This window comes from Rahnella ecdela (genome assembly GCF_019049625.1).
In the GTDB taxonomy this organism is placed as follows: domain Bacteria; phylum Pseudomonadota; class Gammaproteobacteria; order Enterobacterales; family Enterobacteriaceae; genus Rahnella; species Rahnella ecdela.
Genome location: NZ_JAFMOY010000105.1, coordinates 1 through 47,058, shown reverse-complemented (window position 1 = coordinate 47,058; position 47,058 = coordinate 1). Strand labels below are relative to the sequence as shown.

Here is a 47,058-nt window from a genome sequence, read left to right as displayed (position 1 = left end):
AAAGAAATGGAGTATGCCGATCCAAAACTGGCGGCTGGCGATGAGTCGTTTTATTATCGAGTTCGGTGACCGCCTGAGCGCTCACCTTTAATACGATGGCAGTTACACAGAATTATTTACAGGGTCGGAACAGTGGCAACCACTATAACGAATGTTCTTCATCACCCATGCGATTTGAACACAAATTTCAGCGTTCACCTGTCTCAGGCACAATAGAAAAGAAACAAAATCTGCCTACGCGCAATGGAATGAATGCAACCCTTTTATGTGATGAAAGAGCGTGTGGATAAACTAAAAGTATTTGCTTAGTGACAGGCAAGTGAGAACGATATGGCACAAGGCCAAACCTCACCATCGTGGCGACACGAAGCGCGCGGATGAAATCAAAGTGATTGATTACGTTTGACATACTCCACGCCCTAAATGAACTGCACCCCAAAAGTTGGACACTAACTGAGTAAGGTGCAATTTATGGGGTGCAGTTCATAAAGGGCGAGGTTTTACGCGCAACTTGATAACTCTCGTCATTTTTTCGCCCCACCTTCGCCCGGTCTTCGTTCTAGGTTACCTCTAAGTTAAGTTACTCCAGCAACTGGTTGAGCAGCGCCGTCAGCTGGTTGAAGATAAACGCCGTTTTGTGAACCGGATAATCAACACACATAAACAGTATTATCCTCAGCCCTTGGAGTGGTTCTCACATCGGAGTAGCTTACTATTGTGTGAGCTGATTACACGCTGGCCCAGTCTGCAACAACTGAAACGAGCCAGGCGCGACACGATCCGCAACTTTCTCAATGCCAAAGGTCGGAAGGACGGGGCATGACTGCACACTGGGTAAACCAATTTATCCACCCTCCAACGGATTAACGGGCGGCGCAAAGTATTCTGGCGACGTCGGTGACCGTCATTCCCTGATGCAGCATCAGCATGGCAATGAGATGTCCGGCATGATTTTTATCGAGGGTTTGCTGTGCTTCTTAACGCATCAACAGTCGTTCTTCATCAGGGATAGCTGCTATGATCGGCATCTCTCAGTCCGGTTGGTGGTTTGTTTCTTTTTGGCGATTAATCAGATCGCACAATCCGGGCTGAGTTCCCTCTAAGTGATCTACTATTTTGCGAAGCTATTTAGCACTGTTTAAATGAGGGATATAAATATCACTTCCCATAATTGAGGTATGAGATGAACAACACAGTTTATGATGCATTTCGTTGTTTGAAATTATTGTCCTCCGGAAATCGTGCTTTAGGTATCAGGGAGATGGGGCGGACTTTGGAATTGGATTCAGCAAAAGTCACTCGGTTGATGCAGACTTTATTGTCACTGGAGATGGTGGAGCAAGATAAACGAAAAAAATATAGCCTAGGGATGGGTATCCACCAGCTCTCTGCCCGTGCGATACATAACTCAACCTTTTATAGCGCAGTGTTGGGAATGCTAGAGGAAATTGGTAGTCACTCTGTTTCTATTGTTGTTGGTATATTAAGCGGGAAGAATGTGACGTATTTAATCCATACCCGTGGTGGGAAAAGTATCGCCCGTGCTATCGGAAATTACGAGTCCTATCCGATTCATGATTCAGTCATTGGCATCAAACTACTCTCTGCCATGAGTGATGAAGAAATAGTCGCTCGCATTGGAGTCCATGACCACAATTTGTTGAAAAATGATATACAAGAGGCAAGGCGACATCAGGTATTTGAAAAAGTATACAGCCAGACAGATTACCGACTGGCCTGTATTATTCCTGGCATGCAAGCAGCCATAGCATTGTCTAATATTCAGGGTGACAAACTCAATATTGATAGTTTTCGCCAATTTTTAATGACTGCAGCACAGAAAATCAGTAGAGAATCATTTCCCATTCTGTAGTAACTGCTGGCAGCGTTCAGCCGTAGTCGCCACACTTTGCCCACAACGGTAGAGTGCAGAACCAATTCCTACGCTGTCGTAATACTGTAAATAATCGGATGCATTTTCAATATCAACACCCCCCACTGCGCAGAAGTGGCTTGCTTGTGACAGCGGGCCCTTGATCAATTGGGGATAGTTAACCGGCAGCGCCGCAGCAGGGAAAATTTTCAGCACATCCACTCCCATCTCACAAGCCGAGAATATTTCGCTACTGGTAAAAACGCCGGCACAGATATCCAGACCATGACGCTTTGCAGCCGTGACAACACGGAAATCAAGATTGGGCGTTAAAATAAATCCTGCTCCGCGTAAGGCACTGGTTTCTACCTGCTCAGGCGTGAGCACCGTCCCGGCTCCCACTCGCACCCGTTCGCCAAACTGGTGACTAATCTGTTGCACACTCTGATCCCAGCCAGGGGAGTTGGTGGTGATCTCCACCGTATTGATACCATATTCCAGGAGACAGGCGACATGTTCTATCGCCTCCTCTGCGGTGATCCCCCGCAGAATGGCGACGACTTTTGCACTATTGATCATCGCGAAAAACCTCATTCAGTCCGGCAATGATTGTGGTTTCAGCTTCAAGGGTGGTGCAACTGACAGATAGCACATCGCAGGCCTGGCGATACAGTGACAACAAGGTGCGATTGCCGATAAAGCAGATACTTTCACTCTCTTGCTGCCCGGTCAGGATTTCGTAGCCAATAAGTAAACCTGAAAGGTAGCTTGCGGCATGGCGTGGCTCTATGGCACCAAGAATATATCGCCCGCGGCTACGAAATAGCTCGGTAATAATATCACTGGCAGGGTAATCAAAAGATTGCGCAGTGTTGACCCCGTCGATAAATGCCGACGTGGAATCTATTTGTTCGGGCAGACCTTTACCCACCACTGAATGGTTAACAACGAAATGATAAAGTTCACCGGTCATGAGGGTGCGTAAGCTCTCAACCTGCTGTTTCGAGCGATCAACGGTTATCCATTTACTGTGCGTCCCCACGGCGGCGAAGCGGCTGGCATCGGTTAACGTTAATGCGCCCGCGAGTTGCATCTCCTCACCCCGGCACACTTCATTAACGCGGCGGTCGCATATACCCGGGCGCAAAGTGAGGGGATTGGAGAGTACACCCTTAAGCTCGCGACCTTTGCCAAGTAAGGCGGCAAAACTGAGTGGCAGCTCCAGGTATCCGGCATCGGCAATGCCGATATTACTGCCAATCATGCCACACAGAATAACAGGGAGCTGTGCGTCCCAAGCATCCTTTAGGCGCAGCAATTGCTGGCGCAGAATATCAGGCAACTGCTCGCGCTGGCATTTTCCCACCCCGCACGTGTCTTCAACCATGCGTGTGACGACGCCATTACGTACACTCAGCGCGCGGAAATTACTGGTACCCCAATCTACGGCAATGTAGTTCATTGGCTCGCTCCGAAGACTGCCAGTGGCAATGCAGCAGTGAGATTTTGCAGTTCATCCCGTGTGATATCATCTATCGGTTTTGCCGGTTCGCGAACGTAGTCCGTGGCAAAAATGCCAGCTTTATGCAAAACGGTTTTGTGGATGGCTACGCCAATACCCGGTTGAACCCCATAACGCAGGAAGGGAAGATAGCGATAAAATTGCGCCTGTGCTTCCTGTTCATTGCGCGCAAAGGCCCGCAGAATGGCATTGATCACATCGGGAAACTCGCAGGCAGGCATGGTGCCAATCACGCCGCGGCGAAGCTCTTCATATAAGAAGCCGGCATTGAGCCCACCAAACAAGCCGACGCTATCACCGAGGGCATTTTTGAGCGCTGTGATTTTGAGAGTGGTCGGCGGTTGTTCAACTTTAATGTATTTGATTGCGGCAAACGCCTGGCAAAGCTTGACCAGCGTGGTGACCGGTATCGTCACCCCGGTCATCATCGGCGCATCCTGGATCATTATTTCTATATCGCAGGCATGACAGATGTCGCGATAAAAATGGAAAATCTCATCCGGGCCGGGTTTAACCACTGAGGGTGGGTTGACCATCGCCACCTGAGCGCCCCATTGCTTAACGCGATTAATATCCTCGATGGCAACGGCTGAGCTGGCTCCTCCCGCAGCAGCGACCAGCGGCAAGCTTCCGGTCAGTCGTTTTACACAATGGAATAGCGCTTCTTTCTCTCCACTGGTTAGCGCATAGCCTTCTGAGGCATTGCCAAACAGCGCCAGGCCGTCAATACCCTGGCTCAACAAGAACCGCACCAGTTTTTCAATTGAAGTGAAATCAACGTTACCTAGCTTATCAAATGCCGTTGCCAGAATTGGCACATTACCCTTTAACATGTTGCCCCCATGACATATTCACGAACACGTTCTTCATTAATTTCAATACCCAGACCGTGGCCTTCAGGTCTTTGGTAATGTCCCTGCTCACACACCAGTGGTGTGGTGAGTAGCTGATTAGCAATGGCAAAAACCGGTGGCTGGTACTCCAGCATAAAGAGGTTAGGGATCGCGGCTGCAACCTGGATTGAAGCGGCAATGCAAGGACCTAAGCCGACGCTAAGATGAGGCGCAACCTGTAGATTCCAGGCTTCAGCCATGGAAGCAATGTGCATCATTTCACTGATGCCGGTACGGCCAACGTCTGGTTGCAGAATATCGGCAGCGCGTTGCTCGATGAACGGCTTAAACTGATAGCGAGTGCGCTCGGTTTCTCCGATCGCGATAGCGACGGGACTTTTCGCCCGCAATTCACGGTGACCCGCAATATCTTCAGGCAGGAGCGGGGCTTCAAGGAAACCGACTCCTAATGGATGCAAGGCAGCTGCCAATTCAGCGGCTTGCGCCACACTGTAATTCCAGTGGGCATCGAGAAAAATATCAGCGTCGTTGCCCAACGTTTCACGAATCCCGCTCACATTTTCGATGTCTTCCCGTACCCCATAGCCCAACGCCAGTTTGAAGGCATTAAAACCTTTGTTTTGCCATTGCTTCGCAAGATGACAGCGGGCAGGTAGATCGGGTTCGGGCAACCCAGAGACATAGCAAGGAATTGTCTCGCGATAAGCGCCGCCGAGTAATTGATAGACCGGGAGTTGCAGGATCTTGCCTTTCAGATCCCACAAGGCAATATCCACCGCGGCGATAGCATCAATGTGATAGCCAGTAATATGGCCACGGTCGCGCATGGCATCGTACATTTTAGAGTTCAGTACCCCACTGGCGAACGGCGACTGGCCAATCAGTAACGGGGCAAAAAGATGGTTAATTACTTCGGCGATCACCTGAGGTACTACCGGTGCCAGCGCCTCTCCCCAACCGACATACCCTTCATTGGTCGTGATCTTAACCAGGCACGTTTCCATTTTTCGCGAATAGACACAGCGATACTCCGGGCGATAGTAATAATCGCTGTTGTGACCTTCAACACTCCCTCCAAGATAGGCTTGTTGTGGCGTAATTTTCAGCGGGAAACATTCAATATGGCTTATCTTCATTGCGACTCCTGGGCACATTAATCCAAAATTTTTCCAGCGGTTTCTTTAGCAAACCAGACGGCGATAAACGAGATTGCGGCAGTGATCATCACATACCATGCAGGGGATAAGGGGTCACCGGTTAGGGTGATAAGGCTTGCTGAAGCCAATGGTGTTACACCGCCAAAGACAGCGACAGTCAGGTTATAGGCGATGGCAATACTGCCGTAACGAATTGCGGTCGGGAACAGTTCGACCATAGCTGCGCCGCAACCCCCATTAAACATGGCGACAAAGACGCCGAGCATGCTCATCGCCGCAATGGACGAGCCGACTGATCCCTGGCTCATCACCAGCATTGCCGGATAAGTCAGTAAAATGAATCCGCCACATCCCATCAGCATCAGTGGCCTGCGTCCCCAACGATCAGATAGATAGCCGGTGAGTGGCATACAAATTGCGACGCTGAGCAGCCCGAGGGTGGTAATTAAATAGGAGTCGGTACGGCTGTAATGCAAATAGGTGGAGAGATAACCGGGCATAAAAGATTGCAGAACCCAGCTACTTACCGCTTTAACAATCACAAATCCTGTGCAGAACAGAAGGGCAGACATCGAAGTTGAAAGAGATGTGCGCAAAGGTGATTTTTCAATCTTTCCGGCGGCTTTAAGTTTATGAAACTCAGCGGAGTCCTCCATGTTACGGCGCATATACAGGCCACCCAGACCTAATGGCGCTGCTAGCAGAAACGGAATGCGCCATCCCCAGTCGTTCATCACTTCCTCACCTAAGGTATGGGTGAGTAAAAGAACCAACCCGGAACCGCAGACAAAGGCCAAAAAACTGAAGTTTTCACTCCAGCATGTCAAGGTGGCTCTGCGGTGGGGCTGTGCGCTTTCCGCAAGATAAGTAATCACGCCAGAGCTTTCGCCACCGGCGGCAAACCCTTGTATCAGACGGGTGAATACCAGTAAGACTGGCGCGATTATGCCTACCTGGTGCCAGGTGGGTAAAAGTCCCATTATAAAGGTCGAAATTGACGTGATCACAATGACCGTGACCAGCACTTTACGCCGTCCTAGACGATCGCCCATCGAGCCAAAGAACAGCCCGCCAAGCGGTCGCATCAAGAAGCCAGAACCGAAAACAGCAAAGGATTTAAGCAGTGCAATTGCCGGGTCGCTACTGGCAAAAAAATTGCTCGCGATAATGGTGGCTAATGTTCCGTAAAGTCCAAAATCAAACCATTCAATAAAATGACCGATACCGGCCGACAGCATGATTTTAGCTGTGCGCCGGGCTGGCACTTTTTCTCTCGCCCCGCTGTAGTCTGTGGCGTATTGGGTCTCTGTATTGTCCATATCAACTCCCGAGGGTAGGTAGGGGCTCAGTCTTGGTACGACTTTTTAATAGGTATAGGACGAGTATATTGATTAGATCTCGGGAGATGAGATGGACTGTTGGAATAGCGAGATGAATCAAAATTGAAATGAATTTTTGCTTCATATAATGAAGCAGTTGCAGTTGAGATAATATACTGGGCTCGTATTACTAAGAGTTACCAAAACAGACAGGCATGATCATGTTGGTTACATCCCTATGATCTTGACCCGCTATATCGAGAAAGTTTTGCATATATGCCATTGTTATATAAAGAATCTAGTATTCCGTCACGCATCTGCTGGTTTCTGAACTAAATAAGCAGAACCGTTGTCCTTCAGCGACTCGAATGATTGTTCTGGAAAAACTCTAAAGCTGTGGCCAGTTTTTGTTGACCACTTCAGGTTTGCCCTGGCGGGAGATACCGCCGGAGTGATCAGCATGAATGTGCGTCAGCAGGACTGCATCGATGCTGTCCGCCGGATAGCCAGCGGCAGCCAGATTTTCAAGCAGATGACCGCCATTGTGGCCAAATAGATCGCCTGCACCGGCATCCACCAACACGCGTTGCTGGCCGTTATCAATAACGAAGGCATTGATTGAGGTCTCTGCCTGCGGTGTCAGGGAATCCAGCGCCAGTTGCTGGCGCAATTTAGCAGTGGAAATATGGGTAAGTAATTTATCCAGTGGAATCGTCACTGTGCCATCGGAAATGGCAGTGATTCGTAGCTTGCCCAGCACCATGCGGTAATAGCCCGGTGCTTGCGTATCCTGAGGGGTCACAGGTACAGGCGCAGCTAACGCGTTTGCGGAGAGCACCAGGGTGGTCATCAGAGTCAGCAAAAGTTTCATTTTATCCTCGATAAGTTCTGTTATTTCAGTTCGGACGACAGTATCCTGCCGCGAACAACATCATTCAAATTGATTAAAATAATGAATACTATCAGGGAAAATGATTTAAACCGGGTCGACCTTAACCTGCTAATCGTGCTACTGGTTCTGCATCGGGAGGGGAGTGTTTCACGCGCAGCCAGCAAGTTACATCTGGGCCAGCCTGCGGTCAGCGGCGCGCTGTTAAGGTTGCGCGAAATGTTTAACGACCCACTGTTTGTGCGCACGGCAAAAGGGATGGCACCGACGCCACGCGCGCAAGCTCTGTTTACGGCATTACTGCCGGTGATGGAGCAAATGCAGGAAGTGATTTTTAAGGTACCGGGTTTTTCCCCCGAACAGGACCAGCATACGTTTCGCCTCGGAATGAGTGACTGGGTCGAACGCTGGCTAATGCCAGGAATGATGGCAGATATCGCCCGAACGGCACCCGGTATTCGCTTGCAGGTCAACGCGTCCGATCCCTTCCAGGATGGTGAACAGGTGCAGCAGGATAAGGTCGACGTGGCGATCTCCGTCGTGGAGCAGGTACCCGCCGGAGTGATACGAGAAATGGTTACCCGGATGAGTTTTTGCACGGTGTGGCATCCGTTTCAGTTGTCCCTCCAGTCGCCGTTAGACCTCGATGTCTATAGTGAGACAGACCATCTTCTGGTCTCCTATCGCGGTGCAAGCAGCAGCCCAATCGATCAGCTTTTGGCTGACTGTGGGCGTAAAAGAGAGGTGCGCTACGTCTCGCCAAATTTCTCATCTTTACCACTGTTGTTACAGCAGATACCGGCACTGGCTACTGTGCCACACGGGCTGGCAGCAGGCTGGAAATCCGATTATGGGTTGCAATTCGCTGATGTCCCGCTCAAAGTTCCACCCTTTACGCTCTCTCTACTCTGGAACAAGCGTCGCGACAACGATACCGCATTGCGTTGGTTGCTGGAGAAACTGCGCGTACGCATGCAAAGCTGAGAGGTGCTCTGAGGGTGAGTTTGAAAACGGAAAAAAGTGAGTCAGGGAAGCAAACCTTCTGAAATAAATACCCTCAGTCGGTTAGTCAATGTACCCGCTATGGGCGATCGCGCCGTCATGACTGTTTAACCTGCTCCCCCTTAAACTAAAATACCATTGACCAGCTCCCCACAGATTGATGCAGATAGATGTGGAGTGCCCCCGAACCGGTAGACAGTTCCAGTCCTCACGGCGAGGCCTTTTCGAAGGCCTCAGGGCTGACACCACCAACATCAGTATGTCACAACATACGCACTTATTAGTTCATCAGATAAATCGTGATATTTTACATTTAAACCGGCCACCAGGCTTTATCCATGTCCAAATTATGTTACCGTATTGTTAATTTTCGCAAATTACCCTTGTACCGGAATTAAAAAATGCAATCAAAATACGTTTTTGTTGACACGGTTCCACCCGCAGAAGATTTCTGCCGTTTACGCGTAATTGCCGGCTTAACGCCTCGTCCTCTTGAGGCTGCGAAACGCGCACTTCCCGTAAGTTGTTACGGGGTGCACATTGAGTGTGCTGGGCATATTGTAGGGATGGGGCGAATTATTGGCGATGGTGCTCTGAACTTTGAGATTGTGGATATTGCTGTTGACCCAGAGCATCAGGGAAACGGTCTGGGACGAAAAATCATGCAGAATTTGATGTACTGGTTTGAACGACATGTGTCAGAAGGTGCCTATATTACCCTCGTAGCTGATGTTCCAGCGCTATATGAAAAATTCGGTTTTAAAAGCGTTCGCCCAAAAAGTGAAGGTATGGCCCTGGTTTTGGGACGGTGAAGGTTGCTGTGCTCTCTATTGATTAAAAACGGCGCTAATAGTAACTTCCGCTTCTGGCGCACTGCAGTCAAGTTCCAGACGCTGAAAGTCTGCTGTGAGCGAAAAACGGATGCCCCTGTTGAAAGATGAACATGAATCTTATAAGGACTTCTTCATAAATATCCGGCTTGTACTCTCCGGCTCGCAGCCAATACGCCCAAATTCCTCCCAACCGTGCTTTTTGTAAAAATCAGGAGCCTGAAAGCTTATCGTATACAAAAATGCAGCTCTGCAGCCCCTTCTTCGCCCTTCATCCTCGAAACGGTTGAGGATATCTGTACCAAGCCCCATTCTCCGCAGCTCCGGCGGAAGATAGAAAAGATCTATAAAAAGGAGACCCAGTGACGAACGTCCTTGCATTCCTCCAAGTACTTCACCAGTTTTAGTCGATTTTATTAATACAGATAATGGTTTACGGTCACTTATTCCCGTCATTAAATCGTTGAAATGATTAAGCCCTTCTTCAATAGGTAATGATTGTTCCGCATCAGTGTTTTCACAAATCTCAAAACTTATCTCTTCAACCGAGCCATCCATTTCAAAAGTCCTATTTGCTGGATAAATAACTGTTTAAATCTACAGTTGTAGAGTCGAATTTCAAGCCTTTTATTTTCTGCTTTGCTTTTCTACTTGTACAACTGAGGCATCAACGTCCGCTCCTGGTACGAAGCAGCCCAAAAGGATTTTATTGGGCTGCTTCGTACCAGAAGCGGAAGTTAAGATATGCACAGAAGATTTGACAGAACGTTATACCTGTATATCGCAGCATGAGTCTAAGACCGGTGACACGATGTGTATGAACGAGACCTCAATGTTTCAAGCTATCATGAGCTTAGATGTAAGTTTGGGTATTAGGCTCATTACATTTTTCTAATCTTAAGGAAATGGAAGTGAAAATTAATGCATTTGCTATTCTTTTAGCCTCTCTCTGCGTATTACCTGCAATCGCAGATGAGCCTGCTAGTTCAAAACCATTGCCAAAACTTGAAAACGGCTATGCGGGTTTATTGTGTGGTTACTTCGATGGAAAACCTCCAAGCCCCGAACTTGTTAGCCAAGCGGTTGCCAGAATTAAGCTAATGACTAAAAGAGACAAGGCTTACATTCCCTTCTCAGCTAATCGTGTAGCCAAAGCATACGCGTATCGAGATAGAGATCACGGCGGCGACTGCTGGGCTAATGTTCAAGACGAATATTGGAAACCTAAAAATCAACCAAAATAAGCAAATTGTTGATCTCTTATATAAGATCCAATTGAGGTGCGTTGACCTGCCCCCAATAAACCAACATACCGTGATGTAAGCAACATCCGCTCCTGGCACGAAGCAGACATGCTAACGAGGTAAGATGTCCGCTCTGAGCGAGGCGAGGAAGTTGGTAGCTGTTCTAAACACGGATAATGGCATTACTTAAATTGCTGTGTGCTAATCAACGGGGGGCAGGGCAACTGCGGTTCGGTGCTGGGTTAAATGCAAAGTTATGTTTTTCCTCGGTGAGGGAGTCAATGCCCCCAACCGTTGATGTTCCGATGTGTACCTGTATCTCGAAATCTTACCAACCACACACGTTATTATCTTCCTCCTCATCATAACCGCGTACGATATTAATGAGTTCTTTAACAGCGTCAGCAGCCACTGCTGGTGTGGTCAGCAGAGTCTGCGTAGAAAAATTTCTATCGACTGAAATACCATTATTATTATTGGTAACAGTTAGCGTACAGGCCTCAGCGGGCCCTAAACTGTCCACCAGCTCCGCCACGGCCTTACTCGCTATGCCTGATATATAGAGTGACATCGGTTTCAAAAATACTTTTTCCGCAGTGACCTGCGTTTTTCGCTCAGTCGCGGAGAGGGTGTAGCCTCTGTTCTCTACAGCTATTTCCATTTTTTATTCCTCAAGCAGTATCTGCGGATCAACAAAAAAATCGACGTTAAACAAAACATCCGGAGTCAACGCTTCGATGCAATGCCAGGTCTCAGGTGGAAAAATACCAAACTGACCTGCACTCATTGTCAGCGTCTCGGAAGGTACAGGGCTGTCTTTATTAGCAAAACCGCAATAACGAATCACACCCCGCATCACGCAAAGGCGTGGATAGACGCCTTGCCGGGTACCTTTATCAAGATGTCGGGACCAGATAGCCGGCGGGGCGGTGTCTCTTGTCCAGAAGGGGGTGCTTCGGGTATGAACGTAATTGGGAGGGATCACGATCGGTTTCATCGCTTATTGCCTGTTCAGACCGAAAAAATCTAGATGGAATACACTGTACTCAGTCATGGGCATAATCGTATGCCAGGTCTCGGGAGGGATGACGTCAAAAGTACCGGCTAAAATCTCGCGTTCATCGGCAGGGATCAAGGTGTCTTCATCAGAAAAGCATGCGTATTTTATTGCCCCAGACATGACAGAAAGGCGTACATATATGCCTGCTTCAGAATGGTATCGTCCTGGAGGGGCCTGCGGTGTGGAAGGTTGATCCCAACATGCTCTTGCCCGGAGTTGACTAAAGTTTACGGGGATATAATGCCTCATTCTTTCCGACTCCTGTTCTGGATGGGAAGATCTACGTCAATATGTTAATGCATATTGAGTAATGGCTTATGACTCATAAAACTCTCTGTATTTTATTCCTCAGAAAAATCAGATGTGCTGAAAAATTCATCTGGTTTACTGTATATTGACATAAAAGGGTAAAGCATCAGCGTTGACCAATAGCAGGCGATGCATTGATGGTAGTTATTAATAATAAATAGGTGAATGTATGCCTATATTAGAATCTGATGATACATATATATAGAATTACTGTTAATAAAATGCTGTAGCAGGATGAGAATAATCACAGAGCTCTTGATTCATTTTAGTCAGGATGAGAAGGGGAGCCCTGCGATTAACTTGCGTCGCCATGTATCTGACAGGACACATCATCTTATTTCTTCTGTGAGCAACAGGTTATGTAATTCAACTTCTGCCGCTGTGCGCGGAAAAAGCGGAACATGCCCAGAAAACGCGCACGGTTTTCACGGTTCTTCAGCCCAGTACAAACAATTCTGACAGCCCGTAAAAATCCTTCATCTCTGATGAGCCCTCGTGGTGACATAAGAGACATCGCACCATGTTGTGTTTGAACGGAGACAAAACCCGCCTTCAGAAACAACGCCTCCCACTCCTGCTTTCTCATCGGGCTAACATTCGATTTCACGACTTCTTGCAAGTCGTCATCGGCAGTTTGACTGAGTGTTTCATTCGTCAGCATAATATCGTGGGTGAGCAATAGACCGCCATGTTTCAATACCCTGCAATATTCCCGGACCAGCTTTGTTTTGGCTTTATCTGCGTACATCGTCAACATAGCCTCGTTGATGACAACATCAAAAGTGTTATCTGGGAAGGGTAAGCGCGTGGCGTTGGCCTCGATGAGTTGAATTTTTTTGCTCAATCCGGCTGCGTGGATATTGGCCTGGGCAACCCGCAACGCGCCTTTATCCATATCAATAGCATAAACGTGACAGCCGAAGCGTGAAGCCAGTTCAAGGGAGGTTGTCCCTCTATTGCAGGCCACCTCGAGAACCTTAGAATCTACGGTTAAATTGGCATGAGACATGAGCCATTCGGTGGCTTCTTTACCCCCCGGGCGTAAACGGGTTTTCCCCAGACTGGCTAAAAAGGTGTGACCTGCCTTTGTGCTGTCTGACATATTCAGTCCTTATGCGTATTTACAACTGTCCCTAGACCGGAACCTTCCAGCTGAACTTGAGGATCCGCAAAGAAATCGATATTGAAATAGGTGTCATCTGTCAGCAGCTCGATACGGTGCCATTTCTGCGGAGGCGATATACCGAAAGTGCCCGCTGTAATAATGATTTCCATATCGGGCTCTGTGGCTTCGCCATTAGGGAAGCCAAAATACTTCACAGCTCCTTGCATGACCGATAAACGGCCATACACACCTTCCTTAGTATTATGATGTGTAAACAGGGGCTTGGGAGCGGTGTCTTTGTTCCAAAATGGGGTTGAACGTGTATGAGTAAAATATTGTGGGATACGAAGCATAGTGCCTCCTCAGCAAACGGGGTCGGGTCTGCGAGTATTAAAGCACTTTAAATCATGCATTCCCACATAAACATGCATTTAAAATGCATGTTATAAAAATATTGATATTTATCAATTGCATGTACGAATATTTCATTCTTGCCGGTCAAAAAATAGGATAAGATCGCATGGTCTCTTATCCCGGCATGAAACAGGGGCTGAGTGGCGAACTGTATATCACCTTCACTCACTACCGCCACGCGATCAATTACGTCTGCGTTGAAGAGTTCTGGGTAAATGCTGACGTTTTTCCGGGCCGGCCCTATGCGGGCTTTTTTATAAGGAAAAGATCGTGAATCAGGTAAGTTAGATGCGCCGAAATGGGCGACACTGCCCGGATCGCAGTTCAGCATTTTGGTGCTCCCGGGATGTTCGTTCAAAATTCATTGCGCGGTAAGACTGACGTTTTCAGCCGCTACGTGCGACATGGTTTTGCAATATCAGCAAAACCAATAACTCATTCAGCGCAGAACGGTATACTGAATTTTCGCGATGGGCTCGAAGTTCATGTCATTGATTATATTAGTATAAAATGGAGGTGGTTATCACTGTTCTCCCTTTCATTTCATTCTTCGGACTCCAGAATAAGAAAACGCCATCCATCAGAATGACGTTTGACAGGTAATGTTCGTCAATTACCACTGATCGCGGTAATCAAAAGACACCTGGTAATCGTATTTATCAGGCTCGATTTTATGGATCAGATATTTCTGTAGGTAGGGCACCCAGGCAGGAATAACATTAAAACCACCGTTGTTGATGATGTTTTCCTGTGGACTAACAGTCTCTTCAATGATGGTATCATCGTCCCCTAAGTCGGGAGAATATTCCTCCCCAACGAAATCTTCATTCACTTTATCAAACCAGGTTAAATTAATTTTCAAGCCCATAATATATTCTCTTTATAGGTATTTTTTTTGATGTTGCGTTTAGGCGCTGCGAATAGTAGGTCAAGTCCGACAATCCGCCTTAGAAATCACTGCCAGCAAACTTTCGTCTACTGGCAGTGGTTAAAACATAATTATCAGGAAATGTTAATAATTATTTGATGCCGTATTTTTTCTCGGTCAAAAATTTGGGTTCTTTCCAGAGGGGACCTTTTTTGTAGCCTCCTTTCTTATTAGATGAGATGAGTCCTTGCTCACTCATTATTTTCACTATTTTGATAAGTTCTATATTTGAAATAAGACCATTACTGAACGTTGTTGTATACCCATCCAATCGTGGATGGGCAATCCCTTCTTCATTTCGACCTGACAAAAATAAAACTATGTCTTGGATTGTTTCATGTTCAAAAAGTTGCTTAAAATTTGTCATAAGTATCACCTATAAGTTTATTCGCCACCGGCTTTTATGGCTTCTGGGGTATATAACAGAGAACGGTCGCTGCTTAACTAATAGTCTTCTAGCGTCGCTGTATGAGCATTATTCCAAGTAGCCCCATTATCTTCAGGTGAAAGTCCATCAGTTACATTGAGCGCTCGATAACGTTCCAGTTCTCTAATTTCATGAGTATAAAATCGTTTATCGGTATCGGTGGTTTCCATTTCTCCATTCAATATTTTCTCCAGACGGTCGATCATTACTTTGTTTTCAGGTGTCTGTTCAAAACGCCCCTTATGCAGCTTCACCTTATCTATCCCGGCGCGATCAATGCTGGCACTTCTCCAGTCAAGGTTCTGAATGGGACCGCCGGCCTTGTCGGTGTTGTAATCACGTCCGCTGTATTTCCCCTTCGCATTGGTCTCGCCGTAGGGGTTGCTGAACATCACGTACACCGGCTCGACGCCCGTACCCGCCGCATCCAGACGCCAGTAGATGAAGTCCTGCAAACCGGCCATGTCTGCTTCGTGGGTAACGGTGGTGACCAGCGTATCCACCGGCTTCACCTCTGTCCCCGTATGCCACGGAGTGACCGGAACCGGGGAGCGGTTGCCGGTGTCAGCGGGCGACACCGGGACAGGCACAGGATTAATCAGGACGGTCCGGGGCGGCAGTCCTCCGACCGCGGGCACCGTGATACGGTCCAGGCCCGTTGTCTCATCCCGTACGGCCTTCAGCACCGGCACCGTTCCGGGCAAACTGCCTTCGCCCGTTTTTAACAGCCTGAGCGTCAGCCGGTCATTCTCCAAGGCCAGCACCTGTTGTAAATCCAGGGTGGTCTGTGCCCGCTCGCCTGCGGGAGCATTATCTTTGCAACAGTGCAAAAAAGAAGCCCGGCTTTAAGCCGGGCTGAAAAAGTAAGAGATTTTGGTGATTAGGCTTTCCTGAAACCTGGCTTGCCGTTTATGGTGCGCCACTCTTTCACTTCTTTGATAACAGCTTCAGGACTCCCATCATTATTGCCTTCCGGGTAATAAATCAGATCAGAACCACTAGGGTGCCCAATAATACTGATAAAGTTTTCGAGGTTATCATCCTGCGTTTTTTCATCACCCTCACAATTGATGATAGCTTCAATAAGCTTTTTGAACTCTGTTTCAGAGTAATCACTAATGCTGTATTTATGTTCCATTTTTACTGTCCTCTGTGGATATCAATATGGCGCTTCGGCGTGGTGATACGGAGGTTGTCCATATCATAGACACCACCGTCCTGACTGATTGGTTTGTCATGGTGAAGTTCAAATGAGCGACGTCCACCAACTGTATCTTTATACCTAGTCCGCGGAGCCAATCCTTGGCTCATACGTTTTTTATTACCGGGGTTAAATTGCTTGTTTAATGCTGGATCTTTACTCACCTCCTGCCAGAAAGCCTTGCGGAACGCATCAAAATTCGAAAATTCGCGGCCGTGCAATTTGTCAGCAATCTGCCTAGGAATAGGTGCACCCAGCTTTTGGCTTGCTATATTTAACCAACCTTCTCCGACAATATCTCCTTTTCCGCTAACTTTGCCCGGCATATATCGCGGGTTGTTGAACATTACATATATAGGATCAACGCCTGTTCCCGCCGCATCAGGACGCCAGTAGATAAAGTCCTGCAACCCGTCCATGTCTGCTTCGGGGGTGACGGTGGTGACCAGCGTATCCACCGGCTTCACCTCTGTCCCCGTATGCCACGGCGTGACCGGAACCGGAGAGCGGTTGCCGGTGTCAGCGGGCGCCACCGGGACAGGGACCGGATTAATCAGGACGGTCCGGGGCGGCAGTCCTCCGACCGCGGGCACCGTGATACGGTCCAGGCCCGTTGTCTCATCCCGTACGGCCTTCAGCACCGGCACCGTTCCGGGCAGGCTGCCTTCGCCCGTTTTTATCAGCCTGAGCGTCAGCCGGTCATTTTCCAGGACCAGCGCACCGCGCAGCGGCAGGTTTGCCGTGGAGGCACCGGGCGTCAGGCTCACGCCGCTGCCCTGGACCGCGCTGAGCGGATAAGAGAACAGGGCGGGGACGTCACGCCCGGGCACCTTGTCGCTGCCTTTACCGGCCTCCGCCGGCCAGAATCCCGCCACCACCACGCCCAGGCGCGGACCGAGGGCGTTTACCGTTGCCGCGCGTTTAAGCTCGGCCCAGCCTTTGGACAGCGCGTACAGGATGTCATCCGCCAGCTCCATGGCACCGCTGCCGGCTGCCGCAAACTGCGCCGTGCCCGGATGCCCTCCCAGCACCATGGCGCCAGGCGCGCGCAGGGCAGTCTCCGCCGCGCTGACCATCTGCGCCGTATAGACGGGGGCGGGGTGTACGCTGGCCCGGGCCATCAGCTCCGCCGTGGCCTTGCGCAGCCGTGCTGCCGCGCGGGCTCGGGCATCCGCTTCCGCTTTGGCTTTCGCGTCGGCCGCTTGTCTGGCCGCGGCCTCCGCGCTGGCCTGACTGGCGGCCGCGGCGTCTGCCTGCGCCCGCGCCTGGTGTTCCTGGCGCAGGGCGTTCAGCCGGTTTTCTGCGCCGGCCTTGTCCCGCTGATACTGCTCTGCCCGCTGCTGGAGCTGGGCGGCTTCGTGACGGGCCTGCGCCGCCGCGTTGCGCTCGCGGTTGATGTCATTTTGCTTCGCATCCGCCTGCGCCTTGACCGCGTTCGACTGTTGCAGCATCGTCGACCCCACGCGGAAAAGGGGATGGTGGCCGTCATTCATGACGCCCTGATTGACGAACCGCTGGTAGCCGTCAAAGAGCTGCTGCTGGCGCTGGCGCAGGACATTTTGCTCGTTCTGCAAATTGTTGGCCGCCCCGTCGTGGGCACTGGCGCGCCCGTCGGCAGAGGCCTTTTGCTGCACCGCGATATTTATCTGGTACTGGTATTCATCAATCTGGCGCTGGACCGCCGCTTCCTGCTGTTGCTCCAGCTGCCGGCGGGCCGCGGCCCCCGTCAGCTGTTGCTGCCGCGCGGCGGCTTTCTCGCTGTCAGGGCGATATTTCTCCGGGACGAGCCCGCTGCGGATGCGGTCGATATCCTGCTTCGTGCGCTCAGCCGCCGCGAGGAGGGCCGCCAGGTCCTTCTTATCGCCGGCGATAAGCTGCTCCGTGGCCGCTTTATCACCCTGGCGTTTTGCAATGTATTGCCTGGCCTGGTTGACGTCCGCTGCGCTGCGGGGCCACCAGACGCGGCCGTTATTGAGCATAATGTCGGCCTCAATATAGAGTACGGCATTTTCCTCGGCGGCCATTCTCGCCTGCAGCTCCCGGGCCAGCGCCTGTTGTAAATCCAGGGTGGCCTGCGCCCGCTCGCCCGCGGGGGCATTATTTTTTCCCCTTAGGCTGATTTCTGCATTCAGCCGCTGGTTCTGCGCATGGGTGAGCTGCTCATCAAGCGCGACCTGTTTCTTGTGTGCGTCGTCCACCGCAATGGAGAGCTCCTGCTGGTGGATTTGCGCGACGCTTCGGGCCATCGCCAGGGCGTCCACGGTCTGAGAAACGGAGCCGGGGCGAAAGACGAGGGACATGCCCAGGCCGCCGTTCAGTGCGTTCAGCTTGCGGCTGAAATCGCCGCTCACGTAGCCCTCAACGCCGAGGGTATCTTCCACGGAGCCCGACATATCCAGGTCCCGCTGCCAGTCCACGCCGTTACCATCGGGGTGATGGTAGTAACCGGCGGCTGTCATTTTGTCTGCATCAAGTGCCATATCCTTATCCTTGGTTCATACGGTTGAGTGTAAATACTGTAATTACATACAGCACTCACACCGTACTCTCGGTCCATGAGGAGATCAACGTAATGATAAGCATTATCATTTGTGATGTCGATGGCACAATAACAAAAGCATAAAAAAGTGCATGTCCGGGCTTAAGCGTGGTTGCAAGGATGAGGGAAGCTTACGTGGGAACAGGTAAAACAGGAGAAAGTCAGGCGCTATAGGATTAGGGCCCAATCACCGGGAAATGCCGCTCTAACATGCGTTGAGACGAAGTGGTGCATCCGTATCAGCAGGCTAGGCACAGCATCCTGCATCACCAAGACACCGGTCAAAGCATGTGTTGCAGGGCAGATTGAGAGTGCGTTAGCATCCGGCCCCAGGCCATCGCGTACTGGCATTGAAATGCAGGCAACACGCCACAGCCGTAAAAGCGCCCACCTATCCCTCGTATCCTCGGGCTGAAAACGAAACACTTCATGGCGGAAGATAAAGGATATTTAAGGGGGTATGTGAAAAAATCCGCTGCCCGTGCGTTATTCAACAGCTACCGTCAGAGAAGAGTGTAGGAGTAGTAAGAAGGGGGAAGTCAGGCACGGGAAATAAGCGGGCATATAATCATCCGTCGATAAAAATAAAAATGCCACAGAAACACATTTGTCGAAACAAATGGAATTCTGTGGCATTTTAACTACTACACACTATAAGTTCCTGGTGTTGGCTAATGTTGCCACCTAACTCTGCGGTCAGGTTTTTTTTGCTTATTACTTCTTATGCGGGGATTATACGGGGGGAGACGCATCCGGATAGTTGTACTAAGGTGTAATAAGGCACTGTACTTAGTGACAAAAACTCTACGAAAATCAATAGGGAAAGGACGTTAGACAGGAGAGGTACAAGCATGCATTCTCGTGTAAGAAATGACCAGAAAATAATAGAAACGTTACGCGACTATATCGAGAGAAAATTAGTTTCGTACGGGCCTTTGAAATATACTTATATGGTCATTAATAAGAAGAATCCTACTAATATCTTTGTGGTGACCAGTTATCCCGATGAATGGGTCAGTATCTACACCACACATAATTATCACCATATCGACCCGGTTGTGCTCACCGCGTTTAAACGCGTATCTCCCTTCGCCTGGGACGAAAACCTGACGGTGCTGTCGGATTTAAAATCATCAAAGATTTTTTCGCTCTCAAAGAAATTCAGTATCGCCAATGGGTTCACCTTCGTGCTGCATGATCACAGAAACAATCTGGGCATGCTGTCGCTGATCATGGAGGCAGGAGACGAGAAAGGGCCAGAAAATAAGGTGGCGCAGGACATGGACCGGTTGCAGTGCCTGTTGATTAAAACCCACGAAAAAATGCTGATGCTTAACGAAAGCGCCGCAAGATCTTCTACGGGACCCGCGGTGAACAGCGGTAAGCCCATCTTTTCCGCCAGAGAAAACGAAGTGTTGCATTGGGCCAGTATGGGCAAAACCTACGATGAGATTGCCCAAATCACCACTATCACCACCCGCACGGTGAAATACCACATGGGAAATGTGGTCCGCAAGCTGGGGGTCATTAATGCCAAGCAGGCAATCCGGCTTGGCGTTGAGCTTGAACTGATTAAACCTGTTCTGGTGTCACCTGCAAAGACATAGGCCATTGGCACAGCGCTGTGATGTCTGACTCTGACTGGTCGCTGATCCTTTTTGCGAGCAGGTGTTGGTTATGGTGGTCTATCGGAAGGCGCAGAAGATATATGGGTTCATTGTCACTGACAAACCCTTCCTTAATCACCTCAATCTCCCAACCTGACCGTTTAGCAATCGTTAACATGGCGCGGCTGACAATGGTGTAAATCCCGGTGTGTCCATGATGACGTGCGTAATTAATCATCGACAGAAAAAGGACATAACTTATCGGGTACCTGCTGCCCAGCCATGCCTTTGCCCGGTTCTTATCGACAAAGAAACGGCTTGATTCGATATAATCACCTTCCGGTAATTTCACGTCACCAAATAAACGTTGGAACGTATGCGTTATCATATTCGGTAAACGCAAATCAATGAAACGTACACTGCAGACCAGCTGATTATCATAAATTCCCAGCATGTAGCGGGTATCTGAATTATCAAACCGGTCGAACTCCATATCGTTACTGCAATTAACGGCCCAATCCAGACGGTCTTTAAAAGTTTTTTTCCTCAATTTGTAAAGGTCTTCCGAACGCCTTTCCGTCAGGTCGTTGTAACTGACATCAAAAATTTCTAACATTTTCTTTCCTGATAATGAGTACGGTCGAAGATAAGGTAATTTCAATCTGTCCTGATTATTGCAATAAATAATCGACAAAGAAATCACAGACTGTAGGGAGATTGTATTCATCAGGGAGGGGAGACGCCGCTCCTAACCCCCGGAGAAAATGCGACGAGACTGTGCTTTTGATTCGCTGCTGCAAATCCTTTGTTGAAGGTGAGCCAACCCTATGTCCACTTCCCTAGGGATAGTATTTACCTTTATTTATTGCTGCCGGTGGGCGCCTTTATCGGCAAACCAGGAGGGGACAGGAGACTGATTTCACCTATCAGGCGGACGGGCAAGCCCCGAACATGTGTGGGTGCCCGTAATGAAATGGCGAAGTAAGGGGCCTGATTCGGGCATTTTGAGTATGTTAAACCGTACCGAGCATTCCTCTTCACCCGGCGTGCCGGAGGGAACGCCGGAACGGGCCGCTCAGAGGCTACTGTTGAAGGGATGCGGCAATATTCATGATGTCTGCTGGAGCACGATTTTGGGCGAGTAATTTGCTCATGTGCTCCATATAGGGCGCCATATGCGCAAACATAGCCTGGTAACCCTGGCACAGATGATTATTGCCAACGTTTTCATCCCGGCTTATCCGATGTTTTGGACAACCGCCGTTGCAAAAACGCAACCATTCACAGTAGTAACACGCCCTGGAGACATTCAGTTTCGATAAGCCGAACCGACGCTGCTGCTTGCCGTAAACCATACGGTCTAAGTCGTCGGTATTGATATTGCCCAGCTTATGGGAGGGGTAAACGTAGTGGTCACAGCTGAAGATATCTCCATTTTGTTCAATGACTAATCCCTGACCACAGGACCCGCTCATGACGCAGAGGCTGGGCTTTTCGCCTAACCAGATCCCAAAAACGTTATCGAAGAGCTGCACAAACTTCCGCCCCACATCATGTGTCACCCAGTAATCAAAAATAGTGATGATAAACTGTCCCCAGGCTTCACCCGTCACAGACCAGTCCGCCAGCTTTTTAGCCGGCGGATAGAGGGTGTTTTCCGGCGCCGTGGGAGGGGCATATTGCTCAACGATAGGGATGAACTGCACATAGGACGCGCCCAGCTCTTGCGTGATAAAATGATAGACCGAAAGAGGCGAGTGGCAATTCACACTGTTGACCGTGGTTAATACATTGAACGCTATCTGGTACTTCTTCAAAACAGCGACCGCCTGCATCACCCTGTCAAATGACGTTCTGCCGCTGTTGGAGTAACGGTAGAAGTCATGAATTTCTTTCGGCCCGTCAATGGAAATCCCCACCAGGAAGTGGTTTTTTGCCAGAAACTTTCCCCATTCATCGTTGATCAGCACGCCATTGGTCTGGATGCTGTTGCGAATTTTCTTGGTCCCGGCGTAGGTGTTCTGCCAGAAGAGCACCCGCCTGAAAAAAGGGATACCCGCTAACGTAGGCTCGCCGCCTTGCCAGATGAATTCCACTTCCTGCAAGGGGGAGGCGGCAATATATTGCTTCACAAAACTCCGGAGCGTTTCATCGTTCATATGCCGGTTACTTTTTTTGACAATATTGAGAATGCTCTGTTCCTTACCCAAATAAAAACAGTATTCGCAAGAAAGATTGCATTGAGAACCTGTCGGTTTGGCTATTATATGAAAAGGCTTTTTCATTTGCTTACCTCGATAACGAAGTTTGAAAGTTTTTCGACAGTTTTAAATAATGATTCGACTTGTTAAATGGCAGGCATGCCAGTGAATTCAGATGGATATAAAAACCGGCATGCCGCCATTTCACCGTGTTACGTTATTAGTCTCTCAGATACCGCTCAACATGTTCTGGGTCTAAATCCCAGGTCAGGCCGTGCAGTGCCGGAATATAGTGACCATCGTCTTTAATGCCTATTTCACTGGCAAACTGGGCGTTGAGCTGAGAATTGAGTTGCATCATCACTCCCCGATAGTTTTCATCGTGTGCCAGATTGGTCATTTCATCGGGGTCATTGACCGTATCATAAAGCTCGATGTCATTATATTTCAGTAAGAAATCAATTGTTGTGGGCGTATGGTGCTGGCGTAAAGAGAAGTAGCGCGTAAATTTATATTTGCCGTCATACACCATTCTTACCCCGCCGCGTTTATCCAGGTTGGGTGTAAACGTGTTAAAAAGACGCTGTTTCTCAGCTTTGCTTAGCGCTTTGTCGCGGATGACTTTGAACATGTTCCCGATATAGGTGGCATCGGAATACATCAACATATCATAACAGTAAAGGATGCTGTCCCTGACGGCGTTCACCGGTTTCTTGTCGGGGGAGAATAACAGGTCACTCAGGTCATGGCCTTTGCGGGAGCTGAGGATCTGACTTTTATTCAGGTTCTCCTTACCGGTGAGCGCCACCAGTGTGGGCACAATATCTACGTGGCAGGTCAGGGCAGAACACGATTTACCGCCGGGGAACGCCGGGTGCACGATGGTCAGCGGCACATTTACCTGTTCTTTATAAGTGCAGGTGCCTTTCCCACTCATCTGATGTGCGCCGCACAGCTCCCCGTGGTCGGCCGTATACACAATAATGGTGTTCTTCGACAGGTCCAGCGCGTCTAACTCATTCAAGATGCGCATCAGTTGGGTGTCATTATCGCGGATGCAGTTGAAATAATAATCCTGCAATTTTCGCCACCGGCGGTCCTGGTCGGCGATGGTGCCCACCAACACCCCGTTACACATCTGGTACTCCTCATGCGCATGCGGGCGACCCGGCTCATTAAACGACTGGTGTCGGGATTGGGCTAATGGGACGTCCGGCCAGCCGTTCTTATACAGAGTGTTTTTGGGCGCCTGGTTGGGCGTTGAGCTGTTACTGCCGGCAATCAGCGGGCCTTTCCACTGGTTTTTCTCGCTGCCTTCGTCGGTGTCGATATACATCACATCATGCGGGTTCACCAGATTGACCGCCAACATCCAGGGTTCGTTTTTATCTTGTTTGGTGCGCCCTTTTCCCCGTAACCAGTTGATTGCCTGACTGGAGGTCAGCTCGTCGTAAAGGTATCCGCCCTGACTGTGACCGATGACATCGCCCACGCCCGTGTAGTCATGAAACCCGTACTCCTCCATGATGGCATGGAGTTTTTCACGCGGGATGTCGCCAAGCTCGGTGGTGCCGTCAGGGTTCTTCTCCACCGGATCTTCCATGAAGGTATTGAGGTGCCATTTCCCCTTATAGGCTGGGTAGTAGCCGATCTCCTGCATGATATGGCCCAGGGTGCCAAGCTTCGGATCCATACTGCTGGGCATCCACGGAAACCCCGGGTTATCAAACATGCCCGTTTGCGGCATGTGCAGGCCGGTGTAGAGCACAGAGCGGGAGGGGGTACACACGCTGCTGCAAATGTGATGGTTAGTGAATTTGGTGCCGGTTGCGTAGAGCCTTTCACGACCCGGAACAGGGAAGGGGTATTTCTCAAAATAGCGTTCCTGGTCTGAGACGATAAAGAGAATGTTATAACCGTCAGGGATCGCCTGCGGGGGCGTAATATTCTGTGACCGGGAATAATCTTTTGTTTCAGGGTTTCCCTTCGCATCTTGGGGTTTTCCAGCAAAGGCCATTTTTGAACTGATAATAGAGGCGGCCGTCACTGCACCGGTGCCAACAATAAAAGAGCGCCGTGACACATTTTTTGTGTTTTTCATAACATTGTTCCTTGTTAATTAAATCAAAGTATAAAAATGTTAAAAAATTGCGGTGTTTCTCTTTCTTAGAGGTATTGCAATGAAGAGTGATTCTTATTGTTATTGAAAAAACAGAGTGTCCTACAGCATTGAAAAAATCACTGTTAGGATATGTAACATGATGATAGAAAGCGTTGGGCTGTTAAATTTTCACCAGGTAACATTTTGGCTGATATATCTGAATGTCATTGGCTTTTATTCTGTTTCAATGTAATCAATGCCACCTTGCTATTTTTCCTGCAATTAAAGCTGGGATTCATGTTATTAGTGCAAAGCACTATGCGTGGGAATAAATTGGCCTATTGGGCGGGAAATGTTCCATGCCGCCATGGAGTGAAGCCTGCTCAACGTCGCCGGCGATAGCGACGTCAGCACCGCCACAAAAAATCATGCAACGATGAGAAGGGCAACACAGGGAGTTTACAGATGGCATACTCGTGCAATGTTGTCTGTCCGCATTAACGTTCCCATCAAATCCATCGGTGAATGGGTAATGAGCTGCGGGCATATCATCATGAAAGTTAAGACGCAGTCTCTTGCATAAAGATGGCGCCCTATGTGGGATATGATGGCTCGCTAAGTTTTGACCTTCTAAAAGCATTTCGGATGAGGCTATTTCCATGAGTAAACATTCCTGGGTTGGCAGAATTACGAACGAGAATTTTTTTCTAAATTATTTGTAAATCCACTCACTCTAAGACAAAGAATGGTTTTTCGAATGAGTCCCTTAATTGGGGTCCTACTGTTTAGTCATGTCGCTTGAGGATAGGGCCCCAAGTGAGCAAATGGCCATCATGCTGGGAGAAAAATGTCTCGCCTTAATTTGTATGGGAGTCATTCCCCTCTTGCTGTGGAAATGGGAGTATGACAGCTCTTCTTTTTTGTTGCCTATAAGTCACATTAAAGAATGTAGCATAGACAAGTTGTGACTCATAGTCTTCACGTGATTCCATAATCTCTTTTGGTGTTTTTTTACCTAAAAAGTGAGCTGAATCGAATAAGTTATGATAACGGTGAAAAAAACGTTGCAAAGGAATACGCATTTCTACAAGCCGAAGCTCCGCTGCATGCACAGCAGAGCGTGCTTAACCGAAGTGAATGTGCATCGGGTGAGGGCACATGTGCTATTGCTAAAATAACGCGAGTGACGCAACGTCAGGTTCTTATGTTCGGGCTGGTTCACGATATAGAAACAGAATAGGGTGTTTGTGACTCATAGTCCGTGGTCTGATAAGCATCTAGGCGTCATTTTGGCGGCATGATAAATACCTTTAGCATTCAGGCCCGTTTCGGAGCCCACATTAAAAAACTCAGGCTACAGTCTGGTCTGTCTCAGGAAGCTTTTGCTGATAAATGTGGATTAGATCGCACGTATATCAGTGGAATTGAGCGCGGTGTAAGGAATCCAACGCTACAAGTGATCAGTGTTTTAGCGGGTGGATTAGAAGTGAAAATCAGCATGTTGTTCGACTTCAAATAGTTTTTGGCCGAAAACCACCTGTGATTTTTTTTGAATTTTTTATAACAGGATAAGCGGCAAACACATCTCATCTGTTGCTTTTTGCCTCATGTGTCTGCCCTCAAAGTACGGTCCTGCTCTACGCATAGAATGAATGGCAGTGAAAACAACGAACTTTGCTGAAATGATAAAATGACTTAATTATCACGATATCCCCTCGTCAATATGGTCATGACCCGTGGACAGGATGATGAGCTGGACATGTATAACCTGCTCGGTACCAAAGACTACCGCAGGGAACTGGACAAGCAGTTCAAAAATCCCCATTCCAACTTCAAGATAGCCATCGTGGTAGACATGTGGCTGACCGGTTTTGACGTACCCGAGCTTGATGCCATCTACATCGATAAGCCTCTGCAAAAGCATAACCTGATCCAGACCATCTCCAGGGTTAACCGACGCTTTGAGGGGAAAGAGAAGGGGTTAGTGGTCGATTACATCGGTATCAAAAGCCGGATGAATCTGGCATTGGCGATGTATTCGAAAGCGGATAAATCCAACTTTGAAGATGTTCAACAGTCACTGACCGAGGTGCGTAATCACCTGCATCTGCTTGCACAGGTATTCCATACTTTTGACAGCCGTCATTACTTCTCAGGGACGCCCACTTTACAGCTGGAATGCCTGAACCGTGCCGCTGAGTTTGCGCTCCAGACCAAGAAGATTGAGCTGCGGTTTATGGGACTGGTAAAACGCCTGAAAGCCGTTTATGACGTTTGCGTCGGCAGTGAAGAGATCACTCAGGATGAGCGTGAGCGAATTCATTTTTATCTGGCTGTGCGTTCTATTGTCTATAAGCTTACTAAGGGCGATGCGCCTGACACCGCGCAGATGAACCAGAAAGTGCGTGAGATGATCGCCGAGGCGTTAAAGGCCGATGGTGTCGAGGAAATATTCACGCTCGGTGAAGATAAAGCGGAGACCATCGACATCTTTGATGACGAGTACATGGCGCGTATCAGCAAAATTAAGCTGCATAATACCCGGATGCAATTGCTGCAAAAGATGCTGGCAAAAGCCATTAGCGATTTTCAAAAGATTAACCAGCTGCAGGGAATTAACTTCTCCAAGCGTTTCCAGGCCTTGGTTGAACAGTACAACCAGCGTAAGGAAAACGACGTCCTCAACGCCGAAGAGTTTGACGCTTTCACCCAACAAATGACCGATATGGTCTACGACATCAAAACCGAGATGATGTCGTTTGCCGATATTGGCATCGACATGGAGGAGAAGGCCTTTCTCGATATCCTGGCGCATATGTGCCAGAAGTACGACTTCACCTACGACGACGATAAGATGTTGGCCTTGGCTAAAGATATGAAGGTGATCGTCGATGACAGCGCCCAATACCCAGACTGGAGCAATCGCGACGACATCAAGGCGAAGCTGAAAGTAGACCTTATTCTGCTGCTGCACCGCTACGGCTTCCCTCCTGTAGCCAATGATGAAGTTTATAAAAGTGTGCTTGAGCAGGCGGAAAACTTTAAGAAGTATCTACAAAGCTGATTAATTAACTTGCGATTTGGCATAGATACTCATTATGAAGGCATGACTCACATCGGGCTTATTCGTCAACGGGGAGCAGGACATACCGGGGAAGGTATTTACTGTCGAATTTGTGTAGTAGTTTGGGCAGTTGTGCAAAAGAGGTGAACTTAGAGCCCGCGGTTACTGATTTTTAGCGCTCTTTCATGCCCGACCTACTTATAAGTGAATTCACCTGTCAGCGTATTCCTACTCTTACGTTACTGATCTATTTCTCTGAAGTAATTAAAAAGGCGGAGGAATTAAAAAGGGAACAACAGTAGCAATTAAATCACTGATGGGGGCGGAATAGGTTGTTTCAGACAATTCGCCGAACGTTCGTCGGCGAATTGTCTAAAAAGAGGTGTTATATGGCAAAGTCTTCCAGTGATTTGCCTGAATCAAGAAGGTCTTTGATAGCCTTAGGAGTGCGCCCCTGGCCGGTCCATGTTTTTGTCTCACCATTTTCATCAGTATACTGATATTTAGCCGGGCGAGGCTCACGTGTCTTCTTAGATTTACCCGCTGAAAGTGAACCTAGGAGTTCAGTTGGATCGATGCCATCTTCAAGCATTTGTTGACGATATTTTTCAAGTTTAGCTTTACGTTCAGTAATTTCAGCAGATGCAGCTTCATCTTCCTGACGGCGATCTTCAACGATTGAGGTAAGTTTTTCTAAAATTTCATTCAAAGTCGCAAGATCGACTTCACGAGCCTGTGCACGCAATGTACGAATATTATTTAATGTTTTTAGAGCTTCTGACATGAGTGCCACCTTACAGTTTAATATGGGGTTATTCATTCTTAGGATACATCAGTAAATATATCATGAAATCAAATGTGCTCAATTTATTTATCTCTGTTGTCTTCATTTAGGAATAATATGTAATTCTTTTTTTACGCCCAGTTTCTAGAGCTTTATCCCTCTTAGGAAATAACTAAAACCCCATTCTGCACGGGGCTGGATGACGCCTTACGACTTTGCCAAAAATCTGCCGGTTGCCAGAATATGCAGCCAGAATGAAGCCGGTTATTCCTGATTATGAATGGGGCTCATACGGGGCGCGTGTCAACAATATTATCCTCAGCCCCTGGAGTGGTTCTCACATCGGGGTAGTTTACTGTTGTGTGAACTGATTATACGGTGGGCCAGTCTGTAACAACTGAAACTTGCCAGGTGCGACACGATCCGCAACTTTCTGAATGCCAAAGGTGGCCGTACAATGGCTCTTACTGTAGTAGCGCACTGAATTTGGCCACCTGAACAAATATGTAAATGTCCGCTCCCCGCTCACAGCATACCCGCAGCTCAGTTAGCTCGTCCACTTCGTGCCAGAAGCGGAAGTAGCTATTAACATTTCGTTGGATCAACGGGATGCAGGTCACAAGGTATCGTTATCACGGGAACATTTGGATAAGGACTACTCCGTCATAGACCTTCAGAGGTGGATTCCCCCCTTTCATTAAAGCCTGTAGCGAACATATACACTTTGTTTACGGTCTGCGGTATGCACAACAGAACTGCTGAGATCTGCCTGCACGAGTGGATGTGGGTGGTGCTTTGTGCCCGATGCGCAATGTACAAATTGCGCAGGAGCCAGTAAGCCTGCATTACCTGGTTCCCACGAATGTTGAGAGCCATGGTGAGGAACCTGCACCAAGCCAATTCTGTCCCAGCGTTGCGTTCCCAGATGGTTTTGGATATCTGAAATCACTGATGAAGTAAGACGAATATCGCCAGTACAGAGTGTGGCCAGCCGAACAGTCGGCTTCTTCGCATGCAAGATAACGCGATGATAATCTCTCACATGAAATTGACAGGGTGTTGCTCTGATAGGTGCAGAATACATACATAGCGAAATATTATTTTTAGCCTTGCCAGAGTGACCAAAATGGTTTTCGTAGCAATTCTTCAGAGTTTTCCTCCAGCCTGCAGGCATTGTCGATAACGGTTGGTGTAGGTTAATACTCATGATGGTGCTCTGAATATCTGTTTTGACATCAGATAAGAGACTGCCTGAGTGTTTTGCATACCACTGTCCGCTTCGCTGTTCAATCAACCCTAGGGCGGCAAAGTCTTTTTCTGCATTATAAAAGACGAACTCAAAATCCCTGTTTAAGGCCTGAATAGAGCGACCATGGCGGAGAATTCGAATCCTTGAAGTGCCGGACATAGCAGAACCGAAAGAAAAGTAATTCTGACTGAAACGTCTGACATCATCGTCTCGCTGAAAATCTCTCGGTTCCGGTTCAGGCGCATCGTCACCATAGGGAACAGGTGAAGAATCTGATCCCCCCTGAATCAGTACAATCTCTTCAACACGAGCATCAAAATTTCTTGATGCCAGCCATTTAACGGGATTGAGTTGCATGAGCGCTGTTGACGGTGAAGTACCCTTTTTGCCCATAACCGAAATTTCGCGCACGGTCTGCGTCCATTCTGAAAATGGGAGGACAAGTGTTTTAACGCGACAGTACCTCAGAATCTCTTCGACGCCGTTAACATGATCATCATCGAAATGCGATAGCACTAGCATATCAATGGATTCTGGCCATCCGCGCCGGGTTATTGCCCCTAATACGCGGTTTAGCGTAGTCATGCTTGTGGAGCCACAATCATAAACCCATAGGAAAGCCTCTCTTGTATCCTGGCGTACAACACTACCTGATTTAAAAGTGCCATTCCCTACTGAGTGAAATTTTTGATTCACTATAAGCGATGTCATTTTTCTTCCTTAAATTTGGATGCAGTTATGTTTAAGCGTACCTGTTTCCTGCTCGATATTTGAATATTATCGGCAGTTCTCCGTCATTATTAAATGATAATTTAGAATTTCAGCTCTGCATGAGTGCGCCAAATAACCACCTCGCCACCAGAGGCATGAAGTTAGGCTTTAAACGCTGACCTGCTCCCTTTTAACTCACACAAAGGGGTAACAGGAATGTCCGTTGTTCGCTCAAAGCTGCTTCAAAGGGATTTCCAACTGTCAGCATGAAATGGACATTTCTAAAACCATGGTGCGCTAATCAATGGAAAGCAGGTCAGATTTCTTTCAATCACCAACACAGGCAAAGATTTCTGATAATGTAGGCCAAAGGAGGGGAGACTCAATGTCAGAGATTAATCCACACGATGCCGCACAGAATTTACCCTAGGATCGGGAAACGCTTTACCACTTGATCTGGCGCGAGTCCGCTGAACGTATACCTACCGGGCGATTTCTGTTGCAACTTTACTCGCCTTATTCTTCCGCCGAATGGCTGGTTCAGTTCCGGCAAACAAAACAGTGTGGGTTATTAGCCAGATCCATAATATGATTTCTGCGATGCAGAAGGCTGCTCCGCTAATTTCAAAGCAGCTATAAGAGGCCAGAATCTAAGCTGAGGAGTGGTGTGTCCAGCGTGATCGGGAATTCGCCATATATCTTGAAAATGAGCGGATAGGCCGGGAAGTGGAAGCTTACCGTGCCAGCCGTACCGAGCTTAAATCTATTATGGTTCAGTGGGCTGAAAACAAACGGCTGGAACAGTTTTTTCACGAAGCAGAATCTGATACGGCAACGCTTGATGTACAGCAGAAGGTGCAGGTTATCGAACGGCTGCAACTGGCTCGCCAGTTCCTGTCAGAGGATTCGGCGATTGAAAGGTTGCTGGAGTGGAAAACCCCGCAAGAGCACTTAAACAAAGAATGAACCTAATATTCATCGGCTTACCCAGCACAAACATTAGGGGTGTCATTCTGCGCGAAATATTACTTGGCTGACGGTTAGGTTCAAGCAGTGAGTATTTTAATGCTACCTCCCCTAGAGTTATATCTATGATCAATAATTTCACAACACTTACCACACCACTCCTCCATCAGTCGCATATCAATAGGGCGTTTCAGTGACCGTTTGAATCCTCAGCACCTGCTCAGGCGGTACGGATTTTAAGGTCAGCAATCAGGAACACTACAGCTATTTCCCGATGGTCGACGCTATAGGTCGCTAAATAGCCGCTTGTCTCAAAATTAGGAGGCGTCAATGCCTCGCAACCACGGTATGAGAGCGATGGTAAAATTTCATGCTCAAGCATTCTCCTGACATAATCAAGGAGGGGTTTCACATCCTGTGCGTACGAGTAAATAACGTGAAAATAGATATCGCAAGTTCCGTATGCCAACAGCTTGTCGAAATGCTTCTTGATGTTTGTCCTGTCTAACCCTTTACAAACGAGTGCTTCATAAACAGATATTTCTTGTCCCGACACCCGAATGACCGCGTCTCTCTCGCCGGGATTTCCGTTTGCCGTTGTTCCACCGAGAGACTGGTCAGCAACATCCCATTTAGCTAACGCGAGGGAGGCGCTTAGAATCTCTCGCACTGCACTGTTAAGGTCATTCTCGATCCTTGCTTCATCCGCTGAATTTTTCCTGTCGCGGAGCATCCCTGCTATACGTTGAAGTGATGCCACGGCTTTGGATACTTCTCGTATAAGATATCCACGGAAACCAAGCCCTGGTGGACCGAGAATGTCTCCGACCTGAGAAATCGGGAGCTGAGACAACTGCTGTAAGGCGGCACGTATAGATGAAACAGAGTCAACAGCAACCGATGTAGAAGTGACACTGGGAGCAGGGGTACCCGCCTGTAGGTCCTCCTTCAAAAAGACAAGACGCTTGTCCGTCTCGAATTCTTGAATGGCCGTATCAAGTATTGCCATCGCCTCGTCTTGATGCCCCATCTCGTATTTTGCAAGTACGACGACCATTTCTAACTCTGAGCTTCGCACTTCACTGCGACGTTTAGCTACGCTTTCCAGCGCCGCCGCAGGCCTTTGTAAGGCTAGTAAGAGATGTGCACGATTGGCAAGCAACGAGTTACTTGCAAGCTTGTTATCCGCAGCAACAGCGTTGTTAATTTCACCAAGCAGACGCTCTCCGGTCACCTTGTCCGTCTCGCTCAGGGGGTGAAGAGTGGATCCAATAATCTGTTGAATAGCGGCAGCAAAATAGTTATCTCTGTATGTTGGGCTTGCTCCCGGTTGTGATGAAAGACGCTGAAGCGCAGTCCGGGCACTGGCAAGATTGCCACCAGGGCGTAAAAGCTGGGAGGTCGCCCTGTAGAAGTCCAGCAGATCATGGGCTTGCCGCTCTGTCGCCGCATCCAGCGTCGATGGGAGAGTCATACTATCCAGTACGGTCCAATTCTCCTCTTTTAAAAACAGTTGGAGCTCCAGAGCAAAAAGGGCAAGCCGGTACTGCTGTGGCGCTCTGTCTAACTCCTGCCTGACATCTTCCAGATGCTCCCGGGCAAGTTCATCTTCCCCAGCGACCAACAAGGTTTCAATACGATGGTGTAGTTCGGGCCAGGTCCAGAACGTTGATGCTTCACCTGGCTTGAGTTGTCGCAATCTTGATTTGAGACCGGGCTTTGCCATGGCAGGCAGGTACTGACAAAGCTCGGCGAGAAGCACGGGATCGTCGGATTGTGCAAATACCTGCAACAAGTCTTCCTGATTACTTTTGTCCAGTTTACGCCACGCGGAGGCAAGATCCTGCGCAGGTGGCCCCGCTTCCCGATTCAGAAAGTGTTTGGGGCTATACCTGTCCGTAAGGGCGCCAATTCGCCCTTTTTCATCATGCTCAATAATACTGCGTAAAATAAGTTTTTTAAGCACGTCGCAGAACACTGAAGGTATGGTTTCGTAAGGCCAGCCCGATACAGCACGTGCGAGCAGTCGTACGTGTATTCTCATGGTCCGGGCAACAGAGGAGCGGACTGTGGGTTTCTTATCACGCGACGCCTCATGAATAAGCGTCATGCCGTCAAATGGAATTAGAAATGCATCACGGTCAGATGCGGCTTGCGCGCACGCAGCCGCAACGAGGCGCCCGGCCATGTTTGACGATAACCCTGTAACGTCTGTCCAATCCAGGTGCTGCTTGCGCGCAAAATCTGAGTAGAGTGCAATAACAGGCACTATTGCTGCATCCGTCACTAGTGGGAGGCTATTCATCCCATCAAGTACGCCGGAAAAACATGCCCGGGGCACATTGTTCTCATAGGAAGCCTGGTCCACGAGGTGTCGTAACACTTCAGCTTGAACTTGTTCATTTTGCTTGGCGAGCATCCCCAGAAGCTGGCGCCCAACGGGCCGCCTGGGATCTGCAATGGCTCGTTCGATGTCCGTGCTACCGGTATAGCACCAGGTAATCAAAGAGGCGCACTCCTCAAGACTTATCGAACTCTCGTTTAAATGATAAGCAATGACCGACAGGGAATCCTGTACCGCAAATGCTTTGGTTTGAGCTTCACGGCCTCTGTTAAGATCATTGTTGCGACCCGATTTTGGCTGCCACTCAATAGTCCATTTGGCCGCCAGGCATGCAGTTGGCCGGTATAAAAGCATATCGACCAGCAGCCCAGGATCGGAATCGACACGGAACCGGAGTTGCAACAAAGCCATAGGATGATTCACCGCATAAGACAGAATTGCATCAGCTGCAGTCATGATGTTTGGCCCAATATCGGTCTTTTCAAGTTCGGAACATAGCAGACCAAACGCAAAGTTGACCATATTCGGACCGTACCGTTGCATCATGAGCCGCTCCATCATGAGGTGTTCGACTTCGCGACTTGCAAGCCAGCCGGCCCTTGCAACTATGGTACGCGGTGGCGCCTTTCCCGCACTGCTTGCGAATCGCACTTGGTTCAGAGGGATCGCATATGTTTCCTGCAGTACCTTTACATAACGAGCAAGATCACAGTCCCACCCGTTCCACAGTGTTTGACGAGCCAGGGCGCGGTGCGCCGCCTCACGACAGAATCGCTGCTGTGAGAGCGACCATTGACGTTCCCATTTACCATAACCTCTAATGACATGGCACCATGCTGTCCACTCAAGGAAAGCACAGTCCACAGCGTCAGTATTGGCATCTTTTAATGAAGCCCTATTTTCAGACACGGGCGCTTGCAATGAAGTCACATCATTTTCAGTATTAATAGGCTCGGCAGGGCAAAGTCGTTCCCATAATCGACTCAGGAACCACTCCGGATTTTCAATCGGAACGTACTGCTCAAGCCAAAACTCAGCCAGAATTTTCTCTACGAGAGCAAGAACCGCCGTCGGTTGCTGGTCAGTCTTTGCAATAAGTCGGGGCGTGCTGAGACCCTCAAGAAAGATTTTTGTACTCGGGCTCGGGTAGTTGATGAGATAAAGTGTCCCCAGTGGGGTTCCCTGCATGATCCAGCGGCCACCATCAAAGAAAATCCAGCCCAAGCGGACGAGTTCGTCGAAAAACGGACCATCATCAGCCTTCCGTTCTTCTGATTCGTCCCAGCTTTTTGCCAGGTCTTTCGCTTCTCCGGGATACTCCAGGCGCCAATGTTCGCACAGGCTAAGCAGATCCAGCTCATTCACCTTTTCTCCTGATCCAAGAGCGACGCGGGTGTAGTAGGGTCTGGGCAGCCATCGTACGAACGCCTGTTTAAGCTCGCTGCGAACATCTAACGGTGCAAACATTCCGTCTAACGGGGGGACTTCTTCAAATCCTTCCACAATTTTTTCCTTGAGTACAAGGCTCACATTCTCACGCGTCAAGTTATCTAGCAAAATGGTGGGTATCCTCCTCCCACTCGAAAACTGCACCAGTTATCTCTTAACCTTAACGGTATCCTCCTCCCACTCGAAAACTGCACCAGTTATCTCTTAACCTTAACGAAAGGATATATCCGGAGGGCTGGCGGCAAAACTCAGCATTAGGTAGATCGCTAATAAATTCTCAAGAGCCCTTCGACAATCAGCCGCGAGACTCACTGGCACGGAGGTTGAAAGTTATATCGTGTAGCAAATGCTGACAACTCACTATGGGATAATACCCTTAGGTTTTAGCCTTGCAAGTGTTGGAAAGCCCGCATTGTGAAAATCATTGCAGAAAAGTGCATCAGATTTGCTCCCTGAGCAACATCGCTTAAAGGGAAAGGATTAGAGCCAATCCCGGATCCGATATCCATCTGCGAAAGACCACTTTATGTTGCAAGCATAGCCATACCCGATCACTGGAAGTCGACCTGATACAGGGTTCTAAAAACTAATACTTATCAATCTAATAGAATGCCATGGTCTCTTTGTTATGCTGGCCAAAATCATTGATTACAAGACTGCGACCGTCTATCTGCGCTCATCAAACAATTCCAAGAATTACCTGCTGAATCGTATAAAATATTAACCTAGGACCGGGGCTCTTAAATGACCAACTACACCCTATTTACTGTAACCACAGACATTCAGGTCCATTTTTGTGATCTCAATCTCCTTAGCAACGTGGATCAAATGAAAACACGAACAGGTTACTCAGACAGTATTTTCCAAAAGGAACTGACTTATCAATTCATTGCCAACAAAGATTCTATAGTGTTGACCCATAGCTCACCGAGAGACCGAGAAAAACGCTAGAATATGAATCACCCGCAAAGCGATTTAACCAGTGTGTTGCATTGATCATTTGAACTCAAAGCTAAAAGCGAACATCGAGAACGGATCCTGATTGGTGCTGCAACATCATTCATGATGGGAAATCGATGCTATCAACGCCGGGCGTTCATCTCTATAGCTGTATTCTTGATTGTTCTGCGATACTCAAAACGTTTCATGAGGCAAAGAATGGAATTTAATGATGCCAAGTCACAATTGGCTAAGGCCTTGCGTTCATTAGACCCTGCTGGTTCGCTTGGTTTTGAAGGATTGCTTCGCGACATATTGGTCGAAGTGACTAAATTTAATTTTGGACTTGCTAAGTCTGGGCCGCAAGGCGGGTCGGATGTTCGCTCGCTTGGATTAAACCTCTTCGAAGTTGCTCTTGAAGCAAAACGTTACGGAGAAAACACAATCCTAAAAGTGGATGCTCTAAAGGCCAAGCTTTTTGAAACAAGTCGTAGCGAAAATGGAACGGATCTTTGGATACTTGCAGCAACAAGAGCAATCAGTGCTACCGATAATGAAGAGCTAACGCTAGTAGGGAAGGGGCTTGGTATCACCGTACTGATACTCGACTGGCCCACCGAACCTGGGCAACTTCCCGACCTTGCTGTCCTGTGTATCCAGGCAAAAACTGCGCTCAAACGACACCTTAACGGTATTGATAACATCAATGAAATAACCGCGGCTATCCGATCTCACCCAGAATTTCTTGCTGCAGCAGCTCGCCTCCAGTGCCGGCTAACTGCACCTGATATCGGCTATGCAGCTGCGACTGAGGCAATGAAGCAATGGATGCTTACTGGTCTGAGCAATGACCGTAATGCTGCCAGCAGACTCGGGGGGAAGTTCAATGATGTACTCGATCCAGGTCGAGCTAGAATTCCTCGGCCAAGATACGAAGTGCAACTTGATCAATGGGTTGCATCAGGTAAGCCCTCAGTGCTGCTTGGGGATGAAGGGCTGGGCAAGACTTGGCTATTTTTGTCATGGTGGCACGCACGGATCGACGCCGCGGCTGATCTTCCCTTGACCCTTTTTGTACCTGCAAAGGAGATTGGGCAAGGCTCGCTCAGTGAATTAATTGCACAGTTTCTTGAAAAGCGTCTTAGCCATGGCAGCGTTCAGTTCTGGCAACGTCGAATAGCGCAATGGGTAAAACTTAGAACGGACGGGCCACAGATCTTGCTGATGATTGATGGATTAAATCAGTACTGGCAAAAAAAAGATTGGGCAGACCTCATTCAGCCTGCTTTCGATGACAAGTGGAACCATCGCATCTCTATTCTGATGAGTTGTTGGCCCGACCACTGGAATGATTTGCAAAAACTCGGGTCCTTGATCCCAAGACCAAGCGAAATTCGGGTAAACCGTTTTGACGACAGTGAACTTGATGCGTTGCTCAAGGAACATGATTTAAGCAGAGAGAACTTTAGCACCGCCATGCTTTCGTTGATGAAGGTTCCGCGCTTGTCAGCTCTGGCGATTGAGCTACAGCAGGAATTGATTGCGAGTGGTGACATCACGCCGGAACGGCTTGCATTCGAAGACTGGAAACATCGTATTGAGTTGCGTGGCGCACAGTTGGCGATAAGCGATGCCGAGTTTCAAATGTTTATTACGGAACTCGGCATGCAGTTGCGTAGCTCAATCGATAATACAAGCCTTACCCGGCATAGTGTTATTGAACAGTTGGGGCGAGACAGCGGTAAAGATCGAGCAGATCTGCTGTCAACGGTTGCTGAACTGATTTCTGGACAATGGCTTGTTCCCACTGGACAAGCCAACCGGTTCCAAGTCAATCCCACACTGATACCATTCGCGTTGGGGATGGCTTTGGCCCACCAACTGAAACCAACTGATGGGAATGCCACAGCCAACGATATTATCGCTGAACATATCGACCCCTTTAGTGGGCAGAGCCTTGGCGTGAAAATACTCAGAGCAGCTGTCACTACAGCCTTGCTCGACAATACTGTCTCACGTCAGGTTCGACGGGCACTGCTTAGCCGATGGATATCCGAGCAGAATTTCTCGAGTCTCGATTTTGAAGCTTTTTGGCGAATCATCGGGCTTGATGTTGAATTAGTCCTGCAAATCGTAGAGGAGATTTGGCTCGGGGAGAGCTCTGGTTCAATCGTAAAAGATGAAATTATGATCAAGGGACTGGCTAACGCTTATCAGTTCGAGGCTGTCGCACCGTTGATCGAGGCTAAAATCACATATTGGCTTGGTTTGCTCTGGAGTGACCCGCTACAAGGTACCGTCTTGGGACGTATTGATCAGACGTCGCCAAATTCGCTGCGACGGCAAGAAAAGACAGCCGCAAACCTAGATGCTTGGCAGCAATTTGAGGGGCGCGAAGCTTTTCCGGCGATAGAACTTTGCGGTCTCGGTAACCCGAGTTGGCTCAGTCATCGTGTCTTCGGCATCATCTCATTATTGCCGCGGGCTCGCTTCATCGAAGCAATCGCTGCCTGGGGTATTTCACGAGCAGTGATGGGCAGTAACAGTCATTTTGATGAGCTGGCCTGGATGTTGCGGCTTAATCGTATGGATTCGGTGGAAACACGTAATAAGATGTTAGACCTTGTCGACAGACTGCACGAGACCGGGCATCAGCTAGCGCTTGACGCTGCGCGCTGGCTTCTTGAAGCTCTCGCCGATCCACAATCTGAAAACAAGCGTCGGCAACTAAATACATCAGTAGGGCCCATTAGCAATACGTCGGGTCGACGCCCTATAATGCCAGAAGATGACATTCTTAACCCTAGGGTTGATGTTGATCCCGATAAGATCAAAGACACCGAGCACATTCGTCCTGCTGATTTTGATGTTGATGTTACCTCAAGTCGCAAATTGCTGATTCTGGCGAGAACCAATCCGAACCGGCTACGCGAGGTTGTTGGTGAGAGGGTTACTGGCGCTGAAAGAATGACAGCTGTACCTCTTCGACAGCTTTTGAGGCAAATGCGCGGTTTCCTGACAATATTGAACGATGATGAACGCAATGTACTTGAAGCAGGGATCGATTTTGTCCTAAAGGAAAATTCTCCTGAAATACATAAGGAGCTCAATTGGTGGCACGCCAGACGTCTGGATCTGCAACTTGCTAGCCGTAATGGATTGGCGCAACTGGAGTTTTTACTAAAGGAAGCGTGCGATCGGAGGCTAATGGGTAGCATCAATATTGATCTGTTAAATTTTACTCAAGATGACATTAGGTCGATCCTTGGGCGATTTGAGATTGAAAGTAACCGCGAGACGGTACTGAGTTGGCTCATGTTGTTCGAAGAGTTTGCCGATAGTAGCTCGATCGATGGGTGGTCGGAGCTCCCTGCATTGCTTTGTCATGTAGATGAGGAAATTGCAGAGTTGGCTATTGGGCTTTCCGCTTACTCCACTAATCCCGTTGTCTACAATATTATTGCAAACAGCAATTGGACGGCTAACAACGTTACCAACAGAAAGCAACGCTACAATCGATCTGTTGCCTTGTTGAATGCAAGCATGGCTCTTAAGCGCCCTGAGCTGTTGGAGCGGGCCGATAAGGAAATTATGGCGTTTTGGTTGCAACGTGAGCCAGATAATCCAGATGCTATTCGAAGCTATGAGAATTATATCCGAGGTGCAATTGACGGGCTTCACTCACCCGGAAGAAGTATAAATATTGACCCTCTGATTAATCATAAGCCTGCAGTTGCCACGTTGCTTGACCGTGTAGATGAGGACTTCTGGTGTTGGTTGGAGCAGAAGATTAAGAATGAGATTAGAGTATCCAGCGTCGACTTAATGGCTGCGTTTCCATTGCTTGTGATGGCGGAAGCATTGATGAGCCGACGCCCAGAATTGGGATTGATACTTTGGGACAACTTCAAAAAGGCAATGAAAGATGACTCTTTCAAAATAACGGGCATGGCTTGCCTGCCGTTTATAGCTTTGAACGATATAGCTGATGTGGCTCGCAATAAAGCCCTTATGGATGTTGTTAACGATCAGGATATTGCCGATCTTTTGAATCAGATTGAAGATCATGGGCAAACGGCATGGTTGGTAGACAAGGTACTTGAGCTTGTGAGTTCTGGAGATACAGAGTCACTGGCAATGTCCGCTACACTACTGGGTTTTGCCAACGAAAGTCAAAGAGTGGAGCTTGCCTGGGGGGAGGTCGAAAAGCGAATACCATGTGGTGGTTGGCTGGAAGACGTATACAAAACCAGCCGCCAAAATTTCGAGCGAAATCGCTGGGCCCGACACTGGTTCAACTGTTATATCCAGGCGACTACCGATAGTGAGGCAATCGCTGCACACTTGCTATTGGGGGCAACTATGGATAAAAGAGCGAGATTGTGGCTAAAGCGATGCCGCTTGAAAGTACTTAAATTATCTTTACGCAAATACTGGGATCTGAATATGGATCTGCTTAACTCAGCGAGCAAGAAGCGACGAACAAAGCTAAAAGATTCACTTTTTTGGACTAAAACCATGAAGCAAACTCAATGGCCGTGGCTCTGATATGTAGCAAAGCAGTGCAGCCTATCCATGCCTAATGCATGGATTTTTGTGTGATTTATCGGGATCGACACATTGAAAATGTTTTGCTTACGGATCAAATTCTCACCATTGGTGATAATTGACAGGGGGATTTTGTTAATCTTAAGCATTTATAGCAGGTTGTTATTTTTGCCCTTTGCGGGGGTACAACCGCAAAGGGTTCGCTCTATCGAACCAGGTGGGGAATTTTCTAACCTTTGAAAATACTGTTTCGAGCTTCTGGCTATTAACATACAGCGTGTTTCTCAGCAACCACATGTTAACTACATTACGGCCTTTGATCTCAATAGCAATGAGTAGTACGCGTTCATGGTCGCTAATGAAAAAAGGATTTAAATGTTTGACCAGATCACTCGGTGCGTATATTAGTGTGATAAGCAATAAAGTCATAGAGTGCTGTATCTGATTTTGCGCCAAAATGAGTTGTTTCAGCATAGCGATGTTGACACCACTGTCTACAAAATGTATGCCAGGTTTTTGCGCAAACGCGGTCTGATAACCCAGGAGCCACCCCCCGATGTTTAAACATCTTTTTCTTTTCACTTGGCTCGCGTTTGATCAAAGCCTTCTGCTTTCACGTCACTAAGTAGAGGTGCGAAGCACCAGCTAACCTTGATACACATGTTTGACCGAGAAACAGAAGGAAATTTTACGCCTCCTGCCAATCCTCCAGGAACGCAGGCTCGCTATTTTCGCTATAGGGGGGCAAATGGTGTCTCTTCAGCCTCGATCAGCCCTATACGCTCAATGAAGGGAACTACTGAAACAGGGTACAGTTAGTGGATAAATTTAGTACGCTGTTCCAGAAATCTGATTATGTTCATTGAGTATCTTCGCTATAGATGATGCTAACTATATAGCCATTCATTAAATGTGGTTATTGATGCCGAACATACCGTTCAACCCAAAATTATCAATGATATGAGGAAATGAATGTGTGCATTGCCAATGTCTGACATTAACTCCTTGAACGAATCGCTACCAGCTTCTGATTGCTTCTTTGGAAATCATACCTCACGTCAGCTATATAATTGAAATTAATTAAAATTAATTAGTTATTTATCACATCAATGCACTGAATAATTTCCCAATGAGCTTTGGATTCAGATATATTTCTTGGTAAATATTCATAGTGTTTGCTGAGGGTGCATGGCCAAGAATAATCGAGATGATTTCTCTGAGAGAACCAAACTCCAGATCGCGAAGCGTGTTGGATGGTTATGCTCATTCCCTATGTGCCGTAAGTGGACAGTAGGCGCAACGTCAGATGGGGAAAGTGAAATCAACATCGGTACAGCAGCACATATATGTGCTGCTGCTCCGGGTGGGCCTCGCTATGACGGGAATATGTCACCGGAGGAGCGATCTTCTGCCAAGAACGGTATGTGGATGTGCCGCGATCACGGTAAAGCAATAGATTCAAGCGATCCAGAGTTTACCGTAGAGAAACTGCTCAAGTGGAAACAAGAGGCAGAAATAGAAGCTTGGAAGAGGGTACTGCATAGCGATGTGTTTCGTGGTACTGGAGGGTGTGCAGATACAGAGGTAGTGATGCGGGCTCGGGTTGCTGCCGTAAATGATCTCGAGGTATTCCGTCGAACCCATAAATGGCCTGGTTCGTCTGTGGCTCTCATGTTAGATATTCAAGGTTTAGATGAGCCAGTAATAACCAGTGCGATCGCAGGGATGGCTATAAGGCTGGATGATTTAATTCTTGTCGCCGGGCCAGGAATGGGTAAAACCACAACGCTTTTCCAGATAGCGGAAAGTATGTTGGCTACAAACCTTGGTACGCCTCTTGTCGTGTCGCTGGGGGATTGGGCTACCGAAAATACGACGATCCTCGACTCTATTCTTAAACGGCCCGCTTTCCGAGATGTTTCAGAGGATGACTTGCGTAAGGTCGCTAATCACCCTGGTGTTGTGTTACTACTCGATGGTTGGAACGAATTGGATGCTAGCGCACGTACCCGTGCTCGAACTCAAATCACCAGACTCAAAGCAGAGCTGCCTGAACTTAGCTTTATCATCTCGACGCGTAAGCAATCTCGGGACATTCCTTTTGAAGGAACACATGTAACACTTTTACCGCTTAATCAGGATCAGCAAATCCAGATCGCAGTTGCCTTACGCGGGAATTATGGAAAAAGGATCTTGGATCAAGCCTGGCGTACCGCTGGCCTACGTGAACTTGTAACAATACCTCTCTATCTGATGGCGTTGACCTCACTTCCAGAAAACGCCCCGGTTCCGACAACAAAAGAACAAATACTTCGGCATTTTGTTGAGGCGCATGAAAAGGAAGCAAGTCATGCCGAAGCGTTGTATTCCGGTACTTATGGATTTCAGCAAGACTACATGAAAGGGCTAGCTGAAGTCGCCACGCGGGTAGTTAACTCAACTATTGTTGACTTTAGTGCACGGAAATCGATATCCGACACGGCAACTTTGCTGGTGGACAGCGGGCAGATAGCAATCAAACCCCAACCAGAAATTGTACTAGATGTGCTCGTTAGCAATCATGTACTGATGCGTACAGGGAATACTCCTGGTTATTCGTTTCAGCATCAGCAATTTCAGGAATGGTATGCCTCTCACTTGGTTGAACGCCGGTTGATTGCGGACATCAATGCCCGGGAAACACGAGAAGCACTTAAAGCAGAGGTATTTAACTATCCCAGATGGGAAGAAGCCATACTTTTTGCCATAGAGCGTATGGCATACAGTGATGCGAAACAGCAGGTTATTTGTAGCAATGCGATAATTGCTGCATTTGAGGTCGACCCAATTCTCGCTGCAGAGATGATTTTTCGATCAACAGACGATGTATGGTCGCAAATATCGACTGTTATTCAGAATCTCGTGGCTCATTGGCATGTGCCAGGAACAGTGGATCGCGCTGTCCGTTTCATGATTACATCTGGCCGTCCTGAATTCCTTGATTATGTCTGGCCGTTGATCTCTGATGAAGATGAGCAGATCAGCCTTCATGCTTTACGTAATTGCAGAATATTCAGGACTTCGATTTTCGGGGAGGCGGCAGGAGAAATAATCAATACCCTGTCTCCCAGAATGCGTTCATTACTTTTATCCGAGATAGCATCTCGCAGTGGTATCGATGGCCTCGATCTTGCTGTCTCCATTGCGAAGAATGACCCTGATTCGCAGGTCCAAGTCTCTGTCATTGATGCTTTGGTATTTCGGCGAGCAGATCTCCATGTGGCTGAAATGTTGCGAGAGGTGAATAGCACAATCTTAGATCTGATTGTGAGCAAAGGCGTTGCCGATGAGATACAGGATGAAAACGTTAGAGAAATACTCGCGACAGCACATAAGCGGCAAGAAATGCAGGCCGTATCACCCTCTAATCGGCTTCGCGCGCTGATCGCTACAGAGATTACTGAGGACGATTACGCTGAATTAGTTGGCATCATCAGCACAATGGAGATTGAATCAAATGAAGAACAGCTGATCGATAAGCTACACCGCAGTTACCCTCAAACTGTTGCAGAGGGTGTATTAGAGCGTGTAAGGGCTGGACGATCACTTTGTACTAGTGTGGGCGCTATTCTGGCATCAGCCAGATTTACTTTAGAAGATGAAATGCTGGTGAATCTGGTGCTGGTTAACCCTGAAGACTATGACGCTCGTGCTAACGCCGCGGCCTCAGTACTTGGGCCAGGGGCTGTTGGTCATCTTATTGATGTATTGGCCGATCTTGAGTTATGTAATCAGGCCGAAGGTAAATACGAAGAGTCCAAATGGAAACGCTATCAAGGGCTGAGAACTCGTATTGGCTCTGCCCAAGGTTCAAGCCTTGTTGACGCTATTCTCAAGCGAGCTGTACCGGCCGAAGACAGGCTAATTGAATTGTTTACTGACCTGCTTTTATCCCATCCCAACGGTGAGGAATCTTATAGCAGATCTTTCGATGCAGACACTATTCTGGTGATACAACGGTTATTTGAAGAGTGGGCTAATCGTATGCTTGCTTCGAAAAAAGCAAAGCGTAGGGTAAAAGCAAGAGTTGCAATGCTTGCGAGTCTTGCCCCATCAGTGAAACAGTTACCTCTTTTGAAACAACTGCTGGACGATAACCTCCAGCGTTACAGAGAGTTTCGAAAAGAAGCGGAGACAGCCGGGTGGAGACCATGCGAAGCGGTTAATGAGGCTAGAACCCCGATGCTCAACGAATATCAGAGCGCCTTTCAGGCAATTCAATCTCCAGAAACAACTGCAATTATGCAGACGTATCTGTGTGACAAATATTTTGGTGCGCTAGCGGCACGAGTCCTTGCCGAACAATGGCGAGCGTTAAACGCTCCATCAAGTGGAAAACGATTTTTAAGTGGTGTTGATTTCTCAAATGTGAAGGCGAAACATATGGCTCTAACCCACTCCCCTGATGAAACATCTCTTGAAGCAGAAGCTATATTTAACGCAATTGACCAACTGATTACGCAAGACGCGACGAGCGAACAAAAACAGCTTGCTGTCGAACTGGGTATTATTGCATCGCAGTTGCCCCATGGGCGGCGTGATGATGTTATCAAAACTCTCATTGCAGTTGCACCGAGGCAAATACGAGCAGATTTGCTTACCAGCATCGTGCTATCGGGAGATGGTATAGATACAAAGGTCGTTGTTGAAAGTACCGTTGAGCTTATAGAGGCAGCAATCGCTGAACCGTGGATATTAAGCGAGGGGCAAGGGTATCAATTAAAAGCGTGGTTACAGCTTTTACCGTTTATGAAGGAGCCTGAAGAAGCCTTGAGCGTCATTCGTAGTCTGCCTGCCTCATATCGGGATCCCTATTTTTTGGAAGAGATGGTCAGAGGATTTTGCCATTCACCTTCCCCATATGCAGAAGATGCCCTTTTCAAGTTAGCCGAAGAAAACACAAGCCTCTATGCGAACTACCACTGGAGAACCACCGCTTTACGTCTTGAAACACTATCTTCGGTGCGCCGTATCATCGACTTAACTGCTCAGGGTGTATTTGAAAGCCGATCCAGTGATAACTGGCATTTTGAGAAAATACTTGGGAACCTGCTTGAGATTCATTCTGGTTTGCGTGCGTACATATACGGTTTGTTGATAGATGGACCAATCTCACCGGGCCTTGAGGCGCTCACCCGTATTATTGCGCAGAGCCCAGACGAAGAGGGAGTACTATTACTGCTCAATTTTGAGAGGAGCTTGAATCGTAGATTTATGGATTGGCGAACAATTAATAAAATGATCACCCAAGATATTCCGTCAGAAACGTGGCAAGGTACGATTGAAATTGTACCCGTTCCGGCAGGCAGTTTACGGATGAAATTGTTTGAATTGGTGACGGACGGAGGCCCCGATGACGTAGCTGCCTACTGGATGCGTAAGATAGACTGCAGCAGGGATGAATACGGAATTCCAGAAGATGAGCCGCGCCATCCGGACATCGCATCCGGTAGGCCGTGGCCTGCCTCCCTAGCGTTGTTAGATGTGTAGTGGCACACTGAATTTGGCCACATGAATAGAAGTGATATGCTCACCTCAGCACATTACAGGTACCGATTGGAAAGCAGAAATTTCAGCGCAGAATTCAAACGCGAATTCGCTCAACTGGTTCTTGACCCAAACTCTACCGTTGCAGATGCAGCAGAGCTATGGGGGGCCTTTTAATAATGCGCGATGTGTAAAACAGTTTCGGAATGAGCAACAGGGCAAAACGCAAAAATACCTCCTATGACCTCGGAATAAATTGGAATACGCCAGCTGAAGAAAAAGTGACAAACTTTTGAAATGATAAATAAAAAAAGGCTATCGAGCTCTTGATGTCAGACTCCTGAAAAGTTCTCATTAATCTGGACACTCAGGACGTGTTACCCTGCTCAAGCTGGCGAAGCGAATCCAGCAATTTCTGACGCGATATTTTCTGTTCCAGGCAACCGAACCATCAGTCATCTAGACACATACCTGAAAAATAGCTTTGGCAATATCGATACCTACAACTCTGATCTTGTTCATGTGATATCACTCCGGAGTTAACGCAGTCAGTGAAAGTATGGCACTGGCTATGTGATTGATCTCCTCCCTGAAAACAGTGCCAGTCTAAACTGAAGTATCCGGTCTTTCTTTCATCTCACTGAGAGGCATATCAACCATGAAAAAGGCCCGTTACACCGAAGAACAAATAGCCTTTGCCCTTAAACAGGCTGAAACCGGCACTCGGGTGGAGGAAGTGTGCAGAAAGATGGGGATTTCTGAGGCAACTTTTTACATCTATGGACTACCTCCGTTTTGCAAGCACTGAATCAGGTTTTAGGTTGTTGCTTACATCTATCCGGCATCAGGAATACCTGTGCCCAAATGGGTAATCCGCACACAATCGCCTCAACAAC

The 47,058-nt window shown here is 48.1% G+C and carries 31 protein-coding genes and 9 pseudogenes; 15 read left to right on the top strand and 25 right to left on the bottom strand.

Annotation, left to right across the window (positions count from 1 at the left end; genetic code table 11):
* Positions 1-574: 574 nt before the first annotated feature.
* Positions 575-799 (top strand): annotated as a pseudogene (locus J1784_RS02990) (IS110 family transposase); the annotation flags it as partial.
* 67 nt (positions 800-866) lie between these two features.
* Here J1784_RS02990 and J1784_RS02985 read toward each other — a convergent pair.
* Positions 867-1,028: pseudogene (locus J1784_RS02985) on the bottom strand (IS630 family transposase); the annotation flags it as partial.
* A 155-nt stretch (positions 1,029-1,183) separates the two neighbouring features.
* Here J1784_RS02985 and J1784_RS02980 point away from each other — a divergent pair.
* Entirely contained in the window at positions 1,184-1,873 is a 690-nt protein-coding gene (locus J1784_RS02980; protein WP_119824764.1) for a helix-turn-helix domain-containing protein, read from the top strand.
* Here the strand turns inward: J1784_RS02980 and J1784_RS02975 are convergent.
* The 6 genes and pseudogenes from J1784_RS02975 to J1784_RS02950 form a co-directional block, all read right to left on the bottom strand.
* Complete coding sequence (locus J1784_RS02975) at positions 1,856-2,452, bottom strand: bifunctional 4-hydroxy-2-oxoglutarate aldolase/2-dehydro-3-deoxy-phosphogluconate aldolase (RefSeq protein WP_119824762.1); 597 nt, start codon at positions 2,450-2,452, stop codon at positions 1,856-1,858. The two genes, J1784_RS02980 and J1784_RS02975, sit on opposite strands and share 18 nt — an antisense overlap.
* Positions 2,442-3,335, bottom strand: coding sequence for a 2-dehydro-3-deoxygalactonokinase (locus tag J1784_RS02970; protein ID WP_095925583.1), 894 nt, complete (start codon positions 3,333-3,335; stop codon positions 2,442-2,444). The genes J1784_RS02975 and J1784_RS02970 overlap by 11 nt, the downstream gene beginning before the upstream one ends.
* A complete protein-coding gene (locus J1784_RS02965) occupies positions 3,332-4,228 on the bottom strand; it encodes a dihydrodipicolinate synthase family protein (RefSeq protein ID WP_120508693.1) in 897 nt (298 codons plus the stop codon). Before J1784_RS02965 ends, J1784_RS02970 begins: the two co-directional genes overlap by 4 nt.
* Positions 4,222-5,385, bottom strand: a complete 1,164-nt coding sequence (locus J1784_RS02960) for a mandelate racemase/muconate lactonizing enzyme family protein (protein ID WP_217147950.1) — start codon at positions 5,383-5,385, stop codon at positions 4,222-4,224. Before J1784_RS02960 ends, J1784_RS02965 begins: the two co-directional genes overlap by 7 nt.
* Positions 5,386-5,402: 17 nt before the next feature.
* Complete coding sequence (locus J1784_RS02955; protein ID WP_217147949.1) at positions 5,403-6,725, bottom strand: MFS transporter; 1,323 nt, start codon at positions 6,723-6,725, stop codon at positions 5,403-5,405.
* Positions 6,726-7,134: 409 nt separating this feature from the next.
* Positions 7,135-7,596: pseudogene (locus J1784_RS02950) on the bottom strand (MBL fold metallo-hydrolase); the annotation flags it as partial.
* Between the two features lie 81 nt (positions 7,597-7,677).
* Here J1784_RS02950 and J1784_RS02945 point away from each other — a divergent pair.
* Positions 7,678-8,598, top strand: coding sequence for a LysR family transcriptional regulator (locus J1784_RS02945; protein WP_217147948.1), 921 nt, complete (start codon positions 7,678-7,680; stop codon positions 8,596-8,598).
* 419 nt (positions 8,599-9,017) lie between these two features.
* On the top strand, positions 9,018-9,428 hold the full coding sequence (locus J1784_RS02940) for a GNAT family N-acetyltransferase (protein WP_217147947.1): 411 nt from the start codon (positions 9,018-9,020) through the stop codon (positions 9,426-9,428).
* Positions 9,429-9,566: 138 nt separating this feature from the next.
* Here the strand turns inward: J1784_RS02940 and J1784_RS02935 are convergent, their stop codons facing one another.
* Positions 9,567-10,004 (bottom strand): GNAT family N-acetyltransferase, encoded by a 438-nt coding sequence (locus J1784_RS02935; RefSeq protein ID WP_217147946.1) that lies wholly within the window; start codon positions 10,002-10,004, stop codon positions 9,567-9,569.
* 353 nt (positions 10,005-10,357) lie between these two features.
* Here J1784_RS02935 and J1784_RS02930 point away from each other — a divergent pair, with 353 nt between their 5' ends.
* Positions 10,358-10,690 carry a hypothetical protein gene (locus J1784_RS02930; protein WP_217147945.1) on the top strand — a complete coding sequence of 111 codons (333 nt, stop codon included), beginning with the start codon at positions 10,358-10,360 and terminating at the stop codon, positions 10,688-10,690.
* A gap of 328 nt (positions 10,691-11,018) precedes the next feature.
* On the opposite strand, the gene J1784_RS02925 is transcribed toward J1784_RS02930, so the two are convergent.
* The 11 genes from J1784_RS02925 to J1784_RS26415 form a co-directional block, all read right to left on the bottom strand.
* Positions 11,019-11,345, bottom strand: a complete 327-nt coding sequence (locus J1784_RS02925; RefSeq protein WP_217147952.1) for a DUF1869 domain-containing protein — start codon at positions 11,343-11,345, stop codon at positions 11,019-11,021.
* 9 nt (positions 11,346-11,354) lie between these two features.
* Entirely contained in the window at positions 11,355-11,687 is a 333-nt protein-coding gene (locus J1784_RS02920; RefSeq protein ID WP_217147944.1) for a TehB family protein, read from the bottom strand.
* A 3-nt stretch (positions 11,688-11,690) separates the two neighbouring features.
* Entirely contained in the window at positions 11,691-11,999 is a 309-nt protein-coding gene (locus J1784_RS26855; protein ID WP_217147943.1) for a TehB-like domain-containing protein, read from the bottom strand.
* 394 nt (positions 12,000-12,393) lie between these two features.
* The gene (locus tag J1784_RS02910; RefSeq protein WP_119824740.1) at positions 12,394-13,161 is read right to left on the bottom strand and encodes a class I SAM-dependent methyltransferase; all 768 of its coding nucleotides are present in this window, start codon (positions 13,159-13,161) and stop codon (positions 12,394-12,396) included.
* 2 nt (positions 13,162-13,163) lie between these two features.
* Positions 13,164-13,517 carry a TehB family protein gene (locus J1784_RS02905; RefSeq protein WP_119824738.1) on the bottom strand — a complete coding sequence of 118 codons (354 nt, stop codon included), beginning with the start codon at positions 13,515-13,517 and terminating at the stop codon, positions 13,164-13,166.
* Between the two features lie 47 nt (positions 13,518-13,564).
* Positions 13,565-13,909, bottom strand: a complete 345-nt coding sequence (locus J1784_RS02900) for a hypothetical protein (RefSeq protein WP_217147942.1) — start codon at positions 13,907-13,909, stop codon at positions 13,565-13,567.
* Positions 13,910-14,191: 282 nt separating this feature from the next.
* Complete coding sequence (locus J1784_RS02895) at positions 14,192-14,446, bottom strand: colicin E3-like toxin immunity protein (RefSeq protein ID WP_119824734.1); 255 nt, start codon at positions 14,444-14,446, stop codon at positions 14,192-14,194.
* Between the two features lie 151 nt (positions 14,447-14,597).
* On the bottom strand, positions 14,598-14,873 hold the full coding sequence (locus J1784_RS02890) for a hypothetical protein (protein ID WP_217147941.1): 276 nt from the start codon (positions 14,871-14,873) through the stop codon (positions 14,598-14,600).
* A 77-nt stretch (positions 14,874-14,950) separates the two neighbouring features.
* The gene (locus J1784_RS02885) at positions 14,951-15,763 is read right to left on the bottom strand and encodes an S-type pyocin domain-containing protein (protein WP_217147940.1); all 813 of its coding nucleotides are present in this window, start codon (positions 15,761-15,763) and stop codon (positions 14,951-14,953) included.
* A gap of 50 nt (positions 15,764-15,813) precedes the next feature.
* Positions 15,814-16,071 (bottom strand): bacteriocin immunity protein, encoded by a 258-nt coding sequence (locus J1784_RS02880; protein ID WP_217147939.1) that lies wholly within the window; start codon positions 16,069-16,071, stop codon positions 15,814-15,816.
* A gap of 2 nt (positions 16,072-16,073) precedes the next feature.
* Positions 16,074-18,614 carry an S-type pyocin domain-containing protein gene (locus tag J1784_RS26415; protein WP_238485364.1) on the bottom strand — a complete coding sequence of 847 codons (2,541 nt, stop codon included), beginning with the start codon at positions 18,612-18,614 and terminating at the stop codon, positions 16,074-16,076.
* Positions 18,615-19,524: 910 nt separating this feature from the next.
* Between J1784_RS26415 and J1784_RS02865 the strand changes: the two genes are divergently transcribed.
* Positions 19,525-20,280 (top strand): helix-turn-helix transcriptional regulator, encoded by a 756-nt coding sequence (locus J1784_RS02865; RefSeq protein ID WP_120509895.1) that lies wholly within the window; start codon positions 19,525-19,527, stop codon positions 20,278-20,280.
* Here J1784_RS02865 and eagI read toward each other — a convergent pair.
* The 3 genes from eagI to J1784_RS02850 form a co-directional block, all read right to left on the bottom strand.
* The gene (gene eagI / locus J1784_RS02860; RefSeq protein ID WP_217147938.1) at positions 20,246-20,896 is read right to left on the bottom strand and encodes an acyl-homoserine-lactone synthase EagI; all 651 of its coding nucleotides are present in this window, start codon (positions 20,894-20,896) and stop codon (positions 20,246-20,248) included. The two genes, J1784_RS02865 and eagI, sit on opposite strands and share 35 nt — an antisense overlap.
* A gap of 466 nt (positions 20,897-21,362) precedes the next feature.
* The gene (locus J1784_RS02855; protein ID WP_217147937.1) at positions 21,363-22,565 is read right to left on the bottom strand and encodes an anaerobic sulfatase maturase; all 1,203 of its coding nucleotides are present in this window, start codon (positions 22,563-22,565) and stop codon (positions 21,363-21,365) included.
* A gap of 136 nt (positions 22,566-22,701) precedes the next feature.
* A complete protein-coding gene (locus J1784_RS02850; RefSeq protein WP_238485363.1) occupies positions 22,702-24,582 on the bottom strand; it encodes a sulfatase family protein in 1,881 nt (626 codons plus the stop codon).
* 1,297 nt (positions 24,583-25,879) lie between these two features.
* Between J1784_RS02850 and J1784_RS02845 the strand changes: the two genes are divergently transcribed.
* Positions 25,880-26,101, top strand: coding sequence for a helix-turn-helix domain-containing protein (locus J1784_RS02845; RefSeq protein ID WP_119823965.1), 222 nt, complete (start codon positions 25,880-25,882; stop codon positions 26,099-26,101).
* A gap of 192 nt (positions 26,102-26,293) precedes the next feature.
* Positions 26,294-27,646: pseudogene (locus J1784_RS02840) on the top strand (type I restriction enzyme endonuclease domain-containing protein); the annotation flags it as partial.
* A 385-nt stretch (positions 27,647-28,031) separates the two neighbouring features.
* Here the strand turns inward: J1784_RS02840 and J1784_RS02835 are convergent.
* A complete protein-coding gene (locus J1784_RS02835) occupies positions 28,032-28,430 on the bottom strand; it encodes an H-NS family histone-like protein (RefSeq protein WP_217147936.1) in 399 nt (132 codons plus the stop codon).
* A gap of 304 nt (positions 28,431-28,734) precedes the next feature.
* Here J1784_RS02835 and J1784_RS26850 point away from each other — a divergent pair.
* Positions 28,735-28,899: pseudogene (locus tag J1784_RS26850) on the top strand (IS110 family transposase); the annotation flags it as partial.
* A gap of 228 nt (positions 28,900-29,127) precedes the next feature.
* Here the strand turns inward: J1784_RS26850 and J1784_RS02830 are convergent.
* On the bottom strand, positions 29,128-30,390 hold the full coding sequence (locus J1784_RS02830; RefSeq protein WP_217147935.1) for a ComEC/Rec2 family competence protein: 1,263 nt from the start codon (positions 30,388-30,390) through the stop codon (positions 29,128-29,130).
* 478 nt (positions 30,391-30,868) lie between these two features.
* Here J1784_RS02830 and J1784_RS02825 point away from each other — a divergent pair.
* Positions 30,869-31,356, top strand: a pseudogene (locus tag J1784_RS02825) (hypothetical protein); the annotation flags it as partial.
* A gap of 220 nt (positions 31,357-31,576) precedes the next feature.
* Here J1784_RS02825 and J1784_RS02820 read toward each other — a convergent pair.
* Positions 31,577-35,203, bottom strand: a complete 3,627-nt coding sequence (locus J1784_RS02820) for a hypothetical protein (RefSeq protein ID WP_217147934.1) — start codon at positions 35,201-35,203, stop codon at positions 31,577-31,579.
* 761 nt (positions 35,204-35,964) lie between these two features.
* Between J1784_RS02820 and J1784_RS26845 the strand changes: the two are divergent.
* The 5 genes and pseudogenes from J1784_RS26845 to J1784_RS02805 form a co-directional block, all read left to right on the top strand.
* Positions 35,965-36,153, top strand: a pseudogene (locus tag J1784_RS26845) (IS30 family transposase); the annotation flags it as partial.
* A 154-nt stretch (positions 36,154-36,307) separates the two neighbouring features.
* Positions 36,308-40,636 carry an NACHT domain-containing protein gene (locus J1784_RS02815; protein ID WP_217147933.1) on the top strand — a complete coding sequence of 1,443 codons (4,329 nt, stop codon included), beginning with the start codon at positions 36,308-36,310 and terminating at the stop codon, positions 40,634-40,636.
* 1,188 nt (positions 40,637-41,824) lie between these two features.
* A complete protein-coding gene (locus tag J1784_RS02810) occupies positions 41,825-46,165 on the top strand; it encodes an NACHT domain-containing protein (protein ID WP_217147932.1) in 4,341 nt (1,446 codons plus the stop codon).
* A 66-nt stretch (positions 46,166-46,231) separates the two neighbouring features.
* Positions 46,232-46,546 (top strand): annotated as a pseudogene (locus J1784_RS26400) (transposase); the annotation flags it as partial.
* Between the two features lie 274 nt (positions 46,547-46,820).
* A pseudogene (locus J1784_RS02805) lies at positions 46,821-46,937 on the top strand (transposase); the annotation flags it as partial.
* Between the last annotated feature and the right edge of the window lie 121 nt (positions 46,938-47,058).

Coding starts and splice junctions, on each gene's coding strand:
- J1784_RS02980 (WP_119824764.1), top strand. CDS start 1,184: ATGAACAACACAGTTTATGATGCATTTCGTTGTTTGAAATTATTGTCC.
- J1784_RS02975 (WP_119824762.1), bottom strand. CDS start 2,452: ATGATCAATAGTGCAAAAGTCGTCGCCATTCTGCGGGGGATCACCGCA.
- J1784_RS02970 (WP_095925583.1), bottom strand. CDS start 3,335: ATGAACTACATTGCCGTAGATTGGGGTACCAGTAATTTCCGCGCGCTG.
- J1784_RS02965 (WP_120508693.1), bottom strand. CDS start 4,228: ATGTTAAAGGGTAATGTGCCAATTCTGGCAACGGCATTTGATAAGCTA.
- J1784_RS02960 (WP_217147950.1), bottom strand. CDS start 5,385: ATGAAGATAAGCCATATTGAATGTTTCCCGCTGAAAATTACGCCACAA.
- J1784_RS02955 (WP_217147949.1), bottom strand. CDS start 6,725: ATGGACAATACAGAGACCCAATACGCCACAGACTACAGCGGGGCGAGA.
- J1784_RS02945 (WP_217147948.1), top strand. CDS start 7,678: ATGAATACTATCAGGGAAAATGATTTAAACCGGGTCGACCTTAACCTG.
- J1784_RS02940 (WP_217147947.1), top strand. CDS start 9,018: ATGCAATCAAAATACGTTTTTGTTGACACGGTTCCACCCGCAGAAGAT.
- J1784_RS02935 (WP_217147946.1), bottom strand. CDS start 10,004: ATGGATGGCTCGGTTGAAGAGATAAGTTTTGAGATTTGTGAAAACACT.
- J1784_RS02920 (WP_217147944.1), bottom strand. CDS start 11,687: ATGAAACCGATCGTGATCCCTCCCAATTACGTTCATACCCGAAGCACC.
- J1784_RS26855 (WP_217147943.1), bottom strand. CDS start 11,999: ATGAGGCATTATATCCCCGTAAACTTTAGTCAACTCCGGGCAAGAGCA.
- J1784_RS02910 (WP_119824740.1), bottom strand. CDS start 13,161: ATGTCAGACAGCACAAAGGCAGGTCACACCTTTTTAGCCAGTCTGGGG.
- J1784_RS02905 (WP_119824738.1), bottom strand. CDS start 13,517: ATGCTTCGTATCCCACAATATTTTACTCATACACGTTCAACCCCATTT.
- J1784_RS02900 (WP_217147942.1), bottom strand. CDS start 13,909: ATGCTGAACTGCGATCCGGGCAGTGTCGCCCATTTCGGCGCATCTAAC.
- J1784_RS02895 (WP_119824734.1), bottom strand. CDS start 14,446: ATGGGCTTGAAAATTAATTTAACCTGGTTTGATAAAGTGAATGAAGAT.
- J1784_RS02890 (WP_217147941.1), bottom strand. CDS start 14,873: ATGACAAATTTTAAGCAACTTTTTGAACATGAAACAATCCAAGACATA.
- J1784_RS02880 (WP_217147939.1), bottom strand. CDS start 16,071: ATGGAACATAAATACAGCATTAGTGATTACTCTGAAACAGAGTTCAAA.
- J1784_RS26415 (WP_238485364.1), bottom strand. CDS start 18,614: ATGGCACTTGATGCAGACAAAATGACAGCCGCCGGTTACTACCATCAC.
- J1784_RS02865 (WP_120509895.1), top strand. CDS start 19,525: ATGCATTCTCGTGTAAGAAATGACCAGAAAATAATAGAAACGTTACGC.
- eagI (WP_217147938.1), bottom strand. CDS start 20,896: ATGTTAGAAATTTTTGATGTCAGTTACAACGACCTGACGGAAAGGCGT.
- J1784_RS02855 (WP_217147937.1), bottom strand. CDS start 22,565: ATGAAAAAGCCTTTTCATATAATAGCCAAACCGACAGGTTCTCAATGC.
- J1784_RS02850 (WP_238485363.1), bottom strand. CDS start 24,582: ATGAAAAACACAAAAAATGTGTCACGGCGCTCTTTTATTGTTGGCACC.
- J1784_RS02845 (WP_119823965.1), top strand. CDS start 25,880: ATGATAAATACCTTTAGCATTCAGGCCCGTTTCGGAGCCCACATTAAA.
- J1784_RS02835 (WP_217147936.1), bottom strand. CDS start 28,430: ATGTCAGAAGCTCTAAAAACATTAAATAATATTCGTACATTGCGTGCA.
- J1784_RS02830 (WP_217147935.1), bottom strand. CDS start 30,390: ATGACATCGCTTATAGTGAATCAAAAATTTCACTCAGTAGGGAATGGC.
- J1784_RS02815 (WP_217147933.1), top strand. CDS start 36,308: ATGGAATTTAATGATGCCAAGTCACAATTGGCTAAGGCCTTGCGTTCA.
- J1784_RS02810 (WP_217147932.1), top strand. CDS start 41,825: ATGGCCAAGAATAATCGAGATGATTTCTCTGAGAGAACCAAACTCCAG.